Consider the following 57671-nt stretch of genomic DNA (forward strand, 5'->3'; position numbering starts at 1 on the left):
CGGCACCTCGCGCATCACCGTCGCCTCGTCGTCGATGGCGTGTGGCACCGGCGGCGTGGGTTCGTCGCGGATCTCCGGTCCCGTGGCAGCCGCGGCGACCTCGGCCGAGATCGGGTTCACGGGCGTCGCGCGATCGGCCTCTGCGCCGTCGTCTTGCTTCGTCTGCCTCAGCAGCTCGAGAGGCGCCTCGCGCATCACCGTGGCGTCTTCGTCGTCGCCGTCGTCGATGACCGCCTCGCGGGAGATGCCGCCCACCGGCGGCGCGAGCGGCGCCTTCGCGACTGCGGCCGGCGCAGCGGGCTGCGCGGGACGCACGCCGGCGGCAGGTCGCGCTGCCGCACGCGCAGCAGGGCCACCGGCCGCGCGCCCCATCATGCCGAACCCTGTGCCCGGCTGTGGCCCGACCGGACGCACGCCGGCCGACGCAGGCCCGTTCCCGGATGCCGGCGCGACTCCGGCGGGCGCGACGTTCGGCGCGGACGGCGCCGGCTTTCGTGCCGGCACCATCGGGATCTTCATGAGCGACGTCTTCGCGTTCTCGTCGTCGTCTTCCAGCAGATCGTGCGCCTTCGGCAGCGGCGCGCCGGGCACCGTGGCGGCCGCGAGCGCGCTGACCGCCGGCATGTTGGGCACCGTCTGCGCTGTCGTCCGCGAGGACGACGCGGGGCCGGCCTCGCGCTTCGCCATGGCCGCGCGGACCGCTTGCACGTTGGGCACCGCGCGCATGACCGTGCGCGCCTCGTCGTCGTCCTCTTCGAGCTCCGCATCGACGAGCGCCGGCAGATCCTTCACCGTCGGATCCGGGTGCCACGACTCGAGCGCCTGCCGGAGCGCGGTGATCGTCGAGGCGCGGCGCGTCGCATCGCGCTCGAGTGCGGCATCGAGGATGTGTTGCAGGTCGTCGTCGCCGACGTCGAACGTCGAGAGCGGCGCGGGGGACGCCGACACGACCTTCTGCCGGATGCTGTCCTCGTCGCTCGCGTGGAAGGGGCTCGTGCCCGTGAGGAGCGTGTAGAGCGTCGCGGCCGCGGCCCACGTGTCGTCGGCGAGCGCCTTGGTCCCTTTGAGGATCCGCTCCGGCGAGTGGAAGTCGATGCGGTTCGGCGCGGAGGTGCTGGCGACGAGCATCCCGATCGAGGTGCGCGGCACGGCCGCCGTCTTGACGGACGCGGGCGACACGCCGCCGTGCGACTGCCCCCGTGAATGCAGCGCCTCGAGCTTCTTCGTGAGCCGGATGATCCAGCCGACGGCGTCGAGCTCGTTCAACGGGCCGTCACGTGCAATCCGATCCGCAAGCGTTTCCACCGATATCCTCAGCCTAGTTGCCGGAGCGACCCGTCGTCTACGACGACGCTCGTTCGCTCGTGGGAAAATCTGCTAGGTTCGCCGCGTCATGGGTCGGAGTGGTCGCTTTCCTCGATCGACATGGCCCACGTGGCTTCTTCCGCTTGCCCTGCTCGGGTGCCAGCGCGAGCTCGACATGGCCAAGCATTACGACGATCGCAACGCGGCCACAACGATCCGCTACATCGGCGTTCGCGAAGCGACCCGGCAGTACCCGGATTACGGCGTCATCCAAAGCACGATCCTCACGGGCGATGCTGGAAGCGGCGCGAAGAAGGAAGGGCGCGCTCCGTGAGACGCGTGCTCGTGTCTGCCGTCCTCGCGAGCGGGCTCTTCGGCTGCGCCTCGCCACAACGGCTCGCGGCGGAGCTCGTCGCCGCGGCGACCCCGGGGCACCTCAGGCCCGTCGTCGCGTGCTGGGAAAAGGAGTACGAGGCCTCCGGCTTCGAGGGCGAGTACATGGCCACGATCGACCTCGAAATCTCGAGCTCCGAGGTCATCGAGAGCGCCCGCGTCACCGCGCTCGAACCGACGGGCGAGAGCCGGAGCGAGCTCGACACCGGCCCGTTCCGCGCGTGCCTGGAGAAGGCCTTCGTCGGGATCGAGCTGCCGAGCGAGGAGGACGCCGACGGGCCCGGGTACAGCTCGATCGTCGGAGCCTCGGTGCGCAACTACAAGATCGCGTTCCTCGGCGATCAGGACGAGCGCCGCAAGCGCGCCGGAGGCCGGCAGGCGCACGTGCTCATCGGCCCGCGCGCCGATCGATGCCAGGGCCTCTACGTCTACCATCCGCCGCGCGACACCTCCGCGCTCTTCACCGAGATCGCGCTCGGCAAGGCGCGAGCCGAGAGCGCGCGGGGCAAGGATCGCGACCAGCACGCGCGCGAGCTGCAGAAGACGTACGACCTCCAGCTCGAGCTCGCCGCGCGGCTCCGCGCCGATCTCGCCGACACCTCGCTCCCGCCCGTGAACCGGAAGCGCCTCACCGAGGCGCTCGATACGGCCCGAACGGAGGCGCGCGCGACCGGGGCGGCCATCGGCTGCAAGCCCTTCGAAGACCCTCGCTAACCGTCGGAAAAAGCTAGCGTCCGCCCGCTTCCGGCCCCATCACAAGGGTGAGGGGGAACCCATATGACGGTGACAAGGGCAGATCTCGAGCGTTGCCTCGACCTCGCGAAGAGCTCGGTCGTCGAGCCGCGCATGGGCCTGTTCGGCCCCACGAGCCGAACCTGGCACATCGCGCGCGAGGGCGTCGTCTTCCTCGCCGGCGGCGCGGCCGCGCTCCAGCAGCTCGCGCATCCGTTCGTCGCGTACGGCGTCGCCGAGCATTCGGTCACGCGCGAGGACACCTTCGGCCGCTTCCTGCGCACGTTCGAGAACGTCTACGCGATGATCTTCGGCCCGCTCGATCGCGCCATCCGATCGGCGCGGGCGGTGCACACGATCCACGAGCGCGTGACCGGCGTGATCACCGAAACCGCCGGCACCTGGTCCGCGGGCACGCGTTACAAGGCGAACGACGAGGGCGCGCTGCGCTGGGTCTTCACGACCTTGATCATCAACGCGGTGCGCGCCTACGAGCTCGTCATCGATCCGCTCGAGGAGCACGAGAAGGACGAGTATTACGCGGAATCGCGTCGCTTCGCGCTCCTCTTCGGGCTCGAAGAGGAGGACCTGCCGGACTCCTACGCCGCGTTCGAGCGCTCCTTCGACGACACGATTCGCTCGGGCTCGATCGTCGTCACTGCGCCCGCGCGCGAGCTCGCGGAGTACCTTCTCGCGCCGCCGCACCCCGCGCTCGGCCTCGCGTGGCGCTGGTACACGATGATGACCGCGTCGCTCTTGCCCGAGGCGCTGCGCGAAGGGTTCGGCCTGCCGTTCGGGCCTCGCGAGCACGCGCGTGTCGACGCCTCGATCCACGCGATCCGCCGCGCCTATCCTCGCATCCCCGCCCGGGTCCGCCACGTTCCCGCGTACACCGCGGCCGAGCGTCGCCTCGCGTCGGGCGAAAACTACGTCCGCGAGCCCGACACGGGCCGCCCCTTCTTGCTCAAGCTTCTTTTGCGCATGAGCCGCGCCGCTGTCCTTTGAGCGCTAACCACGCGCCGGTCGCCTTCGCTCCTTGAACCAGGCGCGCACCTTTCGCATCCGCGAGAGCTGCTTCCACGGCGCCCGCATCTTGCACGTGGACGCCTCGTCCGTGCCTTCCTTCGCGCCCCAGCGCACCTCGGGACAGTCGTTCGGGTTGTATCCGACCTCCAGCAGCTCCGCCCGCGAAACCACGTCCGCGAGCGAGAGCGAGAACGACGACCCATCACTCCGCACGTACGTAAAACGCCGTGTTTCGAGCTCCTGCGCCAGCGTCGCGTCGAGCTCCGCGCGCACCTCGGCCGCCGCCTTCCCCGGCGGCATCGCGTACCGCTCCGGCCTTCGCTCGACGCGCGCCGGCAGCGCGCGGGCCACGTCGATCGCCACGAGCAGGCGGAGATCGCGCGACGGCGTGGAAAAGTCCTCCCACGGCCCCACCGTCTCGAAGATGCTCGCGCCGTCGGGCATCTCCACCGACTTTCCGCCGCCTTGCCGGTATTTTCGCCCGTTCTCCACGGACACGACGCGCCCCTTCACCTGCTCTTCCAGCGCGTCGATCATCTCGATCAGCGCGCGCTTCGGATCGAGCGGCAACGGCGAGAGCACGTCGTCCACGCGATCGTAAAACCCCTCCACGCCGTGCTCGTACTGCTCCATCGCGTGGTCGCCGTGGTCCGGATGCGCGGCGATCTCCTGATTCGACAGCGGGCGCAGCGCCCCGCGCTCGATCACGAGCGGCCGGAACCGCTTGAAGCCCGGGCTCCCGAGCGAAGGATCGAGCGCGAAAAGGAAGTTTCCGCGCCAGTACCGCCGCCGCGCCACCGTCCCATCCGGCTGCCCGTCCACCGCGAGCAGCATCCCCGCGCGCTCGCTCGTCTGCGGCACCCGCTTCACCACGACGAGCACGTGCCCGTACGGATCCGCGTAGATCGTCCCCGGCCGGAGCGCTCGTTCGTCGAGACGAACCGGATAAAAGTCCGTCTCGTCGTCGTCGCCCGCGGTCCGTCCCGTCCCCGAGTGCACCGTGTCCGCCAGCGTCGTCCGCACGAACTCCGCGAAGCCCGCCATCGGATCGGTGCGCACGTGCCGCGGCCATTCGAGGCTCGATCGAGGCCGCTTGCAGAACGGCGCCCGGCCGCCGCCGCCGCGCGTGCATGACGAGTATGCGAACGGGAGCTGCATTTTGAACGCAAAATAAGCCCGCAGCGCGTACGGCAGATCCGCGCAGTCCGGATCGAGCACCGGCGCGTCCGGCCCTGCGTCGTCCTCGCCGCGGCCGAGGTGATCGTGCAGCAGGTTCCGCTTCGGATCGCGGATCGCCTCGTGCAGCGCCGGGAACGTGAGCGGCTCGCCGAGCGGCGCGTCGAAGAGTGCCTCGATCCACGCCGCATACAGGTTCTCCGTCGCCTTCTCCCACGCCGCGGAGATCGGCCACATCCCGCGCGAGGCGCGCGGCGGCTCGTCCGCGTCGTCGATCGTCACGTCCTTGCACGCGCGCGCCGCCTGCGCCTCCGCGAGCACCACGCGCAGCGTCCCCGCCTCGGGCGCGGGCACGGTCACGTTCCAGAAGTACGGCCCTGCGCCGCGCCGCTCGTCCGCGCGAACGACCGTTTTTCCGCTCCCATCCTGGACGACGAGCGCCCCCGCGCTCGCAACGTCTGCGACCGCGATGATCCGCAGCGGCGTCCCGGGGCGCGGCTTGCGTGGCGAGACGAAGAGCGCGAACGCGGGCGAATCCGCGCACGTCTCGATCACCGGCGGTGGATCGTTCGTCGGGACGAACGCCGCGGCGGAGGCTTTGGGCAGCGCCGTCACGGCGAGCCCGCGGGCTGCCGTGATCGGCGAGGCGCGCCCACCGGGCTCACCACAACCGGCGAGCGCCGCGAGCACGACGAAGGCCCCAAGCCGCAGCATGGCCGACACTTACCGCGGCGGAAAGCCGGGAAGCAATAACCTCGAACATCGTTCGACCGAACGATGTTCGAGGAGATCGCGAAGCGAGCTCCCTCGGGGGGTGAATCGGCCGGGCTTTGCCTGGCCGAGAGGGGGACGCGAGGCGTCCCCCTCGGGACTAGAAGCTGTATTTCGCGCGGGTGAACACGGTCGACCCGCCCGTCTCCGGGGAGCCGAACTTCGTGTAGGGCTTGCCGAGCTGGAGCAGCGCCCCCGCCGCGAGCTCCAGCCCATTGCCGAAGTTGTAATCGAGCTCCGGGAAGATGACCATCGAGAACCCTTCCGCGCTGAGGGGCGAGATCGTCCGACGCACGCGTTTCCCCTCGTCGTTGTCCCACGTCTCCTCGACGAGCGGCGTCGCGTCGAGGATCGTGAACAGCCGGAACATGCCCGCCTGGTTCGCGAATTTGAAATCGGCCCCGAGCACCACGTAATCGCCGAGCCGCGGCCGCAAAATCTCGCGCGAGCACATCTCGCCGTTTTTCGCGAGCGTGCAGGCGAGCACGTTCGCCCCGTCGACCACGCCGCTCTGCCGGACCACGTATCCTTCCTTGATCCAGTCGCCCGCGCCGTACTCGTCCACGAGCCCGTGCACCCACATCGCGTTCACGTACACGTGCTCACCGAACGTGTAATCGAGGCCGAGCACCCATTTCAAGAACGGTGTGTCGTCCACCACGAGCGGCTCCCGCCCGCCGGCTCCCCCGGGCCGCCCGTCGCCGTCGTAATCGTATTCGCCGGCGGGCTGCGGGATTCCGAACGCGAGCTCGTCGTTCGTCAGCCGGATCGACTGGCGCTGCGGCACCACGAGCGCGCCCTCGAAGCGATACCCGATGCCGCTGATCTCCTCCGAGATCCACGAGAACGGGTTCACCTCGCCCGTGGCGTTCAGCCCGTAGACGTGCATCCGCGGATACTCGAGCGTCACGTCCGTGAGCAGGACCCCGTCGACGCAATCGTTCGCATCGTTCGGGTTACAGCGTCGGCCGAGGGCCTGGCGTGTGTGGTTGCTCCGCGGCTGCGGGAAATCCGTGCGGCCGTTGTAATACGAGAGCGCGATGTCGTGCTCCTTGATCGTGCCCGCGATCCGGTAGGCGACCTGCATGTTGTCGAACGTCGGCTCGGGCATCACGGGCGTCACGTTGCCGATGATCGTCGGGTGGCCGAACAGCGTCTGCGCCGTGGCCTGCTCGGCGACCACGCGCTGCCGGAGCGAATCCGAGACGAACGGCAATCGATCGAGCTGCGCCACCGCGAGCGAGCCGGAGAGCGGCAGCATCGCGGGCTTGAAGATCGGCACGAGCACGCCGGAGATCGACCACTCCTCCGAGATCCAGTAATCGGCCTTCACCATGAAATTGGCGATCTGCCGGCCGAACAGCAGCGGATCACGCAGATCGTCGGAGTTCAGGTTGTTCGTCGGGTTGAACTGATCGCCGACGCCCCAGGAGACGACCTGCTGGCCGATGCGCAGGTCGAGCCCCTTCACGAAGAGGCCCTCGGCCTCCATGTAGACCGCGCGCGCTTCGAGGCGGTACGGGTCGGCCTTCTCGATCCGCGAGAGGTCGCCGACGGCCGTCATTCGCTCGGGATAGCCGCTCCACACGAAATCGACCGCCGCGACGCCGTGGAACCGCCCGTAATCCGCCTCGAGCTTCAGGCCGAGCGTATTCCAGTTGCGCTCGACGCCCGCCGGCAGCTCCTGCCGCGAATACCAGTCGCCCACGCCCACGGGCTGCATGCGGAAGCGCAGATCACTCTGGATGCGGCCGCTCCAATCGAGTTCGAGCTCGTCGGCCTGGGCGCTCGTCGCCGTGCCGAGCAGGAGGGCGAGGGAGCAGAGGGTCGCGCTGCCCCGACGAACGTGGCGGTACATGCTTCGTTTGACCTCGGGTCCTTGAAATGCGTCGCGCCGCCCGTCCCGTGGTGGGAGGAGGCGGCGCGCGTATCTACTCTATCTCGGGCGGGGCGAAATCTACTTTTCGAGGCTGCGCTTCGAGAAGAGATCGTCGCTCATCTCCTCGTTCACCTTCCACGCCTTGCGGATCATCTTCGTCCAGTGGCCGCCCTTCGTGTGGTCGACCATCTTGAGCTCCTGCGGGCTGCAAATATTACTCTGGCAGTCGTAGGTCGTGCGCGTCTCGGTCTTCACGTGCTTGCCGGCCGCGTTGTAGTACTTGATCTCCGTCGGCAGGTTCTTGTCCTTCTGGACCTTGAACTCGATCTTGCCGTGCGGGACCGTCTGGCCCGCCTTCGCCGTCGCCACGAGCGTCTGCTCCGCGGCCGCGTCCGCGGCGAGCTGCGCGTCGTAGAAGGCCGCGTACGCCTGCGTCGCGAGGTCGTCCTGGCTGAAGGCGAGCCCCATGAAGCCTTGATCGGTCACGTGGCTGGCGATCCGCCGGATCTTCCCGAACGCCGGGAGATACACGTACATCTGCGTGGGCGAGAGGATGAGGACCTTGGTCCCCTTCATGTCGGCGGGCGCGGTGAACTCGGTCAGGCGCTTTTCGCCCTTGATGTAGACCTTGAGCCCCATCTTCTTCTCGTCTTTGCCGGGCTCTTTGTTGACGACCTCGTACTCGTAGTACTGGGTCTTCGCGCGGTTCATCGCCTCTTCCATCGCCTTGAGGGCCTTGTCGCCCGGGGCGTCGGCGCCCGCATGCCCGGCCCAGAGCAGGGCCGCGAGGAGGGGAGCAGAGGCGGAAAGCCAACCACGGAAAGCTGTACTCATCTCGAACCTCGTTCGTTCAGGGAAGGGCTCGTGCTCGTGTCGAGAACGGTGTCCGACGCATCGGACGCAGGTGCGGCGCTCGGTATTCTAGTCCCGTCGCCGTAGTAGCGCGTTTTGCGCGCGAAGAGGGGGATCACCAGCATCGTGGCCAGGGCCGCCGCCACCATGGCCGCCGCCGTCAGGCCTCCCACGTTCTTCAGGGGCCGCGCCTCGCCGAGCGTGAGCACGAAAAAGCCGGCCGCGACCATCCACGCGCTCATCCAGATCGCCGGCCCGGCCCGCCGCGCGGCCGTCGTGGCCGCCTCCGCGAGCGGGGACTTCTCCGGCGAGCTCCATGCGACCATCAGGTGTACCGCATAGTCCACGCCCGCCCCGATGATCAAGCTCGGAAGCATCGACGTCCCGATGTCGAGCGGGACGCCGAGCAGCCCCATGCCGCCATAAATCACCGCCATCGTCAGCATGATGGGAAGCACGCCGAGCAAGCCGCTCCAGAACGACCGGAACAGCCCGACCATGAGCAGCAGCACAAAACCGAGCGCGAAGAACAGGCTCTTCCAATGGTTCGACGCGACGCTCCTCGACAGGCCCGCGTGCATCACGGGCAGACCCGTCACCGCGACCGCGAGCTTCTGCTCTCCCGACGTGGAGGGCTCGGCACCCGCCGCGCCCGCGGCCGGCGGCAGCGCGAGGGCCGGCACGTCGAGGTCCATCCACGCGGCCGCGATCGCAGCGTAGAACCGTTCCCCCTTCAACCCCGCCGGCGCCGCGATCTTCGCGTCGAGGGCGAACTCTTTCGCCCGCGCCATCGCCTCGCTCCGCCGCCAGATCTCCTCCAGCGGGCGATCGACCGTGTCCGCGAGATCGGTGACGAGCGTGTCGCCCACGGGTTTGTCGAGGGCGGCTGCGATCGCCTCCGCGAGCTTCGCCTCGTCGGGCCGCGATCCGAGCGCCGTGAGCGCGCGCGCGACCTTGTCGATCGCCTCGGGCCCTTCGAGCTCCACGCTGCACTCCTCCGAGCCGAGGAACCGCGTGAGCGCGGCGCGCGTGGCCTCCGAGGCGTCGGCCTTCGCCGGCGCCGCGAGGCGAGCCTCGAGATCCGGCTGCTCGGGCATGGGGGTGCCAAAGGCCTTCCCGACCGCGCGCATGCGGGCCGCGGCGAGAGCGCGCGCGCGGGCCGTGACCTCGTCCTTCCGGGCCCCCTTCGCCTCGGCCACCGTGTACTTCGTCGTGATCGCCGTGCTCGCGACCTCTCGAATTCGTTCGAGGACCGGCTCGGTCTCGGACGCGACGCTCGTGTCGAGCTTGACCTGCAGCAGCGCCTTCTTCCGGTCGTCCGTGACGAGCTGCGTGACCGCCTTTTTGCCTTCGAGGAAGCCGTAGAGCAGCTTCACCTTGGCCGCGGTGTCGGGGATGCGCCGATCGCCCTCCATCGCCTCGTTGATCTGCGCGACCACCGCGCCCACGTGGTTCACCGAGCTCACGTGCGGCAGGACCACGAGGCGGTCGGCGAGGGCCTGGATCTCGCGGAGGACGACCGGATCGGTCATGTCGCCCTCGACCTGGATCTGCACGAAGAGCGAGCCGCCGAAGCCGTCGCGCAGGAAGGTCTCGGCCTGGTCGGGCGGGCTATTTTTCGAGAAAAACGCCGCGTTATCCATGCGGCTCTCGATCTTGCCGACGAACAGCGCGCTCCCGAGCGCGAGGGCGCCGAGGCTCGCGCCGACGAGGACGCGCCGCCGCTGCGGCAGCGTACAGAGCCACTCGTGCAGGCGGACCACGCCGCCCTTCGCCGCCGGCCTCCCTTTGAGCTTCACGAGGTAGGCCACCGCCGGCACGAACGTGAGCGAGAGCGCGAGCGTGATGAGGATCCCGACGGCCGCGAACACGCCGAAGGTCCGGAGCGGCCCGATATCCATCAGCAGGAACGACAGGAGGCCGGCGACGGTCATGAGGCCGCTCGCGAGGACGGGCGGACCCATCTCGCAGATCGTCCGCACGAGGGCCGTCTCGCGGTCGTGCTCGTGCGCGAGGGTATAGTAGCGGCTCAGGATGTGGACGGCATAGGCGCTGCCCAGGGCGAACAGAATGACGGGGAGCGAGCCGAGGATGACGTCGACGGGGACGCCGAGCGCGCCCATGAGCCCGAGCGACATCACGATGCCGAGCGCCGTCGAGAGCAGCGCGAGCCCGGCTCCGATGACGTCGCGGAACGAGATCACCGTGATGAGCACGATGACGAGCACCGCCCAGGGCGCGAGCCGCCGCATGTCGTCCTGCGTGACGCCGTAGATGTACGTCGAAATGAACGGCGCGCCGCCCCAGAACTTCGCCTCGCGCGGAAATGCCTCCTCCACCGCGGCGCGGACCTTTTGTGCCAAAACCTTTTGATCCGCCCCGTGGCCGGCGAAGCAATAGAGGAGCGCCGCCTTTCCGTCCGCCGAGATCAGGTTTCCGACCACGTGATCCAGCGAAAGCACCTTCTCGCGCAGCGCCGCCCGCTCCTCGGGCGTCTCGGGGATCTTGCCGACGAGGTAATCGTTCGTGATGCCGCCCTTCTGCGGATCCGCCACGAAATCGTCCATGTTCGTGAGCGTCATCGCGTAACCGACGCCGTCCGTCTCGTTCAGACGTTTCGTCAGGTCGCGCAGGCGCGTCAGGAACTCGGGAGAGAGCGCGTCGTCCGTGCTGATTCCGACGAGCGCGATGTCGAGGCTGCCGAAGCGCTTGCTCACGTCGTAGAAGACGCCGACCTCCGGGTTTTCCCGAGGCAGGAACGAAAGCACGTCGTCGTCGCGATCGACTCGAGACGCAAAAAACAGGCTCGCGAGCGAGAGCAATACGACCGCGAGGACGATGGTCCACGCCGTCGCTCGACGAACGAGAAGATGTGCGAAGGCTTGCATCGAGAGGGACTTCCTGGCTTCGGGGCGGTCGCGGAGCAAACCCAAGCCAAAAGGGGATGTCAAGCGCGCAAAGCGCCCGGGACGTGCGCAACGCGGGTCGACACGCGTTTGATGCAATGCAGCGTTATCGCGCTGCTATCGCAATGCAAGTGTCAGCGAGATGCCGGTGCGGTCGGGGAGGGCGGCGCAGGCGGGCTCGTCGTGTGTTTCGCGGACCAGGCGATGCCCCCGAGCACGCCCACGAGCGCGAGGACGCCGATCGCGAGGATCACGAAGCCGACCCATCGCCGCTCGGGCGGCGCCGGTTGCGCGGGCAGGTAGGGCACGGCGACCGGATTCTGCCCCGTCATGGCCTGAAAGCTCGGCGGCGGCGCCTGCGGATTCGGCGCGCCCCACGCCGCCATTTGCGCCTCGGGCAAACGCTGCAAGGGCGCCGTTCCCTGCGGGCTCGGCATGCCGAGCGGCGCCGTCTGGTGCGGGGCCTGGTGCGGTCCGCCGGGCCAGCCGCTCTGGGGGACGCTTCGCGGGCCGCTCTTCGGAGGCTCGTGCTGCGAAGGCGGCGCGCCCTGCGGATACGAGGGCGGCGGCCCCGGCATTTCTTTCATCGGAGGCGGGGCGCCCGGCATGGGGTTTCCCGTGAACGCCGCGAGCGGGATCGTCTTCGCCACCTTGTGGCTCGCCGGAGGCGATGCCGACGGTGGCCCCGACGTCCCCGGCCGATACACCATCGTCACCGCGAGGCCGCCCTCGTCCCCGTCGTCCGAGGCCGCGGGAGACGGCGCGTTTCGTATTCTCTCGGTGAGCGTCTCCAGCCGCGCGACGATCTCCGCGGCCGAGGCGATCCGCGCCCGTTTGTCGCGGACGATGCACCCGGCGACGAGCTCGTCGAGGGCCGGATCGATCGCGGGCATGATGTCGCGGAGCCGCGGGATCGGGGCCGTGAGCACGGCGTGGATCAGATCCGGGCCGCGGCCCGCGAACGGCCGCTGGCCCGCGAAGAGCTCGAACATGAGCACGCCGTACGACCAGATGTCCGTGCGTGGATCGAGGTCGGGCGCGCCGGCGATCTGCTCGGGGCTCATGTACGCGGGCGAGCCGAGCAGGCCTCCGGGCGCGGTGAGCATCTCGTCGGCGCCCATCGGCTTGCAGAGGCCGAAATCGAGCACCTTCACGAGCTCCTCCGACGCGCCCGCCTCGCGGTGCAGGAAGACGTTCGCGGGCTTGAGATCGCGATGGATGATCCCCTGCGCGTGCGCGGCGGCGAGCGCGCGGCCGACGTCCCGCGCGATGGGCAAGGCGCGCGCGAGATCCATGCGGCCGTCGCGCTTGACGTAGCCATACAGCGTGTCGCCCGAGAGCAGCTGCATGACGAGGAAGGGATCTTCCTCCGCGGTCTGCCCGACGTCGTAGACCTCGACCACGTTCCGGTGCGCGATCTGCCCGGCCGCGCGGGCCTCGCGCAAGAGGCGGGCCCGGAGGTTGTCCGTCGCGTTCACGATGAGCTTCACCGCGACGTGGCGAGAGGTCATCTCGTGCACGGCCTCCCAGACGACGCCCATCGCGCCCTGGCCGAGCCTACGAGCGAGGCGGTACTTGCCGCCGACCAGGTCACCGGCCTTCATGCGAGGCAGGCATCGTACCACCGCGGCGACGTCCACCGTGAGGAATCCGTCTTCGCCACTTCGGGATCCACTCGTCTAGAGTAGGCGACCATGCCGTCCTCGATCCGCCGTGTGGGCCCTTTGGCCCTCCTCGTGTCGTTCGTCCTCGCCGCCGGCTGCCGCGACGAGCCGTCTCCCGCCCCGGAGGGCCGCGCGTCCCAGGTGCCCGCGAACGAAAAGCCCGCCCCCACGTCCGTGTCCTCGGCGAGCCCGAAGGCCACGGCGCCTCCGCGGCCCACGCTCGTCGCTCCGCCCCCCGCGTCCGCCGCGCCCTCGGCGAGCGCCGCGCCCTCGGCGAGCGCCTCCGCGGCCGTCGTCGAGCCCCCGGCCTTGCCGCCCGATCCGCCCTTCGACTGCGACGTGGTTCTCACGCCCGAGGAGATCAAGGCCGCGTGCGGCATCGCGGTCGAGGCCGATCCGAAGCAGCCCACCGAGGACATCGGCGCTGAGCGCACGTGCAGCCGTCGTTGGAACAGCAAGGATGCGGGCACGTTGAGCCTGCTCGTCGTGCGCCACGGGAGCGACGCCGAGGCCAAGGAGCGCTTCAAGGACATCGAGGGCGAGGTGAGCGGAATCGAGGCGATTTCGGGCCTCGGCGACGTCGCGCGCCGCTACGTGAAGAAGGGCGCGGGCGGGCACCCGATCTTCAACGTCGAGGTCGTGAAGGGTCGCTTCGACGTGCAGGTCTTCAACCCGAAGATCACGCTCGGCGACACGACCGTCGGCCCGGTGTGTGATCACGCGGGGCTCGAGAAGCTGCTCGCCAAGGCGGTGACGCGCCTGCCTTGATCGAGCTCAGCCGCCGGTGCTCCGGATCGGCTGGACGGTCCCGTCCGCGCCGATGCGGATCGCCTTGATGCCGCTCACCGCGTGGAGGAGCAGGATGGCCGCGTCTCCCCGCGGAAAGAGCCGCATCGCGTGCAGCTTTCCCGCGCCGTTCACGTCCTGGCTCGCCTCGTCGTAGATCACGATGTCGGGCGCGGTCATGATCGACGCGGGCGTGGCGATCCGCGCGCGCACGCCCGCGTCCAGCGTGCGCCACACGACGAGGAGACGGTCGCCGAAGGACGCCGCGAGCACGGGGCTCTCGTCGTTCGCGGGCGGCGCCGGGCGCGACATCGGATCACGTCCCCGGAAGAGCTCGTCCGCGGCGAACACGATCGGCTTGCACATATCCTTCGTGCACCACGCGCGCCGCACCTCGTGGGCCGCGCCATCGCCGACGCCGCTCTGCAAGACGAGCGTCGTCTGCGCCGCGCGGTCGTCGCACGTCACGATCTCGGAGACCACGACCGCGCCCGCGGGACGCGGCAGCTCGTCGGCGCGCACGAGCGGAGATCCGCCGCGGGCATCTCGCCGTGTCATCCACACGGTTCCGCCGTCCCGCGCGACGATCACGAGGCCGTTTGGCGCGTGGCACGCGGCGAGGTGCACGGCGTCGTGCGGGAGCGCGCCGGCGTCCTCGATCGGGCCTGGCGCGCCTTTGGCGGCGCCGAGCCTTCGCAAAAGGAGATGCGGTTTGCCCGCGCGCGGCTCGATCCACGCGAGCGCGTCGCCGAGGACGAACACGCTGGAGAAGCGCACCCGCGGCGGCGGATCGATTCGCACCCGATCGAGCCGCCGCGTGCCCTCGCTCCGATCGATCCAGAGCGCGCGCTCCTCGCCCCGCTTGCCGAGCTCCATCTCGACGACGCCCACGACCTCCTTCGCCGCCGAGAAGCCGCCGACCACGTGGTACGGCTCGCCGAACGCCTGCCCCGTGTCCGCCCGGTAAAACGTCGATCGCGCCGAGCTCCGATCCGCGACCAGCGCCGGCCCCTCGTCGTCGGCCGCGGGCCAGAGGTGTGGCCGCGGCAAACGGGCGCGCGGCGCGAGCGGCGTGCACGAGGCCGCGCCGAGGCCTTCCGGGAACGTGCATGCCATGGGCGGCCCGCCTCGATCGCCGCGGAACACGAGGCGCAAGGTTCGTCCGGGAACGGCGTCCGCCGAGTGGTCCCCGAACGCGATGCGCTCGGCGAGGTTCGGCGCGTCGAGATCCGCCGGCGATGCGGGCGCGGGCGGCAGCGGCACCTCCATCGGCCCGCCGTCCGGATCGCAGAGGCTCCAGAGCGACGGGATCGGCAGATCCGAGCGGGTATACATGTCCCGCGCCTTTTCGATCACGCGCGCCGCGAGATCGGGCGGCGGCGCGAACGCGGCGCGCCCCCTGCGTCGCTCGGCATCCGCGAGCGCCTCGGCGTGCGCGGCGCATCGCCCCGGCCACCCCGGGCCCGTCGTCGAAAGTCGCTCCGGCTCGGACAACGAAACGGCCGTGAGCAGGATCCTCCGCAGCCGCTCGTCCGGCGTCTCGTTTGCTGCGGGCGTCTCGCCGAAGAGGCAACGGAAGAGCGCGGCGCCCGAGCGTTTCGCGTCCCGTGCCGCCGTGACGCGCGGCACTCCGTACCGGATTGCCGCGACGGCCGCCGCGAGACCGAGCACGCCGAGCGTGGCGATCACGAGCCTCCGCCGCCGGCTCGTCCCGCCCTCGGGTTTGGCTTCGGCTTTTGCTGGGGTGGCGTCGCCCTCGGGTTTGTCTTCGCTCACGGCTCTTGGCCCGTCTACGGCAGGGGCCTTCCAGGGACGGAGAATAGCCGGGAAACAGGGCGGGATGGGAGGTCTCGTGTGCCAGGCGTGGTGGGGCCGTCCATCCCCCCGCGGTTTGCGCCTGCCCGGATGATTTCAATGACCGTGGCGCGGTCATTGGCGTACGCGCAGCGGCCGTCATTGTTATGAGTCGAGCGGGGCGGCTCGCTGGCCACCATCACGTCAGCCGTCGAGAGCGCGCCGTCGAGCGTTTCGGCCGTCCGTCTTGACGCCCGGACTTTTTTGGCACTAATGCTGGGGGCAGTTCCGCCCAGAAATCCCGCACCGAGAGGCCGCTCATGACCGACCCCCGCATGGATCCGTACGAGGCCGTCGCGTATGGCCGCTTCACCGCGGCGCAGATCAACACGCTCCTGCTCGGGCTCGATCTCGAGCTCGACGGGACCCTCCGGCTCGTGGCCAGCCGCGTCGCCACGACCACCGAGGCGCTCGAAGCCGCGCTCCTCCGCGCGGGGGTCCCCGAGCTCTTCCTCCACCGCGCCCCCGAAGGCGCGCCCGATCCGGTGCAGGCCGCGCGCGAGACGCTGCGGAGCCTGGTCCACTCCGTCGAGCCTCTCCGCGAGGGGTACATGCTCACCTCGCGTCTTTTGGAAGGAGAATCGCTCAGCACGGCGGTGCGTCGCACGCCGATGAAGCTGCTCGCGCGGCTCGAGCACGTGCGCGAGGCGCTCGACAAGATGACGGACATGATGCCCGAGCACGGGTCCTGGTCGGCCCGCGTGGAGCAGGCGCGGGCAGCGCTCGAGGCGTTCGACGGCGAGGTGCACGCGGGGAGGTCGGAGCGACGATCGATGACGGCGGATGTCGCCTCGGCGTGGAACACGTGGCAGCGGGCGTACGCCTCCGCCAAACACGTCGTGCTCGGGGTGCTGGCGGGGGTCGACAAGGTGGCGCTGATCCGGGAGGTATTCGACGACCTCGCGGACGAGAGCCCGTCGCGGCTCAGCCAGCTTCCGCCCATTCCGGCGACGTATTGACGGGAACGGGGGCGGGGGCGGGGGCGGGAACGCAAACGCAAACGCAAACGCGAACGCGAACGCGAACGCAAACGCAAGTGGGAACGGGACGCTGGGGATCCCGCTCGGGGATGGCGATCGTACCGTCGTGCTCGGTCTCTGCAAGACCAAGCCGTGCTCGCCATCCTCGCCACGCTTCGCGTGGCTCCGGGTGGCTCCGCGCGGTGCTTCGCAGTCTTGCAGAGACCTCCGCGCGACGGTCCGGGACACGGGTCCCGGCGAAAGGGTCGTCGGGCGGAGGTTTTCGCCAATGCTCGAGATCTACGATGTCGTTCTGGTGATGGCAGGGGACGCGGCAAGGATCGCCGGCCTCATCGAACGGAAAGATAGGGACCTGGCCCGTCAAATGCGGCGCGCCATGCAAAGCGTGGCGTTGAACGTCGCCGAAGCGGTGGAAAGCTTTCGCCTAAAGAAGCGATAACGCTATGAGACTACTCAGGTTCCCCGCGCGGCTTGCGGCACGCCTGGCGGCGGAGTTGTCTCCGCGTCGAACACCCTGAGCTCGCCGAGTCCCGGACTCCTTCCTGCCAACACCGTCCGTCAGGTGGCTCGCAGCACGATGTGCGTGATCTCTGCAGGAGCCCCGAGACGCATCGGAGGCCCCGAGTGCCCAGTCCCGCGGCTGACGTAGACTCGCGTGTCGCCCAACCTGCCGAGGCCAGCGACGAATGGATCACTCAGCCGCAAGAGCCAGCGCAGCGGCCACAGTTGTCCCCCGTGAGTGTGCCCGGATAGCTGGAGATCGACCTCGTATCGAACGGCCTCGTGGATTGCCTTGGGTTGGTGCGCGAGGAGGATCAGAGGCCGTCTCGCGTCACGCCCTTCGGTGGCTCTCGCGAGATCGGCACCGTGACCGATGTCGAAGTGGGTCGCCTCGTAGTCGTCGATGCCCGCCAGGTCCAATCCATGCCCGTCACGCTCGAGCACGACGTGCTCGTTGCGGAGTACGCGGACGCCGAGCGTCGGAAGATGTGCACACCAATTCGGCGCGCCTGAATGGTACTCGTGATTTCCCGTCACGAAGAACGTGCCGAACGTCGACTCGAGGCTGGCGAGCGGAGCGACGTCATGTGCGAGGTCCTCGACGCTTCCGTCGACCAAATCGCCGGTGATGACCACGACGTCCGCGTCGAGGTCGTTCACCTTCGAAACGACGCGCTTTAGGAACCTACGTCCGACGATGGGACCGACGTGGACGTCCGAGATTTGAGCGATTCGGAACCCATCCAGCGCTCGCGGGAGCTTCGATAGATGAATTTCCACATGCTCGACGCGAAGCGTGCGCGCTTCGAGCACTGCCAATGTCGCAGCCCCGACGCCCCACGTTGCGATGAGAGTTGCGCCCGCCTCGGGACCGATGCGCTCGATCTCCGGTTGTTCGAACGTCACGAGCTCGAGCACGAGGCGTAAGAAATCGATGATGCCTGCGGCGAGCACGAGATAGAACGCAGTCCCGATCCAGACGTAAACAGGCGCAAGCCACCAGACGGACCAACGCGGCGAAACCAGACGGCTCGCGACGACCCCGGTCGGAACGCTTGCTGCGGCGAGGACGAGCATCACCGTCAGCGCGTGGTCGATGGAGGTCGGGAAACCGACGTCGCGGACGAGACGCATCCACAGGTAGTAGTGAGTGCCGCTCACCACGGCGACACCGATCGGCAGGAACGTGACGAGTGGCCGCCAACGCCCGAGGGTCGCCCGGGTCGATTGTCGCGGTGCAGCCACTCCCACACCAACTCGAGTCTCATCCGTACGCATCGCGCGCCTCATACTTGCGGTCGTGTTTCCTTGCGGTTCATCTGAGCAGGCGTGCGATCGCGCCGCGCGGCCACTGCCCGACGCTTCCGACTCGTCCCCTTCCTTCGTTGGGGTCGGCGGTGTCGGGCAGTGGCCAGGCGCGATCCGATGTGCTTGCACGCTGACGCGCTCGAGTTGGAGCGCGAACATCGAATCATCGAATGACGCGAGCGGCGTCCGATAGGCAGCCGTTACGGCGAGGTGTGGGCGATCGCGGCCGTCGGAAACTCGACCGGAACCGCGATCGTCTTCGTCTCCAGATACTCTTCGAAACCTTCGATCCCCATCTCGCGGCCAATGCCCGATTGCTTGTAGCCGCCGAAGGGAGCGTTGGAAGAGAAGAAGAACGCCCCGTTCACGTTCATGGAACCCGTGCGGATACGGCGGGCAACCTTCATTGCGCGTTCGGGAGAGGCCGAGATCACCGACCCGGAAAGGCCGTAGATCGAGTCGTTCGCGATCCGGATTGCGTCTTCATCATCTTCGAAGGGGATGACGACGAGGACGGGACCGAAGATCTCTTCTTGCGCGATCGTCATCGTGTTCTCGACGTCGGCGAAGAGAGTGGGCTCGATGTAGTAGCCTTTCGCGAAGCGCTGAGGCTTGCCCCCGCCCACGACGAGCCGCGCCCCCTCGGCCTTTCCCTTCTCGATGTAGGCGAGAACTCGCTCACGCTGTGCGGCGTTGATCATCGGCCCCATGATGTTTTTCATGTCGGTCGGGTCGCCGTAGGGCACGTTGCGATAGATCGACTCCAAAATGGAGATTGCCTCGTCGTAACGCGAGCGCGGAACGAGAAGCCGCGTGTTCAGCACGCAGCCCTGGCCGGCGTTCGCGCACACGAAGCTGGCGCCGATCAGAGCTTGAGAGAAATCCGCATCGTCGAGGATGATCATCGCGGACTTACCGCCGAGCTCGAGCAGCGTCCTCTTGATGGTTTTCGCGGCGCTCTCCATGACGCGACGTCCCGTGGCCGTCGACCCAGTGAACGAGACGACGTCCACTCGAGGGTCGGCGGTGAGCATGGCGCCGAGCCTCCCGTCGGCCGTCGACGTCAGCACGTTGAACGCTCCCGGCGGCAGGTCCGGGCACTGCGACGCGACGCGCCCCAACATCGTGGCCGCCCACGGCGTGTCGTGAGCGGCCTTGAGCACGACCGTGCAGCCGGCCGCCAGCGCGGGAATGGTCTTCTGCAGGTTCGTTTGCACCGGCGCGTTCCAAGGCGTGATGGCCACCACCACGCCAGCGGCCTCCTTGCACACCAGGCGACGCGCGGCGCCGCCCATGGGCGAGCCAAGGTCCTCGAGCTCGCGCTCGAACGGATAGGTGGCCAGCAACCGGAGCGAGAAGTCGATGTCCGCGACCGAGCTGTCGAGCATCGGTCCGTGCGTGAAGGCGATCGGGCATCCGCTCTCGGCGACGATCTGACGCCGCCACTCGTCGGACGCGGCCTTGAGGCCATCGCGAAGCTGGATCAGAGCTCGGATGCGCCGTGCCTTGTTGGTCGACCAATCCGACTCGTCAAAGCAGCGACGAGCGGCAGCGAGCGCGCGATCGGCATCTGCCAAGGAAGCCGCGGCCACGACCCCTGCGACCTCTTCGGTCGCTGGATTGATAACGTCGTAGGTTCGCCCCCCCTCCGCATCGACCAATGCGCCGTTGATGAAGAGCCGACGTTCTGCGTTCAGGTTTTCCATGGTTCGAATCTCACTTTGTCGAGCTGTCTATTTCTTCTTTTCGGAGCGACTCTTTCGATTGCGATCGCTAGACGAGCGCCAAAGCGTCCGCGCCCGCCGGAAAGCGGAGTTGACTGGAAACGTCGTTCGCGGCTCTCCACACGGCTTCGGCGACGTCCGATGGAGTGGTCACCGCGCGCGGATTCGCGAACCCTGCGAAGATGGGTTCGGCGAACGCGGCGTAGGCCGCGGGAATCAGGTCCGCGACCGGGATGTCCGTGTTCTGAGCGAAATTCGTGGACGGTCCGTATCCGGGTTCAACGAGCTTGGCGCGCACGTTGAATGCCTGAAGCTCCAGCGCCAACGACCCCGTGAAACCTTCGATTGCCATCTTGCTGGCGGTGTAGGCCGACGCGAGCGGCATCGGGGTGAGCGTCACGCTGGAGGTCACGTTCACGACCACACCCGACTTGCGCGAGCGAAACTGCGGGATGACGGCTTGGGTCATCGCCATCACGCCGAACGTGTTCGTCTCGAAGACCTTGCGGACGTGCGACATCGGCGTCGCCTCGAATGCTCCGACGACGCCGATGCCGGCGTTGTTGACGAGCGCGTCGAGTGGTCCGCTCGCGTCGATTGCGTGTGCAATGCTCGCTGCGCTCGTTACGTCGAGCGCGATGACGCGCATACGCTCCGAACGCGGAAAGAGATCTTCGCGTGGCGTTCGCATCGTCGCGATCACCCGCCAGCCGCGCTCGTGAAAGTAGCGCGCCGTCTCGAGCCCGTACCCAGACGAGCAACCCGTGATCAATACAGTTTTCATGCTCATGCTCCGTTTCCGACGTGGTTAGAAGTGGACGACCCATTCGGGTCGCGTTGCGTAGTGCGTCGCGCTGCTGCTCCGTTTCGCCGCTCGCAGCGGTCCGCGAGAACTGTCATTCGCGTACGATCCCGCCGACGGGCAGGACGTCCTGGTAGTGCCCGGCATCGACGAGCAATGGGCCGATCTTGGCGACCAGGGCTTTCGTCTCCTCTCGCGCGAAGTGCTCGGCGTGGGCGTCCCTCGTCGTCCAGCCCTCCGTCACGTGGATCACGCTCGGGTCGTCGACCGAGCGGAAGACGAGGTAGAGAACGCAGTCCGGATTGCCCGTCGGCGTGCCGCTTAGGAGGAGATGGATCAGCTCATCCGACTTTCCGTCGCGGGCTCTGATCGTCGCCTGGAAGCCGTGAGTCGCGCTCATTCTGCATTGGGACATCTCTGTTCTCCTTGTCGCTGGGCGAGGGCCCCCGGTCGCGTTCTCGCCATCCCTACGTAAGCCCGACGATCCGACGACCAATAACGCGCAGTCCATTCTTCATTCTCGATCGTCTAGAGTGTCGAGCGCGATTCGCCGTCGCGGGCGCGCGGGCGCACCCACGGCTGTCGCGTGCAAGCGATTACCAATGAATCGATCGCGAGCGATCCCTGCTCACGATAGACTGCGACGCCGGCGACGATTCGAACGCGCAACACGCGGCTCGCTCGTCGGGAACGACGCTGATTCGTGCCCTTAACCTATAGGCCGAGGCGCGCCCCTTCCACCCTCTCTTGGTAGGGTTTGGCGCGTCTCGTCGTGCTCGTCGCAGCGCGAGAGGAGCTCAGAGGCGAGGCAGGACCAGATGCACGGCCATGCCAAACGGCTGCATGGGCTCCGCCCAGATACGGCCTCCGTGGGCCAACACGATCTTGCGCGTGATCGTCAGACCGAAGCCGAGCCCATCCACCTTCGTCGTGAACAACGGCTCGAACAGCTTCGCTTGCTGCGCGGGGGAGATCGGATCTCCGACGTCCACGATCGAAACCCGCACTGCGTCACCGTCTACCGCGCTGCGAAGCGTGAGGAGTCGCTCGCGACCCGCCACGACTTTGAGCACGTCGATGGCGTTTCGGATGAGATTGAAGATGGCCTGCTGCAACTGCGTGACGTCACCGTCGACCTCCGGAACGTCTTCCAGCTCCACCTGCGTTCGAATGCGCGCCCGGTCGAGCTCCACGCGCGTCATGGCCAGCACGTTGCGCAACAGGTCGTTGATTCGGACTCGGCTCCGTTGAAGGTCGCTGCCCCTCACGAGCGACCTCAGACCGTTCACCACTGCCACGACACGGTGGACGTCCCGGACCGCGCCTTCCGCGGCTTCTCTCGCCTCGTCGAGCTCCGGAGGCGAGTGGGCGAGCCAGCGCAGGCTGGCCTCGGCACTCGCCGCGATCGCAGTGAGCGGCTGATTGATTTCGTGAATGATGGAACCCGCGAGCTCCCCGAGCGACGCTAGACGAAGCGCGTTCTCGAGCTCGGACTGCTGCCGGCGGAGGGCCGCCTCGGTCTCCCGCCGTTCCGTTACGTCGGTGAGCACGCCGTAGTAGTAGAGGTCGCCGTGGTGATCGCGGTCCACGTCACCCATGCACTGGAGCCGGCGAATCTGCCCATCGAGAACGATCCGATACTCGAAGTTCATGGGCAGCAGGTTGGCGACACTCGTGGTGAGCTCGTCCACCGTGCGTTGTCGGTCTTCGGGGATGATCTTCTCGGCCCACACCTCGAAATCGACCACTGCGAGCGTCGGATCCAGACCGAAGAGCTTGTAGCACTCGAGCGAAGCGAACGACTGCCGCGTGCGAGTGTTGTACCGGAAGTCTCCCATCCTCCCGACCTGCTGATGCTTCACGAGCATGCTCGTGGTCTCGCGCAACACGGTCTCGGCATCGAGCCGTGCGCGTCGCTCACGCTCGAGCATGGCGCCGAGGCGTGCTCTCTCGTGAGCGGCAGCAAATCGTTCGACGAGCGGTAAGAGTGCGGCCATCGTTTCGTTTCCCACCGAACGGCCATGCTCGAAAACGATCTGCAACACCCCAATCGGCCCGAGTTGGTGGCGCAGCGGAATCAGTAGCTGCTCACCGATCTCGCCTGCCGTCGCGAGCCGCAGGGCCTCGCTCCCGTTCCACACGAGCTCGAGGAGCTCACGCGGGAGCTCTCCGTCGACGCGTTCCTTCGCCATCGCGGGTGTCTCGGGCGTTGCGAGGTACACCGCCCCGCCGAATGCGTTCGCTTGGTCCAGAGCGCGCTCGAGCAGCTCCTCGGCCAGACGAGCGACTTCCGCTTCGGGTGGCGTCTGAAACTCCGCGAACGAACTACGTAGCGCGATACGCTCAAGAATCATGGTCGCCATCCCTTACTCCCGAGCTGCGCGGGCCGCGCACGGCTCAGCTCCCGACGTGCGCATTCCGGCGTGCTTCGCCCGCTCCACGAATCGAGCGCCCCCATGCCCGCCAGGAGCTGGCGCGACCGATCGGCGACCTGCACCCGGCCCCGCGAGCTCTGCGGTGCCGCACCTCGACCCTACCTTGGTGGGGTGGAGCGGCAGCGACGGATCGGCTAGCCTGCACCAGGTGGTGGCCTCGCACGTACAGCCCGTGCCGGCGTTAGCACGCTCGAACGTGAGGAATACGTGCGCGCGTCTGCCCGCGAACTGATTGCCGTCGTCGACGACGATCCCGGAATCCTGAAGTCTCTCAGCAGCCTGTTGAGATCCGCCGGCTTCCGCGTCGCGACGTTCGGGAGCGCCGAAGCCTTCCTCGCGAGTGCGGAGCGAGACGAGGCTCGATGCCTGATTCTCGACTTGGAAATGGCCGGAATGGGCGGGCTCGCGCTTTTGGCGCAGCTTGGAAAGCCACTCACGATTCCGACGGTCGTGCTCACGGCGCGGCAGAACGAAGAACTGCGCACCCGCGCCCTCGACGCCGGGGCGCACGCCTTCCTGCTGAAGCCGCCCGTGGCGGCCGTGCTCTTCGACACGATCGCCGAGGCGGTCGCGCGCACCGCGCCCTAGCGGCATTCAGCGCCCCAGCCGGGCGGACATGCGCACGAGCTCGGCCAGTGACCCCGCCTTCATCTTGCGCATCACGTGACCGCGTTGCTCCTTGACTGTGAACTCCGCGGTGCCGAACTCCGCCGCGATCTGCTTGTTGAGCAGTCCGTCGACGACACGCGCCATCACTTCGCGCTCACGTGGCGTGAGCGCTTCGTATCGCCCACGCAACTCCAAGAGCTCCCGCCGACTGGCGCGTGCTTGCCTGTCCCGCTCGATGGCGGTCGCGACCGCGGCCGCGAGCTCGTCCGCGACGACCGGCTTGGTCAGAAAATCGTCGGCGCCCGCCTTGATGGCTCGCACCGAGGTCGGAATGTCCCCCCGTCCAGTGAGGAAGACGATGGGGAGCGGTCGATCCTGCGCCAGGAGCTGACGCTGAAGCTCGAGCCCATCGATGCCGGGTAGTTGCAGGTCCAGCAACAGGCAGGATGCACAATCCTCCAACGTGGCCCTGAGAAACTGGTCCGCGTCTTCGAAGAGGGTGACGCGGTACCCGAGAGCACGGAGCAACGTGGAGAGCCCGGCACGGACGCGCGCGTCGTCGTCGACGACGTAGACCGTCGCGTCGTCTCGACTCACGTGGCACCGCCGCGGTCGCCCTGGTTGCGCATGCGCTCCCAGTGAAGGTCGGCTTCCCCGAGGCGCGCTCCCCGTAGCGAGACGAACGTCATATCCCGAGCCTACCACGACGACGCGACGTCTTCCATCTTCGGTCGTCGATGATCCATTCGCGATCGTCCAAACCAACGGAGACGGTCGCCGGACCTCAGAGGGACTGGCGCGGTGGCTTGCGCGTGATTGCTGGGTACGACCGGCAATCATGTGCGCTCGTGGTGGATGCGTTTGTTCGGGAATTGCAGCGAAGCTATCGCTGGCGAGCGAAGCGCGCGTTTGGCTTGTCCAGCGTGAAAGAGGCCTTCACGGGCACAGCGACGGTGATTCAGCGGTTCGACTCGGTCGACGTCGCTTCGCCCCGCTATCTCGCCGCCCACCCGCGCATCAAGGAGCCCGCAGGCCCGCCGATCTCGCCAAGCACCAAATCATTTCGGGCTCGATTCCTGGGTCTTCACGCCAGCCAAGGGCTCGTCGAAACCCCGCACCGTCCAGTTCGCGCCGCGATTCACTGTCGATCGTCCCCGCCGACGCGGAGCATCCGCCGCTGCCGGTGCATCTGCTTGCCCCGCAAGGCCGCATGGCGGTGCCCAAGGTCATGGCATCCTTGAAATGTGCTGGTAGCGACCGGGAGCGAAGTCCGCGAGCTCTACGACCGTCAGCTCGGACGTGATGAGCGACTGAGTAACCTCTCGGGGCCACCCGGTCGTCACTGCCGCGAACGACGATTGCGGTGATCGTGCCCTCGCAAATACCGCGGAATCCCTACGCCGGGCCGATGATGCCGCGGCAGCACCCGAATCGGCTTCCCGCACCCACAAGCGCATACGCGCCGTCCCTTCGCATTTTCAGCATCCGCCCAGGCTGTAGACAGATCCGGCTGATGCCACCGGATGAACCGCGGGATCCCCACGCAGTGGTGCCACGGCTTCACCACGACCCGCCCCCCGCACCCGCAGGCGCACACGTGCCCCTTCGCGTTTTCAGCCTCCGCCCACGCCTCCGCGGCACCTGCGGGCGTCGGTCTTGTTGGCAGATTCACTGTTTCTTTTAACAGTAGAGGCGGTGTCGTCGTTTGGTGAAAGGTTAACATTGCCGAAGGCATGGGCAGCCTCCACGGGCACAAACGGCAGCGCTATTCCTCGGCGCTCGGTTCGGCCCGGGAGGTGCTGGCCTGCGTCCAGGTCGCCCAGGCCATGCATTACATCGATACGGTCAGCCCCAACGTGCTCGATCGCATGAACCACATCATCGCCACCCTGGCCCGCCTCGTCTACCGCCGCGCATCCTGAACCAGCAGGGCGGGCCGTCCCCTCCACGGGCGGCCCGCCCGTTCCGCCGGGATCACAGCCCCATTGCGGTGCTCCTCGTCCCTTTCGCCATTGCCTTCCCCCACGATTCATGAGACAAAGCAAGCGACGCCAGCCGGTGCAGGAACACCGACCGGCGTCTCCCCACAACCCCGCACAACCCGGAGTCATGAGTATGGCTACGATACCGCTCCATCCGCCGCCGGCAAACTTTACGGCGGAGCACGCCCTCCTCGGGCGCCTTTACCTCGAACACCGCGATTTCCTGCGCCGCCTTCTTCTTGGTCAGGCCATCCCTCCCCGCGACGTGGACGACGTCGTGCAGGAGGTCTTCATCACGGCGTGGCGCAGGCTCGAATGTCTCGTGAGACCGGAGCAGGCCCGCCCGTGGCTTTTGGTGATCGGGCTCAACCATGCGCGCAACCATCGAAAGCTGGTGCGTTGCGAACGCGAGGTCTTCGCGGGCCTGGCCGATGATTTTCCCGAGCGGGAAGACTCGTCGGAGTCGACGGAGGCGCTCGTGCAGGCGACGTACGGGCTCTTCCGGCTCAAGCGGTTCCTCTGGAAGATCGGCCCGCGCATCCGCGCGGTGGTCCTACCGTACCTGGAAGGCCATTCGATCCGGGAGATCGCCGAAGCGCTCGGCATCAAGACGAAGACCGCCCACGCCCGCCTGCACCTCGCCCGGGAGCACCTGAAGACGCTCGCGCTCGCGTAACTCCGCGTGCGTTTGCATTTGCGTTTGCGTTTGCGTTTGCGTTTGCGTTTGCGTTCCCGCTTCCGCTCCCGACTCCGCTTTGCGTCGAGGTAGGTTGATCGGTGGGAGCTTGCGCCTTCATTTTGGGAGACGAGTCACCGCAAAAAAGGGTTGGCCCGTCATGTCGGCTCCTCGGGGATCTCGGGCGAACCGGGCCAGGTGATGCCCACCTTCTGAAGCCCGCGCTGGGCGCCGCGCACGCGCTCTGGGTCGGCCGTGGGGCGAAGGAGCGTATCGAGCTCGGCGGGCGTGAGCTCCGTGGGGCCTTTCAAGGCGCGATCGGTCACCGCATCGATGGCCGCGTGGGCGGGGACGTCTTCCGCGCGGTTGTGGTTCGTCACGATCCACCCGGGGCGTGGATTGTACGACTCACACGACAGCGGCAAGAGCCGCCCATTGTGGAGCAAACCCCACGCGGCCAGCCGGACGGCGCCGTGGGCCCGCGTCGGATCGCGAACGTCGAGGAGCGTGCCTCCCGCGCGATCGCCGTGAAGCCAGAAGCCCACGCCGGCCAGCTTCTCCCCATACACCACATCATCGTCTCTCGCCTCTCCCGTGGCGAGCATGCCGACGGCCATCACGAACGCGGACTCGAGCTTGGAAGGAAGGCCCGGCACGGCCCCACGCACGTCATCCGGGCCGCGGGTCACCGCATCGAGCGACAGGCCGAGCTGCTCGATCGGACCTTGCCCGGACTGATACGCGAGGCCGACGACCCCCGCCTCGTTCCACGCCACGACCTCGTAGTTTCCTTCTCCGTCGGCGTTGTAGATGACGCCCCGCTTGGGGTCGCCCGTCCACCCGATGCAGTCCGAGGCTGGGTACCAAAAGCGCGCGATCGGCTCGAGCTCGGCTTCGACGTACGCGCGCAGCGCGGCGCGCACGATGGCGTCTCGGTCGAAGACGAGGCGTCCGAAGCGAGCGGTGACCCGTTCGATCATGGTGTTTCGCCTAGACCCCGTCGGTCTCGGCGTCAACGCGGCTCGCCGCCTGCGTCCGCCTACCGCGTCACGGCGTGTAGGGCGGAACCTTGTTGATCTGATCCACCTCTTTGATTGGCGGGACCTTATTGCGGAGATACAGGTTGAGCCTCGTCGAGATGACGGCCGCGTTCTTGTACGCGTTCGTGCCCCACCGGCAACCGCGCGGGTCCAGCCTGGGCACCACGTGGTGCACCTCCGCGCGCTCTGGGTCGTTTTTAGGCGTGCCTTTCGCAGCCGGATCGAGGAGTGACGAGGTTCTCCGTGCACGTCGTTGGCTTGCACTTCTCATCCTTGCAAGGCCACGTGAAGCCCGCGAGATCGGAGTGAATCTTGCCGCCGTGCGCCTTGCGGTTGACCTCCAAGATCCACTTCCTCTGACTGAGCGTCTTGCCATCGCTGCCGACCTGGCCGCTGGAGCAGTCGAAGCCCTTGTCCGGCTTGACGGTCGTGACCTCGACCAAGTTCCGATACGGACCGTTCACCTCCGTCGGGACGGTCTTGACCTCGATGAGCGACGACTGCAGCGGCGCGTCCTCGTGTTTGATGATGATCCTGATCGAGGAATCCGGGCCGACCTGGCGCCAGTCGTCCTCCGTGCCTTCGATACGCTCGCACGCCGGGTAGTCCTTGTCGTAGGGCGCCGCTCCGAAGCTCTCTGGGACCAACACGCCATCCTCACACGCTTTCTGCGGATCCTCGTAGAAGCAGTCGAACGTACCGGCCTCGGACATGTAACAAGCGCTGCCGAACGCGGCGATGTACTTGCCCCGCAGCGCGACGTCGTCCTTCGGGTTCCCCAGGAGCGGGATGCGGTAACGCATGCACGCATCCTCCACGGGCTCCGCGCATTCGGTCGACGTGTCGGTCGGGGTGTCGGATGGAGTCGAGCACGAATCGGCAGGCCCTGGATCGAGAGGCCCTCCGCACGCCCCCGTCATCCATGCCCCAACGAAGCTCGACACCAGCCCCCCAGCATTGCCCAGCGGCGTCTCCTCCGTGCTGGCATGGAGGACCGAATCTCACGTTGATCGGCCGAGCGACAAGGGAAAACGAGCAAGGGGGCTCACGCTGCGCCCGGGAACCGAGCGTCCCATGACGATGACCGGGTCGGCGGGAGCCGGCTGGACGGCCGCGGCTCCGCACACCCCTGGAAGCAACAAACCTCACCAATTCTCCCCTCCGCGACGCCCGCGAAGCCGCCGCGTCCCGAAAAATCCGCCTCTCGACGCCCGCGAAGCCGTCGTCTTCGAACCGATCTCCCCGATCGACCCCCGCGCCTCCGCCGTGGCGGTACGAAAGTCCCGATCGACCCTCGCGACGCCGCCGATGCCCGAACGAACCTCCCGATCGACCCCCGCGGCGCCGCCGTTTTGTGTACGGAACCACGGATCGGACCCCGCGACGCCGCCGTTTCGGTTGCGGAGCGTCTTCGCGACCGTCGCGATCGTGCCCCTTTTCTTGCGGGACGCCTCCGCGGCACGTCCAGCCTGGACAAGTGTGGGCTGTAACGCGTAAGGTCTCTCGCTTCTGTGCCCGGTCGGGAGGCTCGGGTGCATTTCGTGAGGAGGCGCGTTCGTGGCGAAGAAGTCCAAGGTGATCGACAATCGCATTCAATCGAGCGCGCACGTCATCGGCGCGGCGAAGACGCACGCGGAGCAGGTCGCCGAGAGGCTCGCGGCGCGCGCGGTCTCCGTGCAAGGGGCGCATACGAAGGCAACGAAAGAGGTTTTTCTCGTCCTCCTCGCATACTTGACGGATACCCTCGGCGCCTCGGCCGCTTCCCTCGACGAGGCAGAACATCGTGTCCTCGCGGAGCGCGCCGACGATGTGGGCCTGCGCGAGGAGCGCGACGCGGCCGCGAGCGACCTCGTCCGCTCCGCCGTGCGTATCAAATCGATGGTGTCGGATGCGCTCGGCCCGGAGGGGCTGCGTTCCTATGGCCTCGAGGGAGATACGCCGCGCGCCCCCCGCGAGCTCGTGAGCCACGTGCAGAGCGTCTCCAAGCTGATGAAGAAGAAGCCATTCCTCGTCACCGTCGAGGGCGTCACCTTCGACAGCGCCGCCATGGCGCAGACGCTCGACAAGAAGGCCGAGACCCTCGACAAGGCGCTCGTCACCATGCAACGCGAGGAGCAGGAGCTCGCCGATGAGATCGGCCGCCGCGAGCAGCAAGTGCTCGCGTGGATCGAGGACCACCAGGGCATCGCCGATACCCTCGTCGGCCTCTTCCGCCTGGCCGGTCGAAAAGACCTCTCCGAGCGTGTACGCCCGACGAGCCGCGCGCTCACGGGCGAAGAGGTCACGCCACCCGTCGGCACGACGAGCGAAGACCCGTCGAGCGGGCCGGTCCTCGGCTGACCTTACGACAGCGTCCGTTTTCGCTTCATCAATTGGGCGACGGTCGCGACGAATCCGAGCGGATCGATCGGCTTCGTCACGTGCGCGTCGTAGCCGGCCTCGAGCGATCGTGCCTTGTCCTCGGGGCGCGCGAACGCCGTCACCGCGACGGCGGCAAGATCGCCGGGCCCGGCGGCGCGGCGTGCGCGCACCTCTCGAATGAGGGCGAATCCGTCCATTCCAGGCATCCCCAGGTCGCTCACCATCACGTCCGGCTCGTTCTCGGGATTCTCCAGCAAATCGAGCGCTTCGAATGCCGAGGCCGCCGTGATGACCTTTGCCCGGCTATCCTCCAGCAATCGCTCGACGAGCTCCCGCGCGTCCGGCTCGTCGTCCACGACGAGGACACGAATCCCCTCCAGGCTCGTCGTATCGGCCACTTGCGGGCGGGAGAGGCTCGGCCACGGGGGCGGGAGCCCCTCGTGCTCGGGACCCGGGGCATAGGCGTGCATCGTCGGCAGATCGACCACGAACGTCGCCCCTCTTCCGAGCCCGGCGCTCTCCGCGTGCACGCACCCGCCGTGAAGCTCGACCAGGTGTTTCACGATCGAAAGCCCGAGGCCGAGCCCGCCATACCGGCGCGACGCGGACGAGTCGGCCTGGCGGAAGCGGTCGAAGAGGAGCGGCAGAAACTCGGGCGCGATTCCCTGTCCCGTATCCGCGACCGTGAGCCGGAGATAGCCATTCGACCGTGAAAGCGTGATGTCCACGCGACCTTTCTGGGGCGTGAATTTGATCGCGTTCGCGACCAGGTTCCACACGACCTGCTGCAGGCGATCCGGATCCGCCACCACCGTCGTGTCCGCCGGCTCGTACGTCGCGCGGATCGCGATCCCTTTCACCTCGGCGGCGTGACGAACGGACTCGAGCGCGGAATCGATCACCTTCGGCAGATCGACCCGCTGCACGTTGAGGCGCAGCTTCCCGGAGACGATCCGGCTCACGTCCAGCAGATCCGAGATGAGCTGCAGCTGCAATCGCGCGTTCCGCTCGATGACGGACAAACCTTTTTCGATGTTCCCGGGCGCCTGCTGCGACGTGCGGAGCAGCTCGATCCAGCCGAGGATGGGGGTGAGCGGCGTCCGGAGCTCGTGCGACATCGTGGCCAAAAACTCGTCTTTCATCCGGTTCGCTCGCTCGGCCTCGCTTCGCGCGGCCCGCTCGCTCCCGAGGAGCCATTCGCGCTCCGCCTCCGCCGCCTCCCGCTCCGTGATGTCGCGGATGACGCCCGCGAAAAATCTCCGCTCGCCCACGAAAAACTCGCTGACGGCGAGCTCGAGGGGAAACTCCGTCCCCTCCTTTCGCCGCCCGCGCACCTTGCGCCCGATTCCGATGATCTTTCGGACCCCGGTGCGCAGATAGTTCGCGAGGTACGTGTCGTGCTCGGTTCGGTAGGGTTCGGGCATGACCGTCTTGATGTTTTGACCGATGAGCTCGTCCGCGCCGTAACCGAACATCCGCTCGGCTGCGGGGTTCATCGTCTCGATCGTGCCGCGCTCGTCGATGGTGATGATGCCATCGACGGCGGTGTCCACGATGGCCCGGAGGCGCGCCGCGGCGTCCCGCGCCGCCTCGACGGCCTGCTTTCGTTCGGTCACGTCGCGCGTCAGATTCGCGAATCCGCGGAGCGCGCCGGTCTCGTCCCGCACGGCCGTCAAGACGACGTTCGCCCAGAAACGCGTGCCGTCCTTGCGAAGGTGCATCCCTTCGTCCTCGAAGCGCCCGTGCTTCGCCGCCAGGATGAGCAATCGATCCGGTTTGCCCTGGGCGACGTCCTCGGCGGGGTAAAACTGTGAGAAATGCTGGCCGACGACCTCCGCGGCCGTATAGCCCTTGAACCGCTCGGCGCCGGCGTTCCAGCTCTCCACGCGGCCTTCGGGGTCGAGCATGTAGATCGCGTAATCGCGCACGCTCTCGACCAGCAGGCGATACCGCTCCTCGCCCTCGCGCAGGGCCCGCTCGACCTGCAGCTGCCGCAGGGAGGCCGCCAGGATGTTCGCGATCGACTCGAGAAAGACGATGTCGTCGCGGGTGAAGATCCGCTTTCGTCGCGTATGCGCGCCGAGCACGCCGAAAGGCCGGTCTTCATCGCCGGCGATCGTCACGCTCATCCCGCTGATGACGCCGTGATCGAAGAGGAGCGGCGGCCCGCGAAAGCGCGGTTCGGTCCGGAAATCTTCCACGATCACGGGCCCGTTCGATTGCAGCGTGAATCCGGCCTGCGAGTCCAGATCGGTCCCCACGGTCGCGTGCCCGACGAGGCTCGTCGCCCATCCCACGCCGGCGCGCAGCAGGAGTCGTTGCTCCCCGGGCAACAATTCCAGGACCTTGCAAAGCTCGATTTCCAGCGTCTCGGCGACGAGCTGGACCGCGCGATCCATGAGGCGCTGGACGTTCCTCTCCACGAGCGCCATGTGCCCGAGCGCGGCCACGGCCGCCTGCTGGCGTGCCCGCGCGCGCGCTTGCTCCTCGGCCCGCTTCATGCCGGTGACCTCCAGGACGACGGTGCCGACCGAGGCGACCGTTCCATCGAGCGCCTGGACCGGAAAATGTGCGGTCAGCCAATGCCGGCGTTCGCCGGGCTGCGCCGCGGTCTCCCCGCTGATCTCCACATTCGCGACGGGCTCGCCGCTCCGGAAGACGTCGTGCAGCGCCGTGGTGACCGTGATGTTGGGCAGGATCTCGTGAACGGGATGGCCGAGGTGAGCCTCGACGGGCAGGCCATTGCTCCTGGCGAGCCACTCGTTGATGCGGAGGAATCGCCCCTCCCGATCGAGGAAGGCGAACCCGACGGGCGCATGCAAAAACAGGGATTCGAGCTCGGCCGTGCGTCCATTGAGACGCTCCTCCAGGGCGTCATTCTCCCGGCGGCTCGCCGCGAGGGCCCGGCGCATGCGCTCGCCGAGGGTCGAAAGGACGAGGCCGACCGCGAGGAACAGGGCGGCGACGATGCCTTCGAGCGACCTGAAGAAATACGCGCCGGCGAGCGCTGCCATGGTCGTCGCGGCGAGCCCGGGGCCGAAGCCGCCGTGCGCCGCGACGGTGACTCCGAGGATGAGCAGGAGAACGATCGCAGGAGCGCCCAGGACGGCCTGCAAGCTCGAGCAGAGCGTCACGGCGGCCGCGGTCACGACGATTGCGACGCCGTAGCGGTACGGAATCCCCTTATCTGACATTTCCGATTTCAGCGATGGCGGCTCGTATTTCCGATCCGTCATGGTGGCATGCCACGGAAGCCGCGCTGGCCCCCACGAATCCACGATCTTAGTGCGACCGTGCTTGAACGTACGATCTCGTACGACGACGAGCACGAAATTCGCAGGCGCGCGGGCGAACTCCGGCGCGATGCGGCAGAGGACGGCCGGGTGGGTATCAATGCAGCGGGGCTGGCACCCCGCCGAGCGGCAATCGCGCCACGGCCTCGTAACGCGCGCCTGCGGCCGAAATCACGCTCTCGTAAAGCACGAGCTCTCGCACGCTCACCTCGCCGAACGATTCTCCGGCGAGCGATCGCGCCGCCGCCCAGAGCCCCGCGTCCGTGCCGCCGAACCCGGCGCGGGCCAGGGTGAGGTGCGGCGAAAAGACCCGCTCCTCCGGCACGTACCCGACCTCCGTGAGCGTCTCGGAGAGCTCTTTTTGCACGAGCCCGAGCGCCGGCACGTCACCGTCGACCCCGATCCACAAGACGCGCGGCTTTCGCCCGCCGAAGCACCCGGCGCCCTCGAATCGCAGCGTGAGCGGCGCGTGCCGGACGGCGACGCCCTCCGCTTTCGCCACGACCGCGGGCACGAGCGATTCCTCCACCGCGCCGAGGAACACGAGCGTCACATGAATGCCCTCGGTCCGCACCCATCGCGCCCGCGGGGCGTGCGCGCGCGCCCGGCTCACGGCCTCGGCGATACGCGCGTGGCAGTCATCGCCGGGATCGACGGCGAGAAAGAGGCGCCTCGTCGCGAGGACCACGTCATTCCCCCATGGCCTTGACCACCAGGCGTTTTCTGCGCTGGCCGTCGAATTCGGCGTAAAAGATCTGCTGCCAGGGGCCGAGGTCGAGCTTGCCTTTCGTGATGGGGACGATCACCTGGTGGTGGACGAGGATCGACTTGAGGTGCGCGTCGCCGTTGTCCTCGCCGGTCCGATGGTGCTTGTAATCGGGGCCGGCCGGCGCGAGCGTTTGCAGCCACGACCAGATGTCCTCCCAGAGCCCGGGCTCGTGGTCGTTCACGAAGACGCCTGCCGTGATGTGCATCGCGCTGACGAGGACCATGCCCTCGGCGATGCCGCTGCCGGAGACGATCGTCTCGACGCGGTCGGTGATGTTGACGAGCTCGCGCCGCTGCTTGGTCTCGAACCAGAGGTATTCGGTGACGGATCGCATGTGCGGCGATCGTCGTCGCGCGGAGGGCGGGGGGCGTCAAGAGGGGAGGGGTTCGGGGGCGTGGCTCGGCGCGTCCGAGCGTAGCCCCCGAGCGTCGAACGAAGGGATCACTTCACGAACTTCGACAGCAGCCGGATGTACGCCACCTGGTAGCCGTTCGAGTTCTCGGTGACGGACCACGAGTTCAGCGGCCAGCTCGTGTTGAAGTCCTTGTACGACTTCTGCGCCGGCTGCCCCTTCGGCGGCGTGATCGTCTCCGACGAGCATACGGCGTTGTTCTCGGCGCTGCCGCAGTTGTTCGGGCAGCAGCCGTCCCAGTCGTAGCTCGGGTTCGGGCCGCCCGTCAAAAAGCCCGGGGCCGGACCGTGCGTCGAGACGCCCACGCGATCCCATTGCGCGCTGCCGTTGTCGAACCACGCGTGATAGAACTCGTTCACGCTGTTCTCGGCGCCGACGTCGCCCATGTTCGAGAGATAGACGAGCCCGAGCGGATTCGTCCCGTGGATGTAATGGATGTACCGCGCCGCCGCCCTCTCCGCGGCCGTGTTTTTCGCCGGGTCGATGCCGTAGACGATGATGTCCTGGAACATGTTGCCCTGGTGCGACTTCGTCCCGTTGCTCCCCCAGACGTAGTCCTTCAGGGAAGCGCGATAGGGATCCGACTCGCCATTGATCGCCCCGAAGTTGTCGCTCCCGTTCATCGCGTCGTCGTAGGTGGTCCGGATGGCGGTCACGACGTTCTGCGTGGCGCCCGGCACCTTCGTGTAATAAAGGAGCGCGTCTTGTTGCTCGGCCTCGAACGGGTAGGCGTAGTTCCACTGGAACAGGTGGATCTGCGTGTAGTTCTGGTCGAAGAACTGGCGGTAGGTCGCCTTGTTGGTCGCGTGGAAGAGATACGCGGCGGCCTCGATCTTCTTGGAGAGGCGGCCATAATCGTCCGTCTCCTGCTGGCCCGCGCCGAGGCCCTGCGAGCCGTTCGAGCTGTCGTTGTTGTTGAACGTGACGCTCGGGTTCGCGTTCGCCCAGCTCCAGGCATTCTCGGCCCGCGCGACGAGGTCGTCCGCGTAGGCCGTGAACGAACCTCCGAGCGAGCGGAACACGATCGAGCCATACGCGAACGCCGCGGCGGCGCTCAGCGTGGACGAGGTGCTCGCCGTGCCGTACCGGCTCGGGCCCGTCGCCGCGGAGGGCGGGCTCGCGTGCCCGACGCCCACGATGCTCAGCACCGAGCCGTTCGGGTTTTGCATCTTGATGAGCCAGTCCATGCCGAATTTCGCCTCGTCCACGACGTCGGGGACACCGTTGCCGGATTCGGGGATCCCGTAATCGTCGGTGAACGCGGCCTTCGACTCGTCGTAGGCCATGAGCAGGCTCGTCACGTAGCGCGCGTGCCAGTTCGTGTACTTGTTGTAATCGCCCGCGTCGTACCAGCCGCCGGAGAGATCCCGCTCCGTCGACGCATCGTTCGGCGCATTGTAACGCCGGGCGTTCTTGTCCTGCCCGGGGCCCACGTGGCTCGCGCCGTCCGCCCAGCCCGCGCCCGCGTGCTCGGCGCTCTTCGCGACGCCGGCGCGCTGATAAAAGAGCGCCCGCACCGCGGCTCTGAGCACGTCGCGGTACACGTTCGTCGCGATGCGGAATTCGTGCGAGCGCAGGTCCTTGCCCGTGTCGTGCACGTAATAGGTGCCGGGCGTCTGCACGGACGAGAAATCGAAATGCCAGGCCCGATCGCCCGACGAGGCGTCGACCATGCCGTTCTTCCACGCCGCCGGGGTGCCCGTGAGGACCTGCGCGCCCGTCTGCGCATTCACGAGCGCATACGTGCCCCCGGGCGAGAACGACTCCGCGGCGTCGAATCCATTCTCCGGATCCCGGACCACCGCGACTTTTTGCCCGTTCGGCAAATAGCCGAATTGATCGACGACGATGTACGGGGTCACGGGGGGCTTCACCGGGTTCATTCCACCGCCGGCGCCGCCGCCGCCGCCCGAACCACCTGCCCCACCGGCGCCGCCCATTCCACCGGATCCGCCAGAGCCCCCGGCGCCGCCCATTGCACCGGCGCCGCCTGAGCCCCCCGCGCCGCCCATTCCACCGACGCCGCCGGAACCCCCCACGCCGCCGGTGCCGCCGGTGCCGCCGGTCGCGCCCGTTCCGCCCGTTCCGCCGGTGGCGCCTGCGCCTCCGCCGCCGGTATTTGCCGACGAATTCGAGCTCCCGTCGCCGCTGCAGGCGGCGAGCACGGCGAGGGAGAGCGCGGGAATCGAAGCCAAGAGCAATCGTCTCATGGAAAGACCTCCGCGCGCGATGGTACCTCAGAAGGGCGGCTCGGGAAGCTCGAACTCGGCGAGCGCGCTCCGGTCCTCGACCTCTCGTTTCTTGTTGCGCAGATACACCGCCTCGCGCCAGCCGTGATCGAGCACGGTCCAGGCCGCGAGGGTCGCCTTCGTGATCACGTCGATCCGCTTGCCGAAGCGCGCGACGACCTCCCAGTCGATCTCGACGCCGAGCCCCGGCTCGTCGGGAATCCGGATCCGGCCCTCGTCATCCCGCGCGAAGCCATTGCGAAGGAACCGCGCCCATTGCGGCATTTGCCAGTGGCGGTCGTGCGGCAGCTCGAGGAGGCCCCGCTCCTCCTGCGGGAGCAGGCCGAAGAGATGGAGGTTCACGGCAAAGCCGAGGCCGTTCGTCCAGGTGTGCGGCGTGTATCGGAGCGGCCGCGTCTCCGGCCCGCGCGCGGCGTTGCGCCGCCGGATCTCACGCACGAGCCAGCGAACGACGCTCACGCCGCCCGCATACGTGCCGCCCGAGAGCACCGCGTCCGGCTGGTAGATGTCGAGGCTCCCGGCGTCGAGCATCGATCGGAAATCGCGCCACGAGGGCGTGACCTCGCCGCCCGCGATCGGGATCTTCGAGCGCGCGCGCAGCCGCGCGAGCCCCTCGTGGTCGGCCCGGTGGAGCGGCTCTTCGAGCCACGAGACCCGATACGGCGCGATCCCTTCGCTGAAGCGGGCCGCAAAGTCCTCGTCCCAGCGCGGGCTCGGTTCGAGCAGCTCCACGGGCCAGCCGAGATTGGCGTCGACCATGAGCTCCATCGAATCACCCGCCGCCTCCCGCGCGGCCGCGACGACGTCGACCATCTTCGCGAGATCGTCGCTCTTCACGCGGATCTTGACGCCCCCGAAGCCCTCGCTCCGGCGCTCGGTGACGAGCTCTGCCACGACGCGTGGATCGTGATCGTGGTTCGAGCCGAGCGAGGCATACGGCACGGCGAAGCCGCCCGTGCCGCCGAGGACTTTCCACAAGGGCTCGCGCCGGTACTTGCCGACGAGATCCCAGAACGCGGCGTCGATCCAACCATTGCGCATGCCGAGGATCGAGAACTCCTCGATGCGCTGGTTCACGAGGCGCATGTCGAGCGGGTTCAATCCGAGCAGGTAGGCGCCGAGCAAGGCGCCGAGCGACTCGCGTTCGCGGCCCATCGCCGGGATCGCCGCGACGCCGTCGAGCCCCGCGTCGGTCACGAGGCGCAGGAGGTAAAAGCGCAGGTCGATCTGGTGGTAGCCGGGGATCCAGTTCGGCTCGAAGACGACCCGATCATCGAAGAACCCCGGCCGGTCTCCGGAGAGCGGGATCTTGACGTAGTAGAGCTCGATCCGCTCGATCTTCATGGTGGGCTCCTGCCTTTCCGGACAACGGCGGCTGCCCCTGGTTTCTGACACTTCTTCTTGGCGGAGCGCGGGGCCTTGGGCAAGATCCGCGCGCTCGATCTCGTGCCCGGGAGGGTTTTCTTGCGTGCGTCCCTCGCTGCCCGTCTCGGGCTCCCTTTCATGCTCCTCGCCTGCGGCAACGTCCCGCCGCCCGAGCCCATGCCCACGCCGCTGCCGAAGTTCCCGGCTCTGCCCGGGGCGGCGACGACGGCGGCCGCGCCGCGGGTCGATCCTTCACGCACGCTCGAAGGCCGCGCGCTCGAGAACGTGGTCGCATTCACGCAGCTCTACAATGACGTGCGTTTCTTCCATCCGAGCGACGAGGCCGCGCGGGCCGATTGGAACGCGATCGCCGTGGACGGCGCGAAGCGCGTCGAGGGGGCCACGTCGGCGGAGGAGCTCGCGAGGATCCTCGGGGAGATCTTCGGCCCCGTGGCGCCGACGCTCCGCGTCTTCCCGACGGGCCTGCGGCAAGACTTGCCCGAGGCGATCCTGCCGCCGAAGGACGGCTCGAAGCCGAAGATCGTCGCGTGGCGGCACGACGGGGTCGATCTGCGGATGGGAGCTCCGGTTTATCGGAGCGAGCGCGTGAACGACCCGGATCGGCTTCCGAGCGAGGTCTACGAGGCCGAGCTCGGCGGCGGCGTGTCGTGCAGGATGCCGATCACGCTGTATGCCGACGATCGCGGGACGTTGCCGCATGGCAATGCCGCGCCCTCCGGGCCGCCGCCGGGCGGCATCCCTCCGACGCTCGCATATTCGCTGCTGGACCGGGAGACGCGCCTCGCCGACATCACGATCGCGTGGGGTATCCTGCAGCATTTTTACCCCTACTTCGACATCGTCGGGACGGATTGGCCCGCGGTCCTGCGAAAGAGTTTGTCCGAGGCGGCCACGGCCCTCGACGAGCAAGGCATGGTCGCGGCCATGGAGCGTATGATCGCAAAGCTCCACGACGGCCACGGCAGCGTGGTGCGGATGCTGAAGCAGCCCGAGGGACCGCCCGTTCCCGAGGCGTCGACCCGTGGGTTCTTGCCGCTCGACTTCACCTGGATCGAGGGGCAGCTCGTCGTGACGAACGTGCACCCGAGCGCGGGCGCCGAGGTTCGTCCGGGCGATATCGTGCTCGCGATCGACAACAAGCCGGTCGACGCGTGGATGGCCGTGTTCGAGCCGCGGACGTCGGCCGCGACGCCGGGATGGAAGCGGCGCGTCGCGACGGCGCCGCTGCGCGCGGGGAAAAAGGGCGACGCCGCCACCGTGACGCTGAAGGACCAGCGAGGCGAGCCCGTGACGACGCGCCTCGAGCGCTCCCTCGGCATGATGGATCGATGGCCGCAGGAGAAGAGGCCGGAGCCTTTGGCCGAGGTCGCGCCCGGCGTCTCGTACGTCGATCTCGAACGGGTGACGCCGGAGCAATTCGACGCGGCCTTGCCGAAGCTCGCGAAGGCGAGAGGCGTGATCTTCGATCTGCGCGGGTCCTCGAAGATCGATCCCGAGAAGCTCGGTCACCTCTCGTCGACGAAGCTCGCGAGCCCGGAATGGAAGGTCCCGCGGGTCGTCCGGCCAAACCGCGAGGGGATGACGTTCGAGGTGCAGAGGTGGTTCGTCGAGCCGAAGGCGCCGCGCATCCGCGGCCGGGTCGTGTTTCTGACGGACGAGCGGGCGGTAAGCCAGGCCGAGACCTGGATGAGCATGGTCGACCAGTACAAGCTCGGAAAGATCGTGGGCGCGTCGACGGCGGGCACGAATGGAAACGTCAATCCGTTCGCCGTGCCCGGCGGGCTCGTGATCAGCTGGACCGGCATGCGCGTCGATCGTCACGACGGCTCGCGCTTCCACGGCGTGGGCGTGCGGCCGAACATCCCCGCGACGCGGACGGTGAAGGGCATCCGCGAGGGGCGCGACGAGGTGCTGGAGGTGGGGATCGAGGTCGTGACCGGGAAGGTGAAATGACCGCTCAGGGGTGGAGCCGCTCGCAGCGCCACCCCTCGCCTTCGCGGACGTAGACGAAGCGGTCGTGCAGGCGGCTGTCCCTGCCAAACCAGAACTCGATCCGGTCGGGGACCACGCGATACCCGCTCCAGTGCGGCGGCCTCGGGACAGGGCCGCCCTCGAAGCGCGTGGTCACTTCGGCAATGCGCGCTTCGAGCTCCTCGCGCGAGTGGAGCGGGCGGCTCTGATCGGAGGCCCAGGCGCCGATCTGGCTGCCGCGCACGCGCGAGGCGAAGTAGGCGTCCGCTTCCTCGGCGGAGACGGGCTCGACGCGGCCCTCGACGCGGATCTGCTCGGCGGCCTTCGGCCAGTGAATGCAGAGCGCGGCCCAAGGGTTTTTCGCGAGCGCCCGGCCTTTGCGGCTCTCCAGGTTCGTGTAGAAAGAAAAGCCGCGCTCGTCCACGCCCTTCAAGAGCACCATGCGCGCCGAGGGACGGCCGTCCTCGTCGACGGTGGCGAGGGTCATGGCCGTGGGGTCGTGGTCCTCGCGCTCCTGGGCGCGGGCGAACGCCTCGCGGAACGCGGCAATGGGGTCCGATGCGGGATGGCTCATCGCGGCGCAGCATAGGGGCCGGGTGCCCGTTGGAAAAGGGCGAAACGTAGCCCTCCCCCTGACAGGCACGTCTCCGGGAACGATGTGTTCGGGCGGGGAGGGCGTCATGATGTGGAAGGACCGGGAAGAGGCAGGCGAGCTGCTCGGGCAGCACCTGCGGGGCATCGGCGGGCTCGAGGGCGCGGTGGTGCTCGGCATTCCGCGCGGCGGCGTGGTCGTGGCGGCGGGCGTGGCCGATGCGCTCGGGGGCGAGCTCGGCGTGATCGTGGCGCGCAAGCTGCGCGCGCCGCACCAGCCCGAGCTCGCGATTGGCGCGGTCACCTCCGACGGCTCGGTCTGGGTCGAGCCGCGCGCGCTCCGGGTGCTCGGCGTGGACCCGGAGTACCTCGAAGCCGAGCGAATGCATCAATCGGAAGAGGCGCGGCGGCGGGAGACGCTCTTCGGCGGGCACCGGCCCTCGCTCGCCGGAAAGCCGGTCATCGTGGTGGACGACGGCATCGCGACGGGCGCGACGGCGATGGCGGCGCTGCGCGCGGCGCGGGCGGCGGGGGCGACGACGGTCGTGCTGGCGGCGCCGGTGGCCTCGCCGGAGCGGGCGGACATGCTCCGCGGGGAGGCGGATCTCGTGGTTTGTCTGATCGAGGATCCGAACCTTTATGCGGTGGGCCAGTATTACGAGGATTTCCGGGCCATCGAGGACGACGAGGTCATGAGCCTGCTCGAGAGCCACGGCAGGAAGCCCTCGACGGAGAGGCGGACGTCGACGCGGGGCATGGCGCGTCGGCCGAGCGGGGCGTGAGGGCCGACCTCGCCGCTTCGGTGGAGATGCGGAAAGGAAATGTTCAGGAAAATGACGATTCGAAAGGTTGGGGCCGACATGGCCCTTACCGTCGTATCATTGCCGCGTCCGTTTTCCTTGTCGGGAGGGTCCCGAATCCGGGTGCTCCGTCACACCCGAAGGTTGTCCGGCGGCCCTGCATCCGTGACGCATGAAACGCCCTCGACGCGGCGCTTCCCTGAACGCTCGGGCCGGGGTAGGGTGCGGGCCTTCCGTGGAGGTCCGCCCATGAGGTTCGTTGCGCTCGCCGTGGTCACGCTCGCCGTGGCGTGGCCCGTCGTGAGCTACGCCGAAGCCTGAGGCGCTTGAAGCAATCCGAACCTGCCGGTCGGCGGGTCCGAAGTGCGAGCGTTCGAGCCCGGGAGGCTCGAAGTGCGCCTGGGTGCGTCCGGGCTCGCCGGTTCGGCGGGGCATCTCGCAGAATGCCCCGACCTCGGGCCCGCGTGCGCCGAGACGCCGCCGCCCGTGCCGTACCACCACCACGTGGCGTTGTGGATGACGGACGTGACGGCGGACGTGTCGTACCAGGTCACGCCGTGGCTCGCGGCCGAGGCGCGTTTGCTGCTTCGCATCGTGGATACGTTTCCCACGTACACGGAGCTCGACGGCACGCCGAAGCTCGTCCCCGGCGACATTCACCATCACGATCGGACGATCGTGGGGCCCGGGGATCCGTGGCTCATCGCGCGTTTTTCGGGCGGCATCGGCAAGCTCTCGTCGGCGGCGCGGCTTGGACTCTCGTTTCCGCTGGGGCGAACGGAGCCGGATCCGTATCGGCTCGGCGCGGCGGGGGAATGGCACGAGCATACACAGCTCGGGACGGGGACGTTCGTGCCGATCGTGGGCGTCGGGCTCACGTATGCGCTGGATTCCGTGGAGATCTCGGCCTCGGCGCTGGGGCTCTTCAGTGTGTACGAGAATGACCAGGGGTTTCGGGCGCCAACCCGCATTTTCGGCGGCGCGCGCGTGGGCGTGCCGCTGCTCGAAGGGAAGGTCACGCCGTATGCGACGGTGGATCTCGCCCACGAGAGCGCGGAGATCTGGAATGGCGCGTATGCGCTCGAAGGATTCAATGCGCGCACGGATCTGCTCGTCGGCGTGGGCGCCAGGTGGGCGATCACGCCCGCGTGGACGCTCGAAGGCAGCGTGCGGGCGCGGGTCTTGCGGCTGACGGACGCCGCCGCGTTCAATTATCCGGGAATGGCCCAAATCTCGATTTCACGTGCCTGGGACCTCGGCGGCAAAGACGAGGATGAGCACGGGCACGAGGACGAGGACGAACACGGGCACGGGCACGGGCACTGACGATGCTCTCCGAAGCGGACGAGCCCGACGGTGACGCGTCGCCACCCGCGTTTTTCGCCCTTCGCGCCGCGCGCTCGCCGTGCTTCGCTCCGTCCGAGGAGACCGGAAGACCCATGAAAGCCATGTCGCTCGTGCTCGTCGCCCTTGCAGCGTTTGCCCTCGCCGGTTGCGAGGACAACGCCAAACCCTCGGCGGATCCTGCGTCGGCGAAGGCCGCGGAGAGCGCCAAGCCCGCAGCGAGCGCCGCGCCCGCGGCGAAGCCCGCCTCGACCGGGGAGAGCGGCGGCTGGTAGGAATCGAAGCGCGGGTGATGCAATCCGAGGGAGGCGGAGCACGCCGCGTCGCGCGTCTCGGGCTCTTGCTGCTCGCGCTCGGCGCGGGGTGCAAGCGAGAGGATCCGCACGCCGAGGCGACGAGCGCCGCCGATCCGGATCCGCTGCCGGCGCTGCGTGCGTTCGAGGCGGAGCGCAGGGCCGCGACCGATTTCGCGGCCCTGCCGCCGAGCGACGCCGCGTTCGGCGCCGATCCGTACGCGATCGCCGCGCTTCCGGGGGGTGAACGATTCGTCGCGCTGCTCCGCGGGCGGGACGCGATCGTGGTGCTCGACGCGTCGATGCGGGAGCTCGCGCGTTTGCCCGCGCCCGCTTCGCCGAGCGGGCTCGCGGTGACGCCCGATGGCCGCAGCGTGTTCGTCGTGGGCGAGCGCGACGCCGGCGTCCGGTGGTTCGAGATCCAGGAGACCGCGCCGTACCTCGCGCGGAAGGACGACGACCTGGTCACGAGTACGCGGGGGCTGCGGGACGTCGCCGCGGGGCCCGAGGGGGCGGTGTACGCGGTCGAGGAGGACAAGGGGCGGCTCTTCACGCTCTGGCCCACCGTCCCGAAGACGGTGGGAGAAGATGTGACGATCGGCGGCGGGCCGATCCACGTCGAGCGCGTGGGCTCGTTCGTCGTGATCGACGCGCTCCACGCACATGCGCTCGTGATCCGGCCCGTGGACGAGGCAGGTCGCGTCCTGGAAGCGGGCGAAGCGCGCATCGTCCATGACGGCCCGATCTGGGGTTTTTCCGCGGTGCCCGACGGCGAGGGGCTGTTCGTGCTCGCGGGCGGCGTCGAGGATCGGCCGCTCGATCGGAAGGGCGGATTCTTCGGCTACATCGACTCGTTCGTCTTCCTGTACCGCGTCGAGCGCGGCGCGGCGCGGCTGCTCTCCGCGGTGAACGTGGGCGAGCTCGGCGTGGTGACGCCGAAGGCGCTCGACCTCGCGAAGGCGAAGGACGGCACGCTCGCGGCGCTCGTCACGGGGTACGGCGGCGAGGCATCGGCGCGGCTCGTGTTCGACGCGAGCGGGAAAACGCTCGCGATCCCGGCGAAAACGAGCCCCACGGTGCCGGGCATCCGAGACCTCGTGATGCTCCCCGGAGGCGGGTTCGTCGGGGCGAACCCTCTGCTCGATGCGTTCGTGCTCGTGCGTCCGGACGAACCACGCGAGACGATCGTGCCCGTCGTGGATCGGGGGGGCCCTGCGCCGCCGAGCGCGGAGGCGCGCCTCGGCGAGGCGCTCTTCTTCACGACGCTGATGGCCCCCGAGAACGGCACGGAGGACGCGCACAGCCGCTTCACCTGCGAAACGTGCCACTTCGAGGGCTACGTCGATGGGCGCATCCACCACACGGGCCGCGGCGAGGTGCGTGTCGTGACGAAGCCGCTCGTCGGCCTCTTCAACAACCGCCCGCATTTCTCGCGCGCGCTCGATCCGGATCTGTCCTCGGTCGCGCACGCCGAATTCCGCGTGGCAGGCGCCGGGAGCGGGCACTCCCCCTGGTTTTCGCTCGACGCCCGGACGCACCCGGTGCTCGCCGCGCTCGGTCGATCGGAGGCCGAAGTCATCGAGCCGCTCGCGCTTCGCCGCGCACTCATGACGTTCCTCATGGGCTTCTCACACCGGCAGAACCCGACGACCGTGAGGCGAACCTCGTTCTCGGAGCTCGAGCACGAGGGGGCGAAGCTCTTCGAGGCGCGCTGCGAGGGCTGCCACGAGGCGCGGCTCTCGGCCGACGAGAAGGGCAGCCGCGTGCCCTTCGAGCGCTGGGAAAGCCTGATTTTCACGCCCGCGGGGCCGATCGTTTGGTGCTCGAACGAATACCAGAAGACGGGCGTCGTCCCGTACGTGCACGAGCGTGGCGCGCGCGTGCCGTCCTTGCGCAGGCTCGGCAAGAAGCGCCCGTACCTGACGAGCGGCGCGGCGAAGGATCTCGCGGATCTGCTGACACGAGCGAGGTGGGCCGCGGATGGAGGGTTTTTCCACGACGGCGCGCCCGAGGGCGCGTCGGGGCTCGAAGCGCGCGAGCGCGAGGCGCTGCGGACGTTCCTGGAGCTGCTCTAGGCCGCGTCTTCGAGCGGCAACGTGAACCAGAAACGCGTGCCCACGCCGGGCTCGCTCTCGACGTGGATCGTGCCGCCGTGCGCGCGCACGAGGCCGTCGGCGATGAAGAGGCCGAGCCCGGTGCCGGAGGCCTTGTTCGTCTCGGCGTGGAAGTACCGGTCGAAGACGTGCGGCAGGTGATCACTCCGGATGCCCGGCCCGCTGTCGGCGACGTCGATGCGCGCGCACGCTCCTTCCCGCGCGAGGCGCATGGTCACGAGGCCTCCCTCGGGCGTGAACTTGATCGCGTTGCCCACGAGGTTCCACAGGACCTGCAGCACGCGCTCGCGATCGATCTGCGCGAAGAGCGCCTCGTCCGGCAGCGACTCCTCGATCTGGATCGCCTTCGGCGTGGCGAGTGGCTTGAAGTGATCGATCGCCTCGCGCACGACCGCGCGCACGTCCTCGCGCCCGATCGACAGCGCGAGTCCGCCCGTCTCGATGCGCGAGGCGTCGAGCAGATCGCGGATCATGCGATCCATGCGGTCCGCCGAGCGCAGGATGAGCGCGGTCTTGTTCAGGATTCGCGCGCTGTCCCCCGCGTCCCGCCCGATCTGCGCGGCGCCGAGCTTGATGGCGACGAGCGGGTTTCGGAGATCGTGCGATACGATCGCCAGCAGGTCCTCGCGCGCCCGCACGGCCGCCTGCGACGCCCGGTAGAGCCGATCGTTGTCCTCCCGCGCGCGACGCTCGACGTCGTAGAGGCGCGCGCGTTCGAGCGCCTGCGCGCAGTGCTCCGCCACCGACTCCAGAAAGCGCTGCTCCGCCTCGTCGAGCCGCCGCGTCCCCGCGAGCGAGAGCCCGATCGCCCCGAGCACGCGATCGTGCGCGATGAGCGGGAGCGCCGCGAAGGCGAGGCTCTTCTGCTCACGCTCCACCTCGCCGAGGTGCGGGTAACGCGTGAGGCACTCCTCGACCGTCGAGAGAAAGATCGGCTGGCGACCTCGCACGGCGTCCGTGAGGGGAACATGCGTCTCGAGCGGGATCACCTGGAAGGGGTCGACGACGCGGCCCGCATACCCCGCGGCGCGCGCGATCACGAGCGCCTCGCGCTCCTCGTCGAGCAGGCACACCGAGCCTGCATGCGCGCCCATCTCGGTCCGGGCCTGCTCCACGACCACCTCGGCCACCTGCGCGGTCGTGAGCGCGAACGAGAGCCGCCGCGTGATCGAGTGCAGCCGCTTCGTCCGATCCATCGCCGCGCGCGCTGCCTGCGTCGCTTCGCGCTCGTCCCGCGTCGCTCGATCCGTCACCACGGCGAGCGCGATCCTCCGCGCGAGCTCCTCGGCGACCCGCACGTCCGTGCTCATGACCCGCCGCTCCTTGTGGCTCGCCGCGAGCGTGAGCGCCCCGAGCGCTCGCCCCTGCCACACGATCGGCACGAGCATCCCCGCCGTGATGGCGACCGCGCGCAGGACCGCGAGCGCCTCGTCATCCTCGATGGTCGCGGCGAGCATCGCGTCGGACGCCTCGGGGATGACCTGCGCCACGCCGCTGCGCATCACGTGCGCGAGCGGGCTCTTCGTCGAGTCGAGCGCCGGGCCCCTTTGCATGCACGGCTGCCGCAGGAGCGCGGACTTCGCCGGGTCCTCGTGGTCCACCGCGGCGAGCCGCGCGCCGCCCGCTTCGAGCAGGTGAACGAGGCAAAACCCTCGGATCCAGCGCGCCGCGCGCGAGGCCACCGCAGCGAGCCGGGGCCCGAGCTCCGTCACGCTCCCGAGCGCTTGCCCCGTGTCGAGCAAGAGAGCGAGCGATTCATCCACGCGGCCTCGCTCCTCGGCGCCGGAGACGCGCGCGAGGCCGAGCGCGAGCGGCGCTTCGAGCGCGGCCATCACCCCGAGCTCCGGCGCATCCGGGACGCGCGCCTTCCGATCGTAGAGCTCGAGCACGCCGGTGACCTCGCCGCCGAGGTGGATCGGGAACGCCACTGCCGTCCGGAGCTTTGCGGGCTCCGCGGCCGCGCGGCGCAGGAACAGCGGCTCGGCGGCCAGCTCGGGCACGAACGTCGTCGCGCCGCGCGCCCAGGTGAACCCGGGCAAACCTTCGCCGTATCCGAACGTCCGCCGTGACGACTCCGCCTCGAACGCGGGCGCGACGGGCCGATCCGGATCCTGCCACGCCCCGGCCCAGCGCAGCACGAAGGCTTCGCGATCGAGGCGCCACGCGACGGCCACCTCGAAGCCCGAGGTGATCACGGCCTCACGCAGGATCGATCGGATGGCGACATCGGGCGCCTCTTCGGAGAGGGCGCGCAGGGCTGCGATGGGCAGCACGCGTGGCTCGACGTCGGCATTCAGCATGCAGAGGGAGGGATGGCATCGACGAAGCAGCGGGCCTTGCGAAGACGCGGCGCCCCTCGGCTACCGGGATCTCTTCCTAAGCTGGCCTCCTCCGCGTCGCAACCGGTTTCACCCGCCAACCGTCGACGCGTGCCCGGATGCTTTGATCTGCAACAGCCTGCCTCTGCCCGGCTGCTCGTCGTCAAGGCACCTTGGGGTGCAGGACGGCGATCGCGTCGAGATCGAAGCCCGCATTCGGCGCCGCGCCGATGCCCTGGAGATCCCGGATGCGGACGAACCGAGCCTCGCTCACCCCGAGCTCCGCGAGGTCGAACGTGTCACCGCCCGAGACGCTGGGATCGAGGGAGGAGACGCCCAGATCGCCGTTCGCGAAGACCGGCGAATACCCTGCGCACCCGGCCGGCGGCTTCGCGTCTTCCGCACAAGGGAACACGTGCCAGCTCTCCCCGTCGGCGCTCACGGAGACCTCGGCGAGCTCGGCGTACACGTTGTTCGGATCGTCCGACACGAAGAACGGATTCTCGAACACCACGAAGTCCGGGCCTTCGCCGTCGATGATCGCGTTTCCCCCGAAGCCGAGCACGATCGAGCCGCCTCGGCCGAGCGAGAGCACGTCGAGCCCGCCCGACGTCGAGCCGTTCCCGAGCGGCTCGCCGTAGATGACCTCGGGGAACCGATCCGCCCCGAACCCGGCGTCGTCGCCGGGCTCGAACGCGACCACGCAGGACGCCGCTCGGGTCGGCGCGGCGTCCGCGGAGCAGCCGTACGGCTCGTTCGTGGTGCCCGCCCCGCTCGCGGGCCCCTCGTCTCCACACCCCACGCCGGCGAGGCCCAGCGCGCCCAGGAAGACAACCATCACGCGATGCACGGCCCCTCGATACCAGGCCGCAGAGGACGTGCAAAGGGGACCATCGCCGCGGCCCGAGATCCATACTAGAAATCGTTCGTGCTTCGTCGCGCGCCTTTCCCCCGACCCTCCGCCGCCGCCGTCGACAAGGCGCGGCGCTTGCTCGATCACGCCCTCGGGCCCTCGAAGGTGATCACGTCGCCCGACGGCTGCGAGGCGTACGCGGGCGACGAGTCCGATCAGGAGCCCGTGATCCCCGACGCGGTCGTCGTCGCCGAGACGCCGGACGACATTCTCCGCGCGCTCGCGGCGGCAAGCGCTGCCGAGGTCCCGATCGTCCCGCGCGGCGCCGGCAGCGGCAAATCGGGCGGCGCGGTGCCCGTCGGCGGAGGCATCGTCGTCACCACGCTCGGCATGAGCCGCATCAAGGAGATCGATCGCGAAGAGCTCGTCGCGGTCGTCGAGCCGGGCGTCATCCTCGGCGACTTCCACGCCGCGGTCGAGGCCGAGGGCCTCTTTTATCCGCCCGATCCGAACTCGCTCAAGATGTGCGCCCTCGGCGGCAACCTCGCCGAAAACGCGGGCGGCCCACGCGCGTTCAAGTACGGCGTCACGCGCGAATACGTGCTCGGCCTCGAAGCGCTCCTCGTCGATGGAACCCGCCTCCGCACCGGCCGCCGCACGGTCAAGGGCGTCACGGGCTACGACGTCACGAGCCTCCTCGTCGGCAGCGAGGGCACGCTCGCTGTCTTCACGGAGGCCACGCTCCAGCTCATCCCGAAGCCCCCGAGCGTCGCCACGCTCCTCGGCCACTTCGACACCGCGCTCGCCTCCGGCCGCGCCGTCTCCGCCATCATCGCGGCCGGCCTCGTCCCGCGTTGCCTCGAACTCCTCGACGCGGGCGCTATCTCCGCCGTCCGCGCCCGCGGCGTCCCCGTCGATGCGCGCGCCCATGCGCTCCTGCTCATCGAGGTCGACGGTGATCCCGCCTCGTGCGAGGCCGCGATGGAGCGCATCGGCGAGGCGTGTGTCGCCGAGGGCGCGCTCGACGTCCTCGTCGCGCAGGACGCCGCGCAACGCGAGCGCCTCTGGGAAGCGCGCCGCGCCCTCTCCCCGGCGACCCGCGCGATGGCCCGCTACAAGATCTCCGAGGACGTCGTCGTCCCTCGCACGCGCCTGCCCGACCTCCTCCGCGAGATCGATCGCATCAGCGAGGAGACCTCGATCCGCATGCTCTCCTACGGCCACGCTGGCGACGGTAACCTCCACGTGAACTTCCTCTGGGACGACCCCGACGCCGGCTCGCGCGTCGAGCGCGGCCTCGATCGCCTCTTCCGCGCCGTCGTCGGCATGCGCGGCACGCTCACGGGTGAGCATGGCGTCGGCACCTCCAAGGCCGAGTACCTCCCGCTAGAACAGGGCCCGGAGCTCATCGAGCTGCAGCGCCGCTTGAAGGCCGTCTTCGATCCGAAGAACCTCCTGAACCCCCACAAGATCTTCCCCCGCCGCGGCCACGGGGTCTGCTAGAACGCCCCGCGTGCGTGTCCTCGGCATCGATCCTGGCAGCCGTCACCTCGGGTGGGGCGTGCTCGAGCGCGTCGGCACGCGGGTCGAGCACGTCGCCCACGGCGTCATCGACGTCGACCTCGACGGAACCTTCGCCGACCGCCTCGTCGACATCGACGACCGCCTCGGCGAGGTCATCGCGGCGCACGCGCCCTCGCACGCCGCGGTCGAAAGCATCTTTTTCTCCAAGGACGCGCAGAGCGCGGCCAAGCTCGGCCATGCGCGTGGCGTCGTCCTGCTCCGGCTCGCCCGCGCGTCCGTCCAGACGTTCGAGTACCCCCCTGCGCTCGTGAAGCGCACCGTCGCGGGCAAGGGCGCGGCGGACAAGCGCCAGGTGGCCATGGTCGTGACGGCCATCCTCCGGCTTGGCACGCCGCCTCGGTCGGACGCCGCCGACGCCCTCGCCATCGCGCTCACGCACTGCAACGTCGTCGGTTTCCAGACGGCCCTCGCCGCGTCCGCGCCCGCCCGCCCGGCGAGGCGCCGCGCGAACGTCCCGTGATCTTGCATCGCCTGGGGGCGCCCTGCGTCCAACCCCGCGGCACCCTCGGTCCGGCCAACTACGCGGAACAGGAAGAAAATGATGCGTAAGGTAAGGTTCCTCTCGATTCCCTCCCTCCTCGCGGCGTGCGCCGTGGTCCCTGCTCTGCTGCTCTGCTCGACCGACGGCCACACCCAGGCCGCCGCGCCCGCCGCGCCTGCTGCGGCGCCTGCGAAGGGCCCCACGGCCGAGGAGATCGGCCGCCGCGTCCAGGCGTTCTACGACTCCACGAAGACCTTCAAGGCCACGTTCGCGCAGACCTATACGATCAAGGTCCAGAACGTGAAGAAGGAGTCGAAGGGCACGGTCACCTTCGAGAAGCCCGGCAAGATGAGCTGGGCGTACGACGCGCCGAACGGCAACCGCGTCGTGTCCGACGGCAAGGTCATCCGCGTCTACGAGAAAGAAAACGAGCAGATGTTCGAGACGCCGGTCAAAAACTCGCAATACCCGGCGGCGCTCGCTTTCTTGATGGGCACGGGCCAGCTCGTGAAGGACTTCAACCTCAAGTTGCTCGACGCCGCGCAGATGAAGTTCGAGGGCGGATACGTGCTCGAGGGCACGCCCAAGGACGCGACGCCCGCTTACCAGAAGGTCCTCCTTTACGTCGACGCCGCGACGAACCAGGTTCGCCGCGTGCTCATCCTCGACGCGCAGGGCAACAAGAACCGGTTCGACTTCAGCGCGCCCGTCGTCAACCAGCCCGTCGCCAAGGGCGAGTTCGACTTCACGCCGCCGCCGGGCACGCGCGTCGTCAAGCCCTGACCCCGCGACGTCGGAAAGAATGCAAGGGGACGGAAAGTCTGGTAGATCGACAGATGCTTGGAGGTGCGATGAACGCGCATAGCTGGATGGGTCGCGGGATGCTTTCGGTCGCCTTTGCGCTGCTTCTCGCGGCGTGTGGTGGCCCGCTCGAGTACATGGCCAAGGGCACGCCGCGCGCGCCCGACGCCGACGCGAAGATCGTGGCCGAGGTCAACAGCAGCACGGTTCTGACCACCGTGAGCATCGAGGCGGAGCACCTCGCCCCTCCCGATCGGCTCATGCCGGGCGCCACGGCGTATGTCGTGTGGGCCCGCAAGGACTCGAGCAGCCAGTGGCAGCGCATCGGGTCGCTCGCGTACAACGCGGACAAGCGCACGGGCTCGCTCCCCACGGCGACCGTGCCGCTCACGAGCTTCGAGCTCATCGTGAGCGCCGAGCAACAGAACGCGCCGACCTCGCCCTCGCCGCACGTGGTCATCCAGCAGAAGGTCGCCGACTGACCTCGCGCTCGCGTCGGCACAGACGGTAGGATGAGCGAACGCCCGGCCCTCGCGTCGGGCGTTGCGCCATGAACAACCCCTACGGACCGCCGCCCGGGCCCTACGGCCACGCTCCCTACCCGCAGCAGCAAAGGCCCCCGTACCCCGGCCAGGCGCCGTATCCACCCCAAGGCTACGGCGCGCCGCAGCCCCCCGTGACCACCGAGCCCGACCCGGACAAGCGCCGGCGCGCGGCGGGGCTCGCGATCTGGATCCTCGGCATGATCGCGGGCGTCGTGCTGAACATCCTGTTCACGCTGGCCGAGATCTTCCTGTCGAAGGCGCCGGGGCAGATGATGTCGGCCGTCCTGAAGGGCGCGCTCTTCGCGTTTTTGCCGCTCGGCTTCTACCTCTTCGTGCCCATGGTGCTCGACCGGTACGATCCCGAGCCGTGGTGGTGCCTCGCGATGGCGTTCCTCTGGGGCGCGGTCGTGGCGACGGGCTTCGCCGGGATGATCAACACGGGCGTGCACATCGTGTTCGCGGGGCTCTTCGGGCCCACCGTCGGCAATTTCGTGACGACCGTCATGAGCGCGCCGCTCTCGGAAGAGCTCTTCAAAGGGCTCGCCATCCTGGGCTTTTTCTACTTCCTCCGGCGCGAGTTCGACGGCGTCGTCGACGGCATCATCTACGCGACCTTCTGCGCGCTCGGGTTCGCGGCGGTCGAGAACGTCAGTTATTACGCCCGCGCGGACATGGCCGATCAGCTCGGCACGACGTTCTTCCTCCGCGGCGTCCTCGCGCCGTGGGGGCACCCGCTCTACACGTCGATGACCGGCATCGGGTTCGGCATCGCGCGCGAGTCGAGCCGGACGTGGGTGCGGTGGCTCGCGCCGATCGGCGGGTTTTTCGCGGGCGTCTTCCTGCATGCGCTCTGGAACTTCGTGCCCACGGTCATCCCCGACGCGTTCGTCATCATGCTGCTCTTCTGGCTGCTCTTCGTGGCGATGTTCTTCTGCATCATCATCGCCCTCGTCATCCGCAAAGGCCGCACGATCCGCCAGTTTCTCCGCGACGAGGTGCTGATCGGCAACCTGACGAACGAGGAGCTCGAGCTCGTCTGTTCGCCCGTCGGCCGCATCCAGTGCACGTTCTCGTGGCGCGGCGCCGAGGGGCGCGCGTTCATCCGCGCCGCGTCGCGGCTCGCGCTCAGCAAGTGGCACACCGCGCGAGCGATGAAGGGGCAGAAGCGCACCATCAGCGCTGATTTCATCGCCCCGCTCCGCCGCGAGCTCGCCACCTTGCGCGCCGCGCTCCTCGCCAAAGCTCCCCGCTGAAAAGCCCTCGACACCTCGAATTCACGCATTCGTCACGCGCGGGCCGCGCCTCGCCGTTTCGACACGTCCCATTCACGAATTCGTCACGCACGCCGCATTTCCCCGCCAACCTGCAACACGGGCTTCATCGGGTCGTAACAGGAAGAGGATAGACACGGGTGCGATGGCACGCATCCTGGTCGTCGAGGACGAGCCCGCGCTCCTCAAGGTGCTCGATTACAACTTCCGGCAGGCGGGGCACGAGGTGCTGCTCGCGGCGCGCGGCGAGGAGGGGATCCGGCTCGCGCGCGAGCGGCGTCCGGACGTCATTCTGCTCGATATGATGCTCCCGGACGTCATGGGCACCGAGGTCTGTCGGAGCCTGCAACAAAGCGAGGAGACCCGCGAGACCCCCGTCGTCATCGTGTCGGCGCGGGGCGACGAGGTCGACCGCGTCGTCGGCTTCGAGCTCGGCGCCGTCGATTACGTGGTGAAGCCCTTCAGCGTCCGCGAGCTCCTGCTCCGGGTGCAGGCGATCCTGCGGCGGGTGAAGGCGCGGACGACCGAGCGGCGCGTCCTCCAGTTCGGCCGGCTGCGCATCGACGACGAGGCGCACCGGGTATGGGTCGACGGCGTCGAGATCGAGCTCACGTTGCTCGAGTTCAAGCTCCTGCTCGCTCTTTACGAGAATCGCGAGCGTGTGCAGACGCGCGGCGCGCTGCTCGAGGGCGTGTGGGGCATGGAGGTCGATATCACGACCCGCACGGTGGACACGCACGTGAAGCGGCTGCGCGACAAGCTCGGGCCTGCCGGAGACTACGTGCAGACGGTGCGGGGGATCGGGTATCGATTCGGCGGTTCTCCCGATCTGCCCGGCTCGCACCCCGATTGAAAAATGCGTCATGCGGCGCGCACGTGAACGTTTCCCGACGTTCACGAGGTTGTCACGAACGAACGTCAAGGTGGGGGCCGAGGAAAGACGGCAATGGGCTTCGAGGCGTGGAGCGTCGGGGAGACCGATCCCGGGCGCGGCAGGAGGCTTCTGATCGGATACGCGACGGCGATTGCCATTTGCACGGCCGTCGGCGTCGTCGGGGCGACGATCAAATCGAGCGCGCCCGCCGTGGAAGAAGAGGAGGAGGTCGTCGCCGTCGAGCTCACGCCCACCGTGGAGCCACCCAAACCGCCGCCTCCGCCGCCGCCCGTGGACGCGGCGCCCAAAGCGCCGGAGCCGCCCGGGCCGAAACACAAGCCGATCGCCGTGCCGGTGGAAGTGCCGACGGAAATGCCCAAGGAGGCGGATCCCAGCAAGGCAAAGGCGAGCGACGACGATTATGGAGAGGGCTCGGGTGAGGGCTCGGGCGGAACGCCCGGCGGAACGGGGACCACGACGGCTGCTGCGCCGCCGCCGCCTCCGCCGCCGCCTCCTCCTCCGCCGCCTCCGCCCAAAGCGGCGGGACCCGTCGTCCTCGGCGAGGACGGCACGCCGCCTTCGCCGATATCGAAGCCGCAGCCTCCTTATCCCGAGGACCTGAAGAGCCAGGGGATCGAGGGCACGATCATCGTGCGGTTCGTCGTGACCGAATCGGGAGACGTCTCGAACGTGACCGTGGTGCGAGGGGATCCGCGGCTCGCCGCGCACGTGGTCGCGACCGTGAAGACCTGGCGCTTCAAGCCCGCCATGGTCGAGGGCCGCCCCGTGGCCACGTATCAGAACGCAAGGTTCAATTTCAAGATCAAGATCTAGTTCGTCGGGCATTACCGTTCGACAAGGAGCAAAACCATGCAATTCGATCTCGCGCACATCTGGGCGAGCATGGGCCTCGTCTCGAAGCTCATCGCCTTCGTGCTCGTGCTCATGTCGATCGCGACCATCGCGGTCGTCGTCGAGCGGGTGATCGCGCTCGCGCGCATGAACGCCGAGACGCGCGCCTTCGTGAAGGAAGCGCAGCCGCTGCTCGACGCCTGGGATACGGAGGCGCTCCTCCGCGTCGCGGACCGATATCGACTCTCGGCGCTCGCGCGGCTCGTCTCCTCGGCCATGCGGCGGTTTCTTCGCGCGGAGAGCGAGGGCGATGGGAATCTGACGCCGGTCGAGCTCGCGCGGCGCGAGGTCGAGCGCAGGCGCGAGGCGCTCTCGGCGGATTTGCGCCGTGGGCTCTCGGTGCTCGCTTCGGTCGGATCGGTCGCGCCGTTCGTGGGGCTGCTCGGCACGGTCGTCGGTATCATCACGGCGTTCCAGAGCATCGCGACGACGGGCTCGGGCGGGCTCGGCGCCGTCAGCGCGGGCATTTCGGAGGCGCTCATCGAGACGGCGCTCGGCCTCTCGGTCGCCATTCCGTCGGTGCTCTTCTTCAATTACCTGACCGGCAAGATCGCGGCGGTCGAGGCGGCGCTCGAGCGGAGCGCGGGCGAATTGCTCGACGACATGGAGAACCAGCATGGGCGCCAGAGTGAAGAGCGGATCCTCGAAGAAGCAGCCTGAGCCGGAGATCAACATCACGCCGCTCGTCGACGTGGTCCTCGTGCTGCTCATCATTTTCATGGTCATCGCGCCGGAGCTCGAGCACGGCGAGCGCGTGGAGCTGCCGACCGTGATTCAGCCGGACGAGAACAAATCGAAGCTCGATCCGATCACGGTGACGCTCACGGCGCGCGGCAACCTCTTTCTCGAAAAGGAGGTCCTCGCGGACGTGCCGGCGCTCGAAGCGCGATTGAAAGCGATGCACGGGACGGAGCCGGATCGTCGTGTCGTCCTCAAGGGCGACGCGACGGTGCAATACGCGAAGATGCGTGACGCGTTCGCCGCGTGCCAGCGCGCCGGCTACACGGGCGTCGCGCTCAGCGTGAGCCAAAAAGGCAAGAGCGCGGGGGAGGAGAGCTAGCCATGGCGATGAACGTCTCCTCGGGCGGGAAAAAGGGCGCCATCGCGCCGGCGATGAACGTCACGCCGCTCGTCGACGTGGTCCTCGTGCTGCTCATCATCTTCATGGTGGTGACGCCGCTGCTCAACAAGCAGCTATGGCTGAACCTGCCGAAGAAGGACGAGGACGCGAAGAACGAGCCGCCGCCGCCGGACGCGGACAAACCCGTGGTGCTCACGGTGGACACGAAGGGCGCGATCCGCATCAATCAAACCGAGGTCTCGCGCGCCGAGCTGCGAGATCGGCTCACGCGGATCTTCGCGGCACGCGCCGACAAGCTCCTCTACTTCGACGCGGCCGACGACGCGCCGTACGGGATCACCGTCGAGGTGATGGATATCGCGAAGAGGGGCGGGGCCAAGGGCATTGCAATCTTGACCGAGAAGCTCGGCGGCTGATTTCTCCATGCGAAAAACCATTGCGACACTCGCCTCGGCGCTCACGCTGTTCTTGCCGGCGCTCTCGCCGGCCCAGGAGGGCGTGGACGAGGCGCTGCTCGGCGAGGAGGATCCGTCCCGCCCCGCGCCCGCCGGAAAAGGCGTCGTCTGGGGCGTCGTCACGGACGCGAAGACCAAGGAGCCCGTGATCGACGCGCAGGTCTCGGTCGTCGGGACGAACAAGAAGGTGATCGCGGATTTCGACGGTCGATACCGGCTCGAGCTCGCGCCAGGCAATTACGAATTGCGCGTCTTTTATCAGCTCTACAAGGCGCAACGCGTGCAGAACGTGCGCGTCACGAGCGGCGCGGTCGAGAAGGTCGACGTCGCGCTGTCGACGGAGGAGAGCAAGCAGGAGATCGTGGTCGAGATCGAGGCGGACCCGGACCGGGCCTCGGCCGCCGCGCAGACGCTCCTCCGAAAGAACGCGGCGCACACGGGCGACGCGGTGAGCGCGCAGGAGATCGCGCGGACGCCGGATCGCAATGCGGCGGACGCGGCGCGGCGCGTGGTCGGCGCGTCCGTCGTCGGGCAACGGTACGTGATCGTGCGCGGTCTCGGCGATAGGTACACGAATGCGCTCTTGAATGGCGTGCCGCTGCCGAGCCCCGAGCCGGATCGGCAGGCGGTGCCGTTCGATCTCTTCCCGACGACGGTCCTCAGCGATCTGACGATCGTGAAGACGTTCACGCCCGACATGCCGGGCGATTTCACGGGCGGCTCGGTGCGCGTCTCGACGCGCGAGCTGCCCGAGAAGTTCACGATCAGCGGTACGTTTTACCTCGGGGCCAACTCGGAGACGACGTTCCGGAGCCGGCTCACGTATGCCGGGGGCGGGACCGATTTCCTCGGCATCGACGACGGGACGCGGGCGCTGCCGCCGGGCTTCCCCACCGATTACAAGGTCGGGAAGGGCGAGGAGAAGCCGGATGGGTCGCTCATGTCTTCCCGTGAGGCGGACGAGCTCGGCCGCGCGCTCAATCGCCCGATGACGACCTCGCGTACGACGGCGCTGCCGAACATGAGCGGCAACTTCACGATCGGCAATACGCACAGGTTCGGCGGGGATCACGAACTCGGGTACATGGCGGCGCTGACGTACGGGCGGCGATTCCAGATCCGGCAGGGCGAGATCCTCCGGACGTTCACGATCGATACCAACATATCGGACGATCTGGCCCTGCAGAACGATTACCGTGTGGATACGGGCCTCGACGTCGTGTCCTGGGGCGGCTTCGCGGGGCTCACCTACCGCTACGCGAAGGACCACAAGGTCTCGCTCATCGGCTTGCACAGCCGTTCGTCGGAGAACGAGGCGCGCGAGATCGGGGGGCACGCCGAGGAGGGCGGCCCGGGGCGCACGGCCTACGACACGCGCCTCCGTTTCGTGAGCCGCTCGCTCACGTTCGGTCAGCTCGCGGGCGAGCACAAGATTCGCAAGGCGAACGACGCGACGCTCGAATGGAACCTGACGGCGTCCGTCGCGACGAGCGATGAGCCGGGCACGCGGGA

At 68.4% G+C, this 57671-nt stretch carries 50 protein-coding genes and 1 pseudogene (2 of these 51 running past the window's edge); 27 read left to right on the forward strand and 24 right to left on the reverse strand.

The features are described 5' to 3' along the window. Window positions 1-1305, reverse strand: the 5' portion of a protein-coding gene (locus QHF83_RS03230) for a hypothetical protein (protein WP_282416268.1). 603 nt of this gene lie to the left of the window's left edge; 1305 of the gene's 1908 nt are visible here — the first part of the coding sequence; it begins with the start codon at window positions 1303-1305; the stop codon falls past the left edge of the window. An 88-nt stretch (window positions 1306-1393) separates the two neighbouring features. On the opposite strand from QHF83_RS03230, the gene QHF83_RS03235 reads away from it, so the two are divergent. From QHF83_RS03235 to QHF83_RS03245, 3 genes are all read left to right on the forward strand, one after another. Continuing rightward, window positions 1394-1639, forward strand: coding sequence for a hypothetical protein (locus QHF83_RS03235; protein WP_282416269.1), 246 nt, complete (start codon window positions 1394-1396; stop codon window positions 1637-1639). Next, window positions 1636-2412 (forward strand): hypothetical protein, encoded by a 777-nt coding sequence (locus QHF83_RS03240; RefSeq protein WP_282416270.1) that lies wholly within the window; start codon window positions 1636-1638, stop codon window positions 2410-2412. The genes QHF83_RS03235 and QHF83_RS03240 overlap by 4 nt, the downstream gene beginning before the upstream one ends. A 63-nt stretch (window positions 2413-2475) precedes the next feature. Continuing rightward, window positions 2476-3435 (forward strand): oxygenase MpaB family protein, encoded by a 960-nt coding sequence (locus QHF83_RS03245; RefSeq protein ID WP_282416271.1) that lies wholly within the window; start codon window positions 2476-2478, stop codon window positions 3433-3435. A 3-nt stretch (window positions 3436-3438) separates the two neighbouring features. Here QHF83_RS03245 and QHF83_RS03250 read toward each other — a convergent pair whose 3' ends face one another. The 5 genes from QHF83_RS03250 to QHF83_RS03270 all read right to left on the reverse strand — a co-directional run bounded on the left by QHF83_RS03250 (window position 3439) and on the right by QHF83_RS03270 (window position 12644). After that, on the reverse strand, window positions 3439-5346 hold the full coding sequence (locus QHF83_RS03250) for a hypothetical protein (RefSeq protein WP_282416272.1): 1908 nt from the start codon (window positions 5344-5346) through the stop codon (window positions 3439-3441). Between the two features lie 157 nt (window positions 5347-5503). Beyond that, the gene (locus tag QHF83_RS03255; protein ID WP_282416273.1) at window positions 5504-7261 is read right to left on the reverse strand and encodes a hypothetical protein; all 1758 of its coding nucleotides are present in this window, start codon (window positions 7259-7261) and stop codon (window positions 5504-5506) included. 99 nt (window positions 7262-7360) lie between these two features. Beyond that, the gene (locus QHF83_RS03260; RefSeq protein ID WP_282416274.1) at window positions 7361-8116 is read right to left on the reverse strand and encodes an outer membrane lipoprotein-sorting protein; all 756 of its coding nucleotides are present in this window, start codon (window positions 8114-8116) and stop codon (window positions 7361-7363) included. Further along, window positions 8113-11022 carry an MMPL family transporter gene (locus QHF83_RS03265; protein ID WP_282416275.1) on the reverse strand — a complete coding sequence of 970 codons (2910 nt, stop codon included), beginning with the start codon at window positions 11020-11022 and terminating at the stop codon, window positions 8113-8115. Before QHF83_RS03265 ends, QHF83_RS03260 begins: the two co-directional genes overlap by 4 nt. Before the next feature lie 152 nt (window positions 11023-11174). Then, complete coding sequence (locus QHF83_RS03270) at window positions 11175-12644, reverse strand: protein kinase (protein ID WP_282416276.1); 1470 nt, start codon at window positions 12642-12644, stop codon at window positions 11175-11177. Between the two features lie 90 nt (window positions 12645-12734). Between QHF83_RS03270 and QHF83_RS03275 the strand changes: the two genes are divergently transcribed. Next, window positions 12735-13472: a hypothetical protein gene (locus QHF83_RS03275; RefSeq protein ID WP_282416277.1), complete on the forward strand. Its 738-nt coding sequence runs from the start codon at window positions 12735-12737 to the stop codon at window positions 13470-13472. Window positions 13473-13478: 6 nt separating this feature from the next. On the opposite strand, the gene QHF83_RS03280 is transcribed toward QHF83_RS03275, so the two are convergent. Next, entirely contained in the window at window positions 13479-15266 is a 1788-nt protein-coding gene (locus QHF83_RS03280) for a hypothetical protein (protein WP_282416278.1), read from the reverse strand. 338 nt (window positions 15267-15604) lie between these two features. Here QHF83_RS03280 and QHF83_RS03285 point away from each other — a divergent pair, with 338 nt between their 5' ends. Together QHF83_RS03285 and QHF83_RS03290 are read left to right on the forward strand one after the other, a co-directional pair. Then, window positions 15605-16303, forward strand: coding sequence for a hypothetical protein (locus QHF83_RS03285; RefSeq protein WP_282416279.1), 699 nt, complete (start codon window positions 15605-15607; stop codon window positions 16301-16303). Window positions 16304-16592: 289 nt separating this feature from the next. After that, window positions 16593-16763: a four helix bundle protein gene (locus QHF83_RS03290; RefSeq protein ID WP_282416280.1), complete on the forward strand. Its 171-nt coding sequence runs from the start codon at window positions 16593-16595 to the stop codon at window positions 16761-16763. Between the two features lie 119 nt (window positions 16764-16882). On the opposite strand, the gene QHF83_RS03295 is transcribed toward QHF83_RS03290, so the two are convergent. The 5 genes from QHF83_RS03295 to QHF83_RS03315 all read right to left on the reverse strand — a co-directional run bounded on the left by QHF83_RS03295 (window position 16883) and on the right by QHF83_RS03315 (window position 23022). Next, window positions 16883-18103: a metallophosphoesterase gene (locus QHF83_RS03295; RefSeq protein WP_282416281.1), complete on the reverse strand. Its 1221-nt coding sequence runs from the start codon at window positions 18101-18103 to the stop codon at window positions 16883-16885. Window positions 18104-18333: 230 nt separating this feature from the next. After that, window positions 18334-19839 carry an aldehyde dehydrogenase family protein gene (locus QHF83_RS03300; RefSeq protein WP_282416282.1) on the reverse strand — a complete coding sequence of 502 codons (1506 nt, stop codon included), beginning with the start codon at window positions 19837-19839 and terminating at the stop codon, window positions 18334-18336. Between the two features lie 67 nt (window positions 19840-19906). Continuing rightward, window positions 19907-20641 carry an SDR family oxidoreductase gene (locus QHF83_RS03305; protein WP_282416283.1) on the reverse strand — a complete coding sequence of 245 codons (735 nt, stop codon included), beginning with the start codon at window positions 20639-20641 and terminating at the stop codon, window positions 19907-19909. A gap of 112 nt (window positions 20642-20753) precedes the next feature. Further along, window positions 20754-21059, reverse strand: a complete 306-nt coding sequence (locus QHF83_RS03310) for an antibiotic biosynthesis monooxygenase (protein ID WP_282416284.1) — start codon at window positions 21057-21059, stop codon at window positions 20754-20756. Between the two features lie 397 nt (window positions 21060-21456). After that, complete coding sequence (locus QHF83_RS03315) at window positions 21457-23022, reverse strand: ATP-binding protein (RefSeq protein ID WP_282416285.1); 1566 nt, start codon at window positions 23020-23022, stop codon at window positions 21457-21459. 279 nt (window positions 23023-23301) lie between these two features. On the opposite strand from QHF83_RS03315, the gene QHF83_RS03320 reads away from it, so the two are divergent. Further along, window positions 23302-23682, forward strand: a complete 381-nt coding sequence (locus QHF83_RS03320) for a response regulator (protein WP_282416286.1) — start codon at window positions 23302-23304, stop codon at window positions 23680-23682. Window positions 23683-23688: 6 nt separating this feature from the next. Here QHF83_RS03320 and QHF83_RS03325 read toward each other — a convergent pair whose 3' ends face one another. Beyond that, window positions 23689-24300: a response regulator gene (locus tag QHF83_RS03325; protein ID WP_348980423.1), complete on the reverse strand. Its 612-nt coding sequence runs from the start codon at window positions 24298-24300 to the stop codon at window positions 23689-23691. 359 nt (window positions 24301-24659) lie between these two features. On the opposite strand from QHF83_RS03325, the pseudogene QHF83_RS53435 reads away from it, so the two are divergent. From QHF83_RS53435 to QHF83_RS03335, 3 genes and pseudogenes are all read left to right on the forward strand, one after another. Next, window positions 24660-25006: pseudogene (locus QHF83_RS53435) on the forward strand (hypothetical protein); the annotation flags it as partial. Between the two features lie 418 nt (window positions 25007-25424). Beyond that, entirely contained in the window at window positions 25425-25625 is a 201-nt protein-coding gene (locus QHF83_RS03330; RefSeq protein ID WP_282416484.1) for a hypothetical protein, read from the forward strand. A gap of 193 nt (window positions 25626-25818) precedes the next feature. Beyond that, the gene (locus QHF83_RS03335; RefSeq protein WP_282416288.1) at window positions 25819-26361 is read left to right on the forward strand and encodes an RNA polymerase sigma factor; all 543 of its coding nucleotides are present in this window, start codon (window positions 25819-25821) and stop codon (window positions 26359-26361) included. Window positions 26362-26519: 158 nt separating this feature from the next. Here QHF83_RS03335 and QHF83_RS03340 read toward each other — a convergent pair whose 3' ends face one another. The 3 genes from QHF83_RS03340 to QHF83_RS03350 all read right to left on the reverse strand — a co-directional run bounded on the left by QHF83_RS03340 (window position 26520) and on the right by QHF83_RS03350 (window position 28204). After that, entirely contained in the window at window positions 26520-27341 is an 822-nt protein-coding gene (locus QHF83_RS03340; protein WP_282416289.1) for a hypothetical protein, read from the reverse strand. Between the two features lie 67 nt (window positions 27342-27408). After that, window positions 27409-27567 carry a hypothetical protein gene (locus QHF83_RS03345; RefSeq protein WP_282416290.1) on the reverse strand — a complete coding sequence of 53 codons (159 nt, stop codon included), beginning with the start codon at window positions 27565-27567 and terminating at the stop codon, window positions 27409-27411. 31 nt (window positions 27568-27598) lie between these two features. Next, window positions 27599-28204: a hypothetical protein gene (locus QHF83_RS03350; RefSeq protein WP_282416291.1), complete on the reverse strand. Its 606-nt coding sequence runs from the start codon at window positions 28202-28204 to the stop codon at window positions 27599-27601. A 754-nt stretch (window positions 28205-28958) separates the two neighbouring features. Here QHF83_RS03350 and QHF83_RS03355 point away from each other — a divergent pair. Then, window positions 28959-29741 carry a hypothetical protein gene (locus QHF83_RS03355; RefSeq protein WP_282416292.1) on the forward strand — a complete coding sequence of 261 codons (783 nt, stop codon included), beginning with the start codon at window positions 28959-28961 and terminating at the stop codon, window positions 29739-29741. A 2-nt stretch (window positions 29742-29743) separates the two neighbouring features. Here QHF83_RS03355 and QHF83_RS03360 read toward each other — a convergent pair whose 3' ends face one another. From QHF83_RS03360 to QHF83_RS03380, 5 genes are all read right to left on the reverse strand, one after another. Next, window positions 29744-32956 carry a PAS domain S-box protein gene (locus tag QHF83_RS03360; RefSeq protein ID WP_282416293.1) on the reverse strand — a complete coding sequence of 1071 codons (3213 nt, stop codon included), beginning with the start codon at window positions 32954-32956 and terminating at the stop codon, window positions 29744-29746. A 196-nt stretch (window positions 32957-33152) separates the two neighbouring features. Beyond that, window positions 33153-33743, reverse strand: coding sequence for an RNA 2',3'-cyclic phosphodiesterase (gene thpR / locus QHF83_RS03365; RefSeq protein WP_282416294.1), 591 nt, complete (start codon window positions 33741-33743; stop codon window positions 33153-33155). 1 nt (window position 33744) lies between these two features. Continuing rightward, the gene (locus QHF83_RS03370) at window positions 33745-34158 is read right to left on the reverse strand and encodes a secondary thiamine-phosphate synthase enzyme YjbQ (RefSeq protein WP_271925842.1); all 414 of its coding nucleotides are present in this window, start codon (window positions 34156-34158) and stop codon (window positions 33745-33747) included. A 107-nt stretch (window positions 34159-34265) separates the two neighbouring features. Beyond that, window positions 34266-36446 carry a glycoside hydrolase family 9 protein gene (locus QHF83_RS03375; protein WP_282416295.1) on the reverse strand — a complete coding sequence of 727 codons (2181 nt, stop codon included), beginning with the start codon at window positions 36444-36446 and terminating at the stop codon, window positions 34266-34268. A 27-nt stretch (window positions 36447-36473) separates the two neighbouring features. Next, window positions 36474-37829, reverse strand: coding sequence for a mandelate racemase/muconate lactonizing enzyme family protein (locus tag QHF83_RS03380; protein WP_282416296.1), 1356 nt, complete (start codon window positions 37827-37829; stop codon window positions 36474-36476). A gap of 120 nt (window positions 37830-37949) precedes the next feature. Between QHF83_RS03380 and QHF83_RS03385 the strand changes: the two genes are divergently transcribed. Then, a complete protein-coding gene (locus QHF83_RS03385) occupies window positions 37950-39824 on the forward strand; it encodes a S41 family peptidase (RefSeq protein WP_282416297.1) in 1875 nt (624 codons plus the stop codon). A gap of 4 nt (window positions 39825-39828) precedes the next feature. Here QHF83_RS03385 and pdxH read toward each other — a convergent pair whose 3' ends face one another. Beyond that, window positions 39829-40416: a pyridoxamine 5'-phosphate oxidase gene (gene pdxH, locus QHF83_RS03390; protein WP_282416298.1), complete on the reverse strand. Its 588-nt coding sequence runs from the start codon at window positions 40414-40416 to the stop codon at window positions 39829-39831. 106 nt (window positions 40417-40522) lie between these two features. Between pdxH and QHF83_RS03395 the strand changes: the two genes are divergently transcribed. The 4 genes from QHF83_RS03395 to QHF83_RS03410 all read left to right on the forward strand — a co-directional run bounded on the left by QHF83_RS03395 (window position 40523) and on the right by QHF83_RS03410 (window position 44945). Beyond that, the gene (locus tag QHF83_RS03395) at window positions 40523-41215 is read left to right on the forward strand and encodes a phosphoribosyltransferase family protein (protein ID WP_282416299.1); all 693 of its coding nucleotides are present in this window, start codon (window positions 40523-40525) and stop codon (window positions 41213-41215) included. A gap of 411 nt (window positions 41216-41626) precedes the next feature. Continuing rightward, on the forward strand, window positions 41627-42559 hold the full coding sequence (locus QHF83_RS03400) for a hypothetical protein (RefSeq protein WP_282416300.1): 933 nt from the start codon (window positions 41627-41629) through the stop codon (window positions 42557-42559). 113 nt (window positions 42560-42672) lie between these two features. Then, entirely contained in the window at window positions 42673-42852 is a 180-nt protein-coding gene (locus QHF83_RS03405; RefSeq protein ID WP_282416301.1) for a hypothetical protein, read from the forward strand. Between the two features lie 17 nt (window positions 42853-42869). Further along, complete coding sequence (locus QHF83_RS03410) at window positions 42870-44945, forward strand: hypothetical protein (protein ID WP_282416302.1); 2076 nt, start codon at window positions 42870-42872, stop codon at window positions 44943-44945. On the opposite strand, the gene QHF83_RS03415 is transcribed toward QHF83_RS03410, so the two are convergent. Continuing rightward, entirely contained in the window at window positions 44942-47284 is a 2343-nt protein-coding gene (locus QHF83_RS03415) for a GAF domain-containing protein (RefSeq protein ID WP_282416303.1), read from the reverse strand. The two genes, QHF83_RS03410 and QHF83_RS03415, sit on opposite strands and share 4 nt — an antisense overlap. 181 nt (window positions 47285-47465) lie before the next feature. Then, window positions 47466-48152 (reverse strand): hypothetical protein, encoded by a 687-nt coding sequence (locus tag QHF83_RS03420; RefSeq protein ID WP_282416304.1) that lies wholly within the window; start codon window positions 48150-48152, stop codon window positions 47466-47468. Window positions 48153-48230: 78 nt separating this feature from the next. On the opposite strand from QHF83_RS03420, the gene QHF83_RS03425 reads away from it, so the two are divergent. The 11 genes from QHF83_RS03425 to QHF83_RS03475 all read left to right on the forward strand — a co-directional run. Further along, window positions 48231-49658 (forward strand): FAD-linked oxidase C-terminal domain-containing protein, encoded by a 1428-nt coding sequence (locus QHF83_RS03425; RefSeq protein WP_282416305.1) that lies wholly within the window; start codon window positions 48231-48233, stop codon window positions 49656-49658. A 10-nt stretch (window positions 49659-49668) separates the two neighbouring features. Continuing rightward, window positions 49669-50199 (forward strand): crossover junction endodeoxyribonuclease RuvC, encoded by a 531-nt coding sequence (gene ruvC / locus QHF83_RS03430; protein ID WP_282416306.1) that lies wholly within the window; start codon window positions 49669-49671, stop codon window positions 50197-50199. An 81-nt stretch (window positions 50200-50280) separates the two neighbouring features. Then, window positions 50281-51003 (forward strand): outer membrane lipoprotein carrier protein LolA, encoded by a 723-nt coding sequence (locus QHF83_RS03435; RefSeq protein WP_282416307.1) that lies wholly within the window; start codon window positions 50281-50283, stop codon window positions 51001-51003. Window positions 51004-51071: 68 nt separating this feature from the next. Beyond that, on the forward strand, window positions 51072-51503 hold the full coding sequence (locus QHF83_RS03440) for a hypothetical protein (RefSeq protein WP_282416308.1): 432 nt from the start codon (window positions 51072-51074) through the stop codon (window positions 51501-51503). A gap of 68 nt (window positions 51504-51571) precedes the next feature. Then, window positions 51572-52819, forward strand: a complete 1248-nt coding sequence (locus QHF83_RS03445; protein WP_282416309.1) for a PrsW family glutamic-type intramembrane protease — start codon at window positions 51572-51574, stop codon at window positions 52817-52819. Window positions 52820-52982: 163 nt separating this feature from the next. Further along, a complete protein-coding gene (locus tag QHF83_RS03450; RefSeq protein WP_282416310.1) occupies window positions 52983-53690 on the forward strand; it encodes a response regulator in 708 nt (235 codons plus the stop codon). A gap of 93 nt (window positions 53691-53783) precedes the next feature. Beyond that, window positions 53784-54545, forward strand: coding sequence for an energy transducer TonB (locus QHF83_RS03455; protein WP_282416311.1), 762 nt, complete (start codon window positions 53784-53786; stop codon window positions 54543-54545). Window positions 54546-54581: 36 nt separating this feature from the next. Then, window positions 54582-55283 carry a MotA/TolQ/ExbB proton channel family protein gene (locus tag QHF83_RS03460; RefSeq protein WP_282416312.1) on the forward strand — a complete coding sequence of 234 codons (702 nt, stop codon included), beginning with the start codon at window positions 54582-54584 and terminating at the stop codon, window positions 55281-55283. Next, the gene (locus QHF83_RS03465; protein WP_282416313.1) at window positions 55252-55683 is read left to right on the forward strand and encodes a biopolymer transporter ExbD; all 432 of its coding nucleotides are present in this window, start codon (window positions 55252-55254) and stop codon (window positions 55681-55683) included. The genes QHF83_RS03460 and QHF83_RS03465 overlap by 32 nt, the downstream gene beginning before the upstream one ends. A gap of 2 nt (window positions 55684-55685) precedes the next feature. Continuing rightward, complete coding sequence (locus QHF83_RS03470) at window positions 55686-56120, forward strand: biopolymer transporter ExbD (protein ID WP_282416314.1); 435 nt, start codon at window positions 55686-55688, stop codon at window positions 56118-56120. A 7-nt stretch (window positions 56121-56127) separates the two neighbouring features. Next, window positions 56128-57671: the 5' portion of a TonB-dependent receptor gene (locus QHF83_RS03475; protein ID WP_282416315.1), read on the forward strand. The gene runs 1339 nt beyond the window's last position; only the first 1544 of its 2883 coding nucleotides appear in the window; its start codon is at window positions 56128-56130; the stop codon falls past the right edge of the window.

Source organism: Polyangium sp. 15x6 (genome assembly GCF_029960785.1).
Classification (GTDB): domain Bacteria; phylum Myxococcota_A; class Polyangia; order Polyangiales; family Polyangiaceae; genus Polyangium.

Bases quoted from the DNA above. Each gene is read 5' to 3' on its own strand.
- QHF83_RS03315 (WP_282416285.1), bottom strand. From the start codon at position 23,022: ATGGCGACCATGATTCTTGAGCGTATCGCGCTACGTAGTTCGTTCGCG.
- QHF83_RS03335 (WP_282416288.1), top strand. From the start codon at position 25,819: ATGGCTACGATACCGCTCCATCCGCCGCCGGCAAACTTTACGGCGGAG.
- QHF83_RS03405 (WP_282416301.1), top strand. From the start codon at position 42,673: ATGAAAGCCATGTCGCTCGTGCTCGTCGCCCTTGCAGCGTTTGCCCTC.
- QHF83_RS03350 (WP_282416291.1), bottom strand. From the start codon at position 28,204: ATGCGTTACCGCATCCCGCTCCTGGGGAACCCGAAGGACGACGTCGCG.
- QHF83_RS03380 (WP_282416296.1), bottom strand. From the start codon at position 37,829: ATGAAGATCGAGCGGATCGAGCTCTACTACGTCAAGATCCCGCTCTCC.
- QHF83_RS03250 (WP_282416272.1), bottom strand. From the start codon at position 5,346: ATGCTGCGGCTTGGGGCCTTCGTCGTGCTCGCGGCGCTCGCCGGTTGT.
- QHF83_RS03375 (WP_282416295.1), bottom strand. From the start codon at position 36,446: ATGAGACGATTGCTCTTGGCTTCGATTCCCGCGCTCTCCCTCGCCGTG.
- QHF83_RS03305 (WP_282416283.1), bottom strand. From the start codon at position 20,641: ATGAAAACTGTATTGATCACGGGTTGCTCGTCTGGGTACGGGCTCGAG.
- QHF83_RS03370 (WP_271925842.1), bottom strand. From the start codon at position 34,158: ATGCGATCCGTCACCGAATACCTCTGGTTCGAGACCAAGCAGCGGCGC.
- QHF83_RS03360 (WP_282416293.1), bottom strand. From the start codon at position 32,956: ATGTCAGATAAGGGGATTCCGTACCGCTACGGCGTCGCAATCGTCGTG.
- QHF83_RS03260 (WP_282416274.1), bottom strand. From the start codon at position 8,116: ATGAGTACAGCTTTCCGTGGTTGGCTTTCCGCCTCTGCTCCCCTCCTC.
- QHF83_RS03455 (WP_282416311.1), top strand. From the start codon at position 53,784: ATGGGCTTCGAGGCGTGGAGCGTCGGGGAGACCGATCCCGGGCGCGGC.
- QHF83_RS03290 (WP_282416280.1), top strand. From the start codon at position 16,593: ATGCTCGAGATCTACGATGTCGTTCTGGTGATGGCAGGGGACGCGGCA.
- QHF83_RS03310 (WP_282416284.1), bottom strand. From the start codon at position 21,059: ATGAGCGCGACTCACGGCTTCCAGGCGACGATCAGAGCCCGCGACGGA.
- QHF83_RS03285 (WP_282416279.1), top strand. From the start codon at position 15,605: ATGACCGACCCCCGCATGGATCCGTACGAGGCCGTCGCGTATGGCCGC.
- QHF83_RS03265 (WP_282416275.1), bottom strand. From the start codon at position 11,022: ATGCAAGCCTTCGCACATCTTCTCGTTCGTCGAGCGACGGCGTGGACC.
- QHF83_RS03300 (WP_282416282.1), bottom strand. From the start codon at position 19,839: ATGGAAAACCTGAACGCAGAACGTCGGCTCTTCATCAACGGCGCATTG.
- QHF83_RS03245 (WP_282416271.1), top strand. From the start codon at position 2,476: ATGACGGTGACAAGGGCAGATCTCGAGCGTTGCCTCGACCTCGCGAAG.
- QHF83_RS03340 (WP_282416289.1), bottom strand. From the start codon at position 27,341: ATGATCGAACGGGTCACCGCTCGCTTCGGACGCCTCGTCTTCGACCGA.
- QHF83_RS03415 (WP_282416303.1), bottom strand. From the start codon at position 47,284: ATGCTGAATGCCGACGTCGAGCCACGCGTGCTGCCCATCGCAGCCCTG.
- QHF83_RS03435 (WP_282416307.1), top strand. From the start codon at position 50,281: ATGCGTAAGGTAAGGTTCCTCTCGATTCCCTCCCTCCTCGCGGCGTGC.
- QHF83_RS03460 (WP_282416312.1), top strand. From the start codon at position 54,582: ATGCAATTCGATCTCGCGCACATCTGGGCGAGCATGGGCCTCGTCTCG.
- QHF83_RS03295 (WP_282416281.1), bottom strand. From the start codon at position 18,103: ATGCGTACGGATGAGACTCGAGTTGGTGTGGGAGTGGCTGCACCGCGA.
- QHF83_RS03255 (WP_282416273.1), bottom strand. From the start codon at position 7,261: ATGTACCGCCACGTTCGTCGGGGCAGCGCGACCCTCTGCTCCCTCGCC.
- QHF83_RS03470 (WP_282416314.1), top strand. From the start codon at position 55,686: ATGGCGATGAACGTCTCCTCGGGCGGGAAAAAGGGCGCCATCGCGCCG.
- QHF83_RS03440 (WP_282416308.1), top strand. From the start codon at position 51,072: ATGAACGCGCATAGCTGGATGGGTCGCGGGATGCTTTCGGTCGCCTTT.
- QHF83_RS03275 (WP_282416277.1), top strand. From the start codon at position 12,735: ATGCCGTCCTCGATCCGCCGTGTGGGCCCTTTGGCCCTCCTCGTGTCG.
- QHF83_RS03410 (WP_282416302.1), top strand. From the start codon at position 42,870: ATGCAATCCGAGGGAGGCGGAGCACGCCGCGTCGCGCGTCTCGGGCTC.
- QHF83_RS03395 (WP_282416299.1), top strand. From the start codon at position 40,523: ATGATGTGGAAGGACCGGGAAGAGGCAGGCGAGCTGCTCGGGCAGCAC.
- QHF83_RS03235 (WP_282416269.1), top strand. From the start codon at position 1,394: ATGGGTCGGAGTGGTCGCTTTCCTCGATCGACATGGCCCACGTGGCTT.
- QHF83_RS03270 (WP_282416276.1), bottom strand. From the start codon at position 12,644: ATGAAGGCCGGTGACCTGGTCGGCGGCAAGTACCGCCTCGCTCGTAGG.
- pdxH (WP_282416298.1), bottom strand. From the start codon at position 40,416: ATGAGCCATCCCGCATCGGACCCCATTGCCGCGTTCCGCGAGGCGTTC.
- QHF83_RS03445 (WP_282416309.1), top strand. From the start codon at position 51,572: ATGAACAACCCCTACGGACCGCCGCCCGGGCCCTACGGCCACGCTCCC.
- QHF83_RS03450 (WP_282416310.1), top strand. From the start codon at position 52,983: ATGGCACGCATCCTGGTCGTCGAGGACGAGCCCGCGCTCCTCAAGGTG.